60 protein-coding genes (2 of these 60 only partly in view) are annotated in these 57,671 nt (G+C 34.9%); all 60 read left to right on the top strand.

The window, feature by feature from the left end:
• Positions 1-757, top strand: the 3' portion of a protein-coding gene (gene fliG, locus C7437_RS04825; protein WP_111438485.1) for a flagellar motor switch protein FliG. It extends 257 nt beyond the left edge of the window; 757 of the gene's 1,014 nt are visible here — the last part of the coding sequence; its start codon lies off the left edge, out of view; it ends in the stop codon at positions 755-757.
• Complete coding sequence (gene fliH, locus C7437_RS04820; protein WP_245909210.1) at positions 750-1,520, top strand: flagellar assembly protein FliH; 771 nt, start codon at positions 750-752, stop codon at positions 1,518-1,520. Before fliG ends, fliH begins: the two co-directional genes overlap by 8 nt.
• A 5-nt stretch (positions 1,521-1,525) precedes the next feature.
• Entirely contained in the window at positions 1,526-2,848 is a 1,323-nt protein-coding gene (gene fliI / locus C7437_RS04815; protein ID WP_111438483.1) for a flagellar protein export ATPase FliI, read from the top strand.
• Positions 2,849-2,850: 2 nt separating this feature from the next.
• A complete protein-coding gene (gene fliJ / locus C7437_RS04810) occupies positions 2,851-3,300 on the top strand; it encodes a flagellar export protein FliJ (protein WP_111438482.1) in 450 nt (149 codons plus the stop codon).
• 8 nt (positions 3,301-3,308) lie between these two features.
• Positions 3,309-3,908, top strand: a complete 600-nt coding sequence (locus C7437_RS04805) for a MotE family protein (RefSeq protein ID WP_111438481.1) — start codon at positions 3,309-3,311, stop codon at positions 3,906-3,908.
• 30 nt (positions 3,909-3,938) lie between these two features.
• Positions 3,939-5,204, top strand: coding sequence for a flagellar hook-length control protein FliK (locus tag C7437_RS04800; RefSeq protein WP_111438480.1), 1,266 nt, complete (start codon positions 3,939-3,941; stop codon positions 5,202-5,204).
• A 3-nt stretch (positions 5,205-5,207) separates the two neighbouring features.
• A complete protein-coding gene (flgD, locus tag C7437_RS04795; protein WP_245909209.1) occupies positions 5,208-5,846 on the top strand; it encodes a flagellar hook assembly protein FlgD in 639 nt (212 codons plus the stop codon).
• 19 nt (positions 5,847-5,865) lie between these two features.
• Positions 5,866-6,246, top strand: a complete 381-nt coding sequence (locus C7437_RS04790; protein ID WP_111438479.1) for a TIGR02530 family flagellar biosynthesis protein — start codon at positions 5,866-5,868, stop codon at positions 6,244-6,246.
• An 81-nt stretch (positions 6,247-6,327) separates the two neighbouring features.
• Positions 6,328-7,134, top strand: a complete 807-nt coding sequence (flgG, locus tag C7437_RS04785; protein WP_111438478.1) for a flagellar basal body rod protein FlgG — start codon at positions 6,328-6,330, stop codon at positions 7,132-7,134.
• A 68-nt stretch (positions 7,135-7,202) separates the two neighbouring features.
• On the top strand, positions 7,203-7,424 hold the full coding sequence (locus C7437_RS04780; protein ID WP_111438998.1) for a flagellar FlbD family protein: 222 nt from the start codon (positions 7,203-7,205) through the stop codon (positions 7,422-7,424).
• Positions 7,414-7,845 (top strand): flagellar basal body-associated protein FliL, encoded by a 432-nt coding sequence (gene fliL, locus C7437_RS04775; RefSeq protein ID WP_111438477.1) that lies wholly within the window; start codon positions 7,414-7,416, stop codon positions 7,843-7,845. Before C7437_RS04780 ends, fliL begins: the two co-directional genes overlap by 11 nt.
• A gap of 29 nt (positions 7,846-7,874) precedes the next feature.
• Positions 7,875-8,870, top strand: a complete 996-nt coding sequence (gene fliM / locus C7437_RS04770) for a flagellar motor switch protein FliM (RefSeq protein ID WP_111438476.1) — start codon at positions 7,875-7,877, stop codon at positions 8,868-8,870.
• Positions 8,863-10,002, top strand: a complete 1,140-nt coding sequence (gene fliY, locus C7437_RS04765; protein ID WP_111438475.1) for a flagellar motor switch phosphatase FliY — start codon at positions 8,863-8,865, stop codon at positions 10,000-10,002. Before fliM ends, fliY begins: the two co-directional genes overlap by 8 nt.
• 19 nt (positions 10,003-10,021) lie before the next feature.
• On the top strand, positions 10,022-10,384 hold the full coding sequence (locus tag C7437_RS04760) for a response regulator (RefSeq protein WP_111438474.1): 363 nt from the start codon (positions 10,022-10,024) through the stop codon (positions 10,382-10,384).
• The gene (locus tag C7437_RS04755) at positions 10,356-11,066 is read left to right on the top strand and encodes a flagellar biosynthetic protein FliO (protein WP_170122308.1); all 711 of its coding nucleotides are present in this window, start codon (positions 10,356-10,358) and stop codon (positions 11,064-11,066) included. Before C7437_RS04760 ends, C7437_RS04755 begins: the two co-directional genes overlap by 29 nt.
• Positions 11,059-11,724 (top strand): flagellar type III secretion system pore protein FliP, encoded by a 666-nt coding sequence (fliP, locus tag C7437_RS04750; protein ID WP_111438472.1) that lies wholly within the window; start codon positions 11,059-11,061, stop codon positions 11,722-11,724. The genes C7437_RS04755 and fliP overlap by 8 nt, the downstream gene beginning before the upstream one ends.
• A 12-nt stretch (positions 11,725-11,736) precedes the next feature.
• Positions 11,737-12,006, top strand: a complete 270-nt coding sequence (gene fliQ, locus C7437_RS04745; RefSeq protein WP_111438471.1) for a flagellar biosynthesis protein FliQ — start codon at positions 11,737-11,739, stop codon at positions 12,004-12,006.
• Positions 12,007-12,010: 4 nt separating this feature from the next.
• Complete coding sequence (gene fliR / locus C7437_RS04740; RefSeq protein WP_111438470.1) at positions 12,011-12,787, top strand: flagellar biosynthetic protein FliR; 777 nt, start codon at positions 12,011-12,013, stop codon at positions 12,785-12,787.
• Positions 12,780-13,874 (top strand): flagellar biosynthesis protein FlhB, encoded by a 1,095-nt coding sequence (gene flhB / locus C7437_RS04735; RefSeq protein ID WP_111438997.1) that lies wholly within the window; start codon positions 12,780-12,782, stop codon positions 13,872-13,874. Before fliR ends, flhB begins: the two co-directional genes overlap by 8 nt.
• 24 nt (positions 13,875-13,898) lie before the next feature.
• The gene (flhA, locus tag C7437_RS04730; RefSeq protein ID WP_111438469.1) at positions 13,899-15,929 is read left to right on the top strand and encodes a flagellar biosynthesis protein FlhA; all 2,031 of its coding nucleotides are present in this window, start codon (positions 13,899-13,901) and stop codon (positions 15,927-15,929) included.
• On the top strand, positions 15,929-17,041 hold the full coding sequence (gene flhF / locus C7437_RS04725; RefSeq protein ID WP_111438468.1) for a flagellar biosynthesis GTPase FlhF: 1,113 nt from the start codon (positions 15,929-15,931) through the stop codon (positions 17,039-17,041). Before flhA ends, flhF begins: the two co-directional genes overlap by 1 nt.
• Positions 17,025-17,891 carry a MinD/ParA family protein gene (locus C7437_RS04720; protein WP_111438467.1) on the top strand — a complete coding sequence of 289 codons (867 nt, stop codon included), beginning with the start codon at positions 17,025-17,027 and terminating at the stop codon, positions 17,889-17,891. The genes flhF and C7437_RS04720 overlap by 17 nt, the downstream gene beginning before the upstream one ends.
• A 4-nt stretch (positions 17,892-17,895) precedes the next feature.
• Positions 17,896-19,005, top strand: a complete 1,110-nt coding sequence (locus C7437_RS04715) for a protein-glutamate methylesterase/protein-glutamine glutaminase (RefSeq protein ID WP_111438466.1) — start codon at positions 17,896-17,898, stop codon at positions 19,003-19,005.
• Between the two features lie 13 nt (positions 19,006-19,018).
• Positions 19,019-21,085, top strand: coding sequence for a chemotaxis protein CheA (locus C7437_RS04710; RefSeq protein ID WP_111438465.1), 2,067 nt, complete (start codon positions 19,019-19,021; stop codon positions 21,083-21,085).
• A gap of 33 nt (positions 21,086-21,118) precedes the next feature.
• A complete protein-coding gene (locus C7437_RS04705) occupies positions 21,119-21,574 on the top strand; it encodes a chemotaxis protein CheW (protein WP_111438464.1) in 456 nt (151 codons plus the stop codon).
• Between the two features lie 2 nt (positions 21,575-21,576).
• Positions 21,577-22,215 (top strand): chemotaxis protein CheC, encoded by a 639-nt coding sequence (locus C7437_RS04700; RefSeq protein ID WP_111438463.1) that lies wholly within the window; start codon positions 21,577-21,579, stop codon positions 22,213-22,215.
• A complete protein-coding gene (locus tag C7437_RS04695; RefSeq protein WP_111438462.1) occupies positions 22,208-22,705 on the top strand; it encodes a chemotaxis protein CheD in 498 nt (165 codons plus the stop codon). The genes C7437_RS04700 and C7437_RS04695 overlap by 8 nt, the downstream gene beginning before the upstream one ends.
• Positions 22,705-22,920: a hypothetical protein gene (locus C7437_RS04690; protein ID WP_111438461.1), complete on the top strand. Its 216-nt coding sequence runs from the start codon at positions 22,705-22,707 to the stop codon at positions 22,918-22,920. The genes C7437_RS04695 and C7437_RS04690 overlap by 1 nt, the downstream gene beginning before the upstream one ends.
• Before the next feature lie 164 nt (positions 22,921-23,084).
• A complete protein-coding gene (locus tag C7437_RS04685; RefSeq protein ID WP_111438460.1) occupies positions 23,085-23,858 on the top strand; it encodes a FliA/WhiG family RNA polymerase sigma factor in 774 nt (257 codons plus the stop codon).
• A 74-nt stretch (positions 23,859-23,932) separates the two neighbouring features.
• A complete protein-coding gene (locus C7437_RS04680) occupies positions 23,933-24,415 on the top strand; it encodes a hypothetical protein (RefSeq protein ID WP_111438459.1) in 483 nt (160 codons plus the stop codon).
• Between the two features lie 149 nt (positions 24,416-24,564).
• Complete coding sequence (gene rpsB, locus C7437_RS04675) at positions 24,565-25,275, top strand: 30S ribosomal protein S2 (protein ID WP_111438458.1); 711 nt, start codon at positions 24,565-24,567, stop codon at positions 25,273-25,275.
• A 91-nt stretch (positions 25,276-25,366) separates the two neighbouring features.
• Entirely contained in the window at positions 25,367-26,251 is an 885-nt protein-coding gene (tsf, locus tag C7437_RS04670) for a translation elongation factor Ts (RefSeq protein ID WP_111438457.1), read from the top strand.
• 109 nt (positions 26,252-26,360) lie between these two features.
• Complete coding sequence (pyrH, locus tag C7437_RS04665) at positions 26,361-27,086, top strand: UMP kinase (protein ID WP_111438456.1); 726 nt, start codon at positions 26,361-26,363, stop codon at positions 27,084-27,086.
• Positions 27,086-27,643: a ribosome recycling factor gene (gene frr, locus C7437_RS04660; RefSeq protein ID WP_111438455.1), complete on the top strand. Its 558-nt coding sequence runs from the start codon at positions 27,086-27,088 to the stop codon at positions 27,641-27,643. The genes pyrH and frr overlap by 1 nt, the downstream gene beginning before the upstream one ends.
• Before the next feature lie 133 nt (positions 27,644-27,776).
• Positions 27,777-28,571, top strand: coding sequence for an undecaprenyl pyrophosphate synthase (locus tag C7437_RS04655; protein ID WP_111438454.1), 795 nt, complete (start codon positions 27,777-27,779; stop codon positions 28,569-28,571).
• Positions 28,568-29,359: a phosphatidate cytidylyltransferase gene (locus C7437_RS04650; protein ID WP_111438453.1), complete on the top strand. Its 792-nt coding sequence runs from the start codon at positions 28,568-28,570 to the stop codon at positions 29,357-29,359. Before C7437_RS04655 ends, C7437_RS04650 begins: the two co-directional genes overlap by 4 nt.
• A 17-nt stretch (positions 29,360-29,376) precedes the next feature.
• Positions 29,377-30,525 carry a 1-deoxy-D-xylulose-5-phosphate reductoisomerase gene (dxr, locus tag C7437_RS04645; RefSeq protein ID WP_111438452.1) on the top strand — a complete coding sequence of 383 codons (1,149 nt, stop codon included), beginning with the start codon at positions 29,377-29,379 and terminating at the stop codon, positions 30,523-30,525.
• A gap of 45 nt (positions 30,526-30,570) precedes the next feature.
• Entirely contained in the window at positions 30,571-31,830 is a 1,260-nt protein-coding gene (gene rseP / locus C7437_RS04640) for an RIP metalloprotease RseP (RefSeq protein WP_111438451.1), read from the top strand.
• An 80-nt stretch (positions 31,831-31,910) separates the two neighbouring features.
• Positions 31,911-36,227: a PolC-type DNA polymerase III gene (locus tag C7437_RS04635; protein WP_111438450.1), complete on the top strand. Its 4,317-nt coding sequence runs from the start codon at positions 31,911-31,913 to the stop codon at positions 36,225-36,227.
• 134 nt (positions 36,228-36,361) lie between these two features.
• Positions 36,362-36,841 (top strand): ribosome maturation factor RimP, encoded by a 480-nt coding sequence (gene rimP / locus C7437_RS04630; RefSeq protein WP_111438449.1) that lies wholly within the window; start codon positions 36,362-36,364, stop codon positions 36,839-36,841.
• A gap of 22 nt (positions 36,842-36,863) precedes the next feature.
• Positions 36,864-37,997 (top strand): transcription termination factor NusA, encoded by a 1,134-nt coding sequence (gene nusA / locus C7437_RS04625; protein ID WP_111438448.1) that lies wholly within the window; start codon positions 36,864-36,866, stop codon positions 37,995-37,997.
• Positions 37,998-38,016: 19 nt separating this feature from the next.
• Positions 38,017-38,295 carry an RNase P modulator RnpM gene (rnpM, locus tag C7437_RS04620; protein ID WP_111438447.1) on the top strand — a complete coding sequence of 93 codons (279 nt, stop codon included), beginning with the start codon at positions 38,017-38,019 and terminating at the stop codon, positions 38,293-38,295.
• Positions 38,292-38,612 (top strand): YlxQ family RNA-binding protein, encoded by a 321-nt coding sequence (locus C7437_RS04615; protein WP_111438446.1) that lies wholly within the window; start codon positions 38,292-38,294, stop codon positions 38,610-38,612. Before rnpM ends, C7437_RS04615 begins: the two co-directional genes overlap by 4 nt.
• Positions 38,613-38,616: 4 nt before the next feature.
• Positions 38,617-41,046, top strand: coding sequence for a translation initiation factor IF-2 (infB, locus tag C7437_RS04610; RefSeq protein ID WP_111438445.1), 2,430 nt, complete (start codon positions 38,617-38,619; stop codon positions 41,044-41,046).
• Positions 41,043-41,321: a DUF503 domain-containing protein gene (locus C7437_RS04605; RefSeq protein ID WP_111438444.1), complete on the top strand. Its 279-nt coding sequence runs from the start codon at positions 41,043-41,045 to the stop codon at positions 41,319-41,321. Before infB ends, C7437_RS04605 begins: the two co-directional genes overlap by 4 nt.
• 23 nt (positions 41,322-41,344) lie before the next feature.
• Entirely contained in the window at positions 41,345-41,698 is a 354-nt protein-coding gene (gene rbfA / locus C7437_RS04600) for a 30S ribosome-binding factor RbfA (RefSeq protein ID WP_111438443.1), read from the top strand.
• 75 nt (positions 41,699-41,773) lie between these two features.
• Complete coding sequence (gene truB / locus C7437_RS04595) at positions 41,774-42,694, top strand: tRNA pseudouridine(55) synthase TruB (RefSeq protein ID WP_111438442.1); 921 nt, start codon at positions 41,774-41,776, stop codon at positions 42,692-42,694.
• A 1-nt stretch (position 42,695) separates the two neighbouring features.
• Positions 42,696-43,643 (top strand): riboflavin biosynthesis protein RibF, encoded by a 948-nt coding sequence (gene ribF / locus C7437_RS04590; RefSeq protein ID WP_111438441.1) that lies wholly within the window; start codon positions 42,696-42,698, stop codon positions 43,641-43,643.
• A gap of 134 nt (positions 43,644-43,777) precedes the next feature.
• Positions 43,778-44,047 carry a 30S ribosomal protein S15 gene (gene rpsO / locus C7437_RS04585; RefSeq protein WP_111438440.1) on the top strand — a complete coding sequence of 90 codons (270 nt, stop codon included), beginning with the start codon at positions 43,778-43,780 and terminating at the stop codon, positions 44,045-44,047.
• Positions 44,048-44,333: 286 nt separating this feature from the next.
• Positions 44,334-46,451 (top strand): polyribonucleotide nucleotidyltransferase, encoded by a 2,118-nt coding sequence (gene pnp, locus C7437_RS04580; protein WP_111438439.1) that lies wholly within the window; start codon positions 44,334-44,336, stop codon positions 46,449-46,451.
• A gap of 117 nt (positions 46,452-46,568) precedes the next feature.
• Positions 46,569-47,786, top strand: coding sequence for a M16 family metallopeptidase (locus tag C7437_RS04575; RefSeq protein ID WP_111438438.1), 1,218 nt, complete (start codon positions 46,569-46,571; stop codon positions 47,784-47,786).
• 87 nt (positions 47,787-47,873) lie between these two features.
• Positions 47,874-48,128 (top strand): YlmC/YmxH family sporulation protein, encoded by a 255-nt coding sequence (locus C7437_RS04570; protein WP_111438437.1) that lies wholly within the window; start codon positions 47,874-47,876, stop codon positions 48,126-48,128.
• On the top strand, positions 48,125-48,922 hold the full coding sequence (locus C7437_RS04565) for an NAD(P)-dependent oxidoreductase (protein WP_111438436.1): 798 nt from the start codon (positions 48,125-48,127) through the stop codon (positions 48,920-48,922). Before C7437_RS04570 ends, C7437_RS04565 begins: the two co-directional genes overlap by 4 nt.
• Positions 48,923-48,924: 2 nt before the next feature.
• Positions 48,925-49,509 (top strand): dipicolinate synthase subunit B, encoded by a 585-nt coding sequence (locus C7437_RS04560; RefSeq protein WP_111438435.1) that lies wholly within the window; start codon positions 48,925-48,927, stop codon positions 49,507-49,509.
• 89 nt (positions 49,510-49,598) lie between these two features.
• Positions 49,599-50,645, top strand: a complete 1,047-nt coding sequence (locus C7437_RS04555; protein WP_111438434.1) for an aspartate-semialdehyde dehydrogenase — start codon at positions 49,599-49,601, stop codon at positions 50,643-50,645.
• 4 nt (positions 50,646-50,649) lie between these two features.
• Positions 50,650-51,531: a 4-hydroxy-tetrahydrodipicolinate synthase gene (dapA, locus tag C7437_RS04550; protein ID WP_111438433.1), complete on the top strand. Its 882-nt coding sequence runs from the start codon at positions 50,650-50,652 to the stop codon at positions 51,529-51,531.
• A 122-nt stretch (positions 51,532-51,653) separates the two neighbouring features.
• Positions 51,654-53,321 (top strand): ribonuclease J, encoded by a 1,668-nt coding sequence (locus C7437_RS04545; protein WP_111438432.1) that lies wholly within the window; start codon positions 51,654-51,656, stop codon positions 53,319-53,321.
• A 75-nt stretch (positions 53,322-53,396) separates the two neighbouring features.
• A complete protein-coding gene (locus C7437_RS04540) occupies positions 53,397-55,700 on the top strand; it encodes a DNA translocase FtsK (protein ID WP_281269923.1) in 2,304 nt (767 codons plus the stop codon).
• A gap of 153 nt (positions 55,701-55,853) precedes the next feature.
• Positions 55,854-56,582: a GntR family transcriptional regulator gene (locus C7437_RS04535; RefSeq protein WP_111438431.1), complete on the top strand. Its 729-nt coding sequence runs from the start codon at positions 55,854-55,856 to the stop codon at positions 56,580-56,582.
• Positions 56,583-56,630: 48 nt separating this feature from the next.
• Positions 56,631-57,671: the 5' portion of a BMP family lipoprotein gene (locus C7437_RS04530; protein WP_111438430.1), read on the top strand. 30 nt of this gene lie beyond the right edge of the window; only the first 1,041 of its 1,071 coding nucleotides appear in the window; its start codon is at positions 56,631-56,633; the stop codon falls past the right edge of the window.

The raw sequence follows: 57,671 nt of genomic DNA, 5'->3' as shown, positions 1-57,671 counted from the left end.
AAAAGCACTTGGCGCAGAACATGCACAAGCAATTATTAATCGATTGACATCTTCTCTCCAAGTAAGACCATTTGATTTTGCGAGAAGAGCTGAGCCCACTCAGTTATTCAATTTCATCCAAGGAGAGCATCCACAAACGATTGCATTAATATTGTCTTATTTAGAACCACAGCAAGCAGGGATTATTCTTTCATCGCTACCGCAAGAAGTTCAAGCTGATATCGCTAGACGAATTGCAACGATGGACTCTACTTCACCAGAGGTAATAAGTGAAATAGAATCAGTTTTGGAAAGGAAATTATCGAGTACTGTGACCCAAGATTATACTGAAACTGGTGGAATCGATGCTGTAGTAGAAGTATTGAATGGCGTAGATCGTACAACTGAGAAAACGATTCTTGATGCTTTAGAAATTCAAGACCCTGAACTTGCTGAAGAAATCAAGAAGAGAATGTTTGTCTTCGAAGATATTGTTACACTGGATAATCGTTCCATACAACGAGTTATTCGTGATTGTGAGAACGAAGACTTACTTCTATCAATGAAAGTATCTAGTGAAGAAGTAAAAGATATTATTTTCAGAAACATGTCTACTCGTATGGCAGAAACGTTCAAAGAAGAAATGGAAATTATGGGTCCAGTACGTCTACGTGATGTAGAAGAAGCACAGTCACGAATTGTTACTGTTATTAGAAGATTGGAAGATGCTGGTGAGATAATTATAGCTCGCGGTGGAGGAGATGACATTATTGTCTAAAATCATCCGAAACGCGCATATGATCGAATCTAATGAAAAGTTAAAGCCTATTCAAATAAGAGATTTATATGTCTCTGAAGAAATTGAAGTAGATTACTCTTATTCACATGAGGAAATATCGAGAGAAAGAAATAAGATGCTCAGTGAAGTGGAAATAGAAATTACAACAAAAAAAACACAGTTATCTTCCGACATAAGCGAGACAAAAGTGTATATTGAAAGTCAATTAAGAGAGTGGGAAGAACAAAAAAACTCATTCCAACAACTTGCTTATGACGAGGGTTTTTCACAAGGGCTTGAAGAAGGGCGAAATAAAGCCGTTTCAGACATGCAAGAGCTTCTTTCTAGAGCAAATAAAGTAATAGAAACTGCATATGAAACTGCGGATTCGTATTTGCAGCATCAAGAACACGTAATATTAGAACTTGGTATTCGTACAGCGGAAAGAATTATTGGTATTAAATTGGAAAATGATGACCAACTCTTCTTATCTATTGTAAAAAGAGGCTTAAAAGAAGCTAGAGAGATGAAAAAAATCAAACTTTATATTTCTCCCACTTATTTCACTTTGGTTTCAAGTAGCCGTGAAGAACTAGCTTCTATTTTCCCGGTTGATGTACCTTTTATGATTTTTGTGGATGAAGATATACAGGCAACAGACTGTTATATTGAAACGAATCATGGAAGAATTGTTGTAGGAATTGATGAACAATTACAAGAATTACGAATTAAGTTAAATGGAATATTAGATAGTATGGAGTGAATGTGATGAAAGCAATCGATTTAATACAACAAATCCCGAGTCTATCTACATTTAAAAAATATGGTCGAGTGAGTCGTGTCGTTGGATTAATGATTGAATCACAAGGTCCTGAAAGTTCTATTGGAGATGTATGTAAAATTCATATAAACTCTTTTAAAAATGGACATTCAGTCATACTAGCTGAAGTAGTTGGATTTAAAGAAGAAATTGTCGTCTTAATGCCATACACGAATATAAGAGAAATTTCCACAGGTTGTTTAGTAGAAGGAACAAATAGTCCACTTGAAGTAAAAGTGGGTCCAGAATTAATCGGTAAAGTATTAGATTCAATGGGTAATCCAATTGACGGAACTGTATTGTCAAAAGGTCTAAAAACGGTTGGAACGGAACAAGATCCTCCAAATCCTCTAACAAGACCACCTATACATGAGAGAATTGAAGTTGGTGTAAAAGCAATTGATGGAATGTTAACTGTCGGTAAAGGACAAAGAGTCGGGATTTTTGCAGGATCTGGTGTTGGAAAAAGTACATTACTAGGAATGATTGCAAGAAATACAAATGCCGATTTGAATGTAATTGCACTAATTGGTGAACGTGGTCGTGAAGTACGTGAATTCATTGAGAGAGATTTAGGTAAAGAAGGGTTAGCAAAATCGATTGTCGTTGCTGCAACTTCCGATCAACCCGCATTGATGCGCATAAAAGGTGCTTTTACTGCTACGGCAATTGCAGAGTATTTCCGAGACAAGGGGTTAAACGTCATGCTAATGATGGACTCTGTTACACGTGTTGCCATGGCACAACGGGAAATTGGTTTAGCAGTAGGTGAACCACCTGCTACGAGGGGATATACTCCTTCCGTATTTGCTATATTGCCGAAATTACTAGAACGCACCGGAACAAATGAGCATGGGACCATTACAGCATTCTATACGGTATTAGTAGATGGTGACGATATGAATGAGCCAATTGCAGATGCCGTGCGTGGGATTTTGGATGGCCATATTGTATTGGATAGATCTCTAGCGAATAAAGGCCAGTTTCCAGCGATTAATGTATTAAAAAGTATTAGCCGATTAATGAATCATATATCAGAAGAAGACCATAAAAAAGCAGCACAACATTTGCGAGATTTATACTTTACATATAACAAATCAGAGGACTTGATCAATATTGGTGCTTATAAAAGAGGAACTTCAAAAGAAATTGACGAAGCGATAAAATATGAGCCTCTAATTACTGCATTCCTTAAACAAGGTTATTTAGACAAAGTGTCAATAGATGATACGGTTAACGAACTAGTGTCATTATCAAATGGTGGTGTATAAAAATGGTAGCATATCAATATAAATTTGCTAAAGTGTTAACGATACGAGAACAAGAAAAAGCAGAAACTGAAATTGCATTTAAAGAATCTATTCATGTCTTTGAAAAGATCGCTACTGATTTATACAATCTGTTAAAGAAAAAAGAAGATACGATCAATGCACAAAACGAACTACTTCAAAAAGGATTATCTATTGATCACATGAATCATTATTCTAAATATCTTGAAACTTTAGAAAAAAGAAATGAACTATTGCAAAAAGAAGTTAATCAAGCTAGGGCTAAAATGAATTGGTTTGAAGAAAAACTTTTAGAAAGAACTTTAGAAGTTCGGAAATTTGAAAAAATGAAGGAAAGAGACTATGAGTTCTTTAAAGAAGAACAGAATAGAATCGAAACAATCCAGTTAGATGAAATTTCGGCATTGAAGTTTCAAAACAAAGAGATTAGGTGAGCAAAAGTATGGCTAAACGAAACAAATCGACTATGGAATTTGATGAAGTTAACGGAGAGTCAAAAAAAAGTGGTAAAATTAAAGTATTTCTTTACTTATTTATCATTCCTTTCTTATTTGCTTTAGCACTGCTTTTAATCGTTACTCAGATTGCTGATATTAATGTGTTTGAAAAAGCGAAAGAATTAACCCAGTTCAATCAAGAAGAGACCTTAAAAGAGGAAGATAAAAATACTAAACTAGAAGAAAAAGTAGTTAATTTACAAGCAGCAATTCAAGAAAAAGAAGCTGAAATAGATCAATTGCAAACAGAAATAGATGAATCTGCTAATACGAGTGAAGCCTTGTTAATCGAACAAGAACGATTACTTGATGAAATAGACACTCTTCAGAGAGAACAAATAAGTAATAAACGAGAGTATGCTGAAATTGTATCGACATTTGAAAAAATGTCTGCAAAAACTTCAGCTCCTGTAATTGTAAAAATGAGTGATGCAGAAGCTTTACGAATTCTTACAAGTTTGAAGCCAGAAACTGTTGCGAAGATTTTCGAAAAAATGCTACCAGAAGAGGCTGCAAAATACACAGAATTAATGTCAAAACAGTGATGTTTTGTAAATTTGAAGGGAGGTGAAAGAGTGAATACCGCAACAATCACAAATACGGGAAATATTGCGATTCAACCAAAAGGTCAACAACAAACACCCATGCAAAGTAAACAAATATTTGGACATGTTTTTGGTCAAATATTATCTAACCAGCAAGTGCAAAAACCAGTTGTACAAATACCAGATGAATCTCAACAAAATATTATACAAGAACTACTTTCTATTTTAGGTGCAGAATCACTGGAACAAGTCGAAAATATATTAGGATCAAAAGAATTGTCAGTTAATACAAAAGAACTAAAAGGCCTATTAAATAAGCTTTTAGATGAAGAAACGGATATAAATGACGAACTTACAGAATCCAATGTGTGGGATTTATTAGCTGGGATCAATGAACAAGCTAGTCAATTGAGTAATATAATCGTCCAATCTTTATATGGACAAGGTCCTGCCACTCCAGTAGAAGCAAAGCAAGCAGTGCAATTACTGAAAGTTGTGCAACTTATTGGAAAGAAATCTGATTTGACGCTAAAACAAGAATCTACACTATTTGATATAAGTCGACTTGTAGATGATTTGAAAAAAATGATTTCTAAAGAAGTAAACACTGTAATATCAACTAAAGGTAAGCAAAAGTTACTATTTGAAACGACTTCTCAAATTAGTGGTGTAAGTGAAAATTTCTCGAAACCTGCTACAAACCACCTTACCTTGGATCAATCAATGAAACAAGTTGTTATTAAACAAGTAACTTCACCAACCGAAACAGTTGTAGAGGTAAAAGAAGTGACTTCAAATATACAAGGTCAATCATCAACGATTGTACAAACAAAAGTTGAAGCTGTTTCTGTTACTTTACTAACGGGAAAACCCGCTCAAACGGAAGAACTTGTAAAAGAGTTACAAAAAGCGATGAATCGAGCTCAATTTGGGCAAGCAGGAGGAGCAAATAGATTAGTTATTAAGCTTTATCCAGAACATCTTGGAACGATTCGGATTGAATTAATTCAAAAAGATGGAATGTTAACGGCGAGAATGCTTGCATCCACAGCTTTAGGTAAAGAAATGCTTGATTCACAGTCCGGTCAATTAAAACAAGGATTAATGAATCAAAATATTCAAGTGGAAAGACTTGAAATTACACAAGCATTGCAAGATACATCGAGACAAGACAGAAACCAAGCATTTAATGAGTCTTTTAAACAACAGCAACAACAACAGCAAAAAGAATCAAAGCAAGATGAGAAGGAAGACCTTTCTACTTTTGAAGACTTTTTAAAAGAAATGGAGGATTAACAGATGGCAGAAATGACTGCAATAACAGATAGTATGTATTTGTCTTCAAAAAAAGCTCCAACAAAAACTACTGGAAATAGTAATCTTGGTAAAGACGCATTCTTGAAAATTTTAATGACACAACTTCAAAATCAAGATCCGACCAAACCAATGGATGACTCACAATTCATTGCACAAATGGCGCAATTCTCTTCTCTGGAGCAAATGACAAATTTAACAACAGCATTTGAAAAATTTGCAGAAGCTCAAGAACAAACGCAAATGATTGAGTATAGTAATTTTGTTGGTAAAGATGTAAAGTGGCATGAACTGACGGAAGAGCTAGATGCAGATGGTAAACCACTTACAAATGAGGGTACTGGAGCAATAACTGGAGTTAAGTTTCTAGAAGGAAATATAGAATTTACTTTAGATGGTGGGAAAGTCATTACACCAGGTAATATATCAGAAGTATTGTCTAGTAGTACAAGCTCAAATAGTCTAGTAGAAGCAAGTATGATGATTGGAAAAACAGTAAGTTACTCAAGTGACAACGGTGAAGTGTCTGGACAAGTTGAATCGGTATCTAAAAAAGACGGTAATATCGTGTTCAATCTTAGTGAGTTGAGTATTTCTGCTGATCAAATTAATTCAATAAAGTAAATTAGAACGGAGATATGCAATGGACAAAATTTCTTTAAATCGCGTTCCACTGCAAACAACTATTCGTCAATCGCTAACTACTAAACAAGTTACTTCGCCAAAACAATCGTTTTCACAGCATTTGCAAGAAGCAACTGTAAAAACTGAGTTGAAGGTAAGTAAACATGCTAATCAGCGTTTAGCTGAACGAAATATTCACATATCAGAAGCCGAATGGCAGCTTGTGAGTGAAAAAGTATCAGAAGCTCGCTCAAAAGGTGTGAATGACTCATTAGTATTGATGGATCAAGCAGCATTAATCGTAAGTGCAAAAAATGCAACAGTGATTACTGCGATGGATCGCACGGAAGCGAAAAATCAATTATTTACAAATATAGACGGCACTATTGTGCTGAACTAATAGATAGCAGGACCTGAAAAAGGGTGCTATGTGCAGTGGACTGATTGAAGCTAGCACGCAAATTGAAGGGAGAAACAATAAATGATTCGTTCCATGTACTCAGGTATTTCAGGTTTAAAAAACTTTCAAACAAAACTTGATGTAATAGGTAACAACATCGCTAACGTAAACACATACGGATTCAAAAAAGGTCGTACAGTTTTCAAAGATTTAATTTCACAAACGACTGCAGGTGCCACAGCTCCTACAGAAACTCGAGCTGGAGTTAATGCTAAACAAATTGGTTTAGGATCTCAACTTGCAGCAATTGACACAATTCACTCTGGTGGTTCACTTCAAACAACGGGTAATACCTTGGATCTAGCAATTTCTGGAGATGGATTCTTTCAAGTAGCTGATGGCAATGATGGTAGTTTAGAAGATGATAGATTATATACAAGAGCAGGGAACTTCTATATGGATAGTGAAGGATATTTAGTTAACTCAGATGGTAAGTACTTAGTGGGCGAGGATGGATCTATTCAAATTCCTGTAGAATCACAAAGTATGACGATTGGTCAAGATGGTACAGTTACTTATGTTGACGAAGCTGGAGAACTTATAGATGCAGGTCAAATACAGTTAGCGAAATTTCCGAATAATGGTGGACTTACTAAGGAAGGTTCAAATTACTATAGACAATCTCCTTCTTCAGGTGAACCATCTCCTGGTATAGCATTAACAGAAGGACTTGGAACTATCAACTCTGGTTTCCTAGAAATGTCGAACGTCGATCTATCTGAAGAATTCACGGACATGATCGTTGCACAACGTGGGTTCCAAGCAAACACTCGTATTATCACAACATCTGACTCCATTTTAGAAGAGCTAATTAACTTAAAACGATAATTTAACAGAATCATAAATTTATGGTAAGGGAGGGTTGGGCCGTTCCTATTATGGCCCGGCCCTTTATATTGATAAATTTAACTCGTTTAAATGGTAAAGGATTTTCACTCAATGCATTATACATAGAGAAAGTAGAATCTTTTCCGGATACAACAATAACACTGACGAATAGTAACAAATACGTTGTGTTAGAAACTCGAGAAGAGGTATCCAGAAAAACTGCACAATTTTACAATCAGATACATATTTTATCGAATCCCCACTTAAGAGGTGATGGACATGAAGAATAAAAATAAACTATTAACAATTATGCTAATTATTTTAGTGTGTATTACTTTAATTGGTGTAATTGCTTTGCTTATCGTATCTCAACTAAACAAAGGTGATGAGGAAGAAAAACCATCAATTGATGAAATTGTAGAATCTTCCGTAGATATCGCTGAAATTACAACGAATTTAGCCGGAGAAAACTTCATTCGAATTTCTTTGAAAGTACAAACGGATAGTTTAGAAGCTGGGGAAGAACTGACAAAAAGAGATTTTCAAGTAAAAAATATAGTGATTACAGAACTTTCTGAAATGACTCCAGAACAACTGGATGGAAAAGAAGGAAAAGTGGCATTTGAATCTTCACTAAAGACTAAAATTAATGAATTAATGGATTCTGGTGAAGTACAGCAAGTGTATATTACTTCTTATATTATTCAGTAAAGTAAATTTTTTTGAACGGAGGTGGCAGATTGGCTGGAGATATATTATCTCAATCAGAAATAGATGCGTTGTTAAGTGCACTCTCAACTGGGGAAATGACTGCAGATGAGTTGAAAAGTGAACAAGAATCGAGAAAAGTAAGGGTATATGACTTTAAACGTGCGTTAAGATTTTCTAAAGACCAAATACGTAGTTTAACTCGTATACATGAAAACTTTGCTCGTTTATTAACCACATTTTTTTCTGCCCAATTAAGATCTTATGTACAAATATCCGTAGTATCAGTGGATCAAATTCCTTTCGAAGAATTTATCCGTTCGATTCCACATATGACACTCATCAATGTTTTTGAAGTTCCCCCATTAGAAGGAAATATTTTAATGGAAGTTAATCCGAATATTGCTTATTCCATGTTGGATATGATGATGGGAGGAAAAGGTGGAGCATATACGAAAGTTGATAGTTTAACAGAAATTGAAATGAAGATAATGACAAATCTATTTGAACGCTCATTTGCTAATTTACGAGAAGCTTGGGCTAATATTGCGGACATAGATCCAATATTAACGGAATTAGAAGTAAATCCTCAATTTTTACAAATGATTTCACCGAACGAAACAGTTGTTGTTATTTCTTTTAATACTATTGTTGGTGAAACTAGTGGAATGATTAATATCTGTATTCCACATGTAGTTCTTGAACCGATTGTTCCTAATCTGTCCGTAAGATATTGGATGCAGTCAAACAAAAAAGAAGTTTCGCCAGAACAACTTAAAGTATTAGAAAAACGTGTAAAATCTGCAGAAATTTCAATAGTTGCTGAGTTAGGTGAAACGGATATTTCAATTGAAGACTTGTTGTATTTACAATTAGGAGATGTTATTCAATTGAATACAAAGATTGTAGATCCACTGCTTATAAAAGTAGGGGGCATACCAAAATTTACAGCACAACCAGGTAAACTAAAAAATAGAATGGCTGTACAAGTCATTGAAACGGTGAAAGGAGGAGAGGATGATGAGTGATGATATGCTCTCCCAAGAAGAGATTGAAGCTCTCCTTAGAGGAACTCTAATTGAAGACAATGAAGTTAATACAGAGTCAGAAAAAATTAATGTAGATGATTACTTAGACTCTTTTACGCAAGGTACTCTTGGAGAAATAGGAAATATCTCATTTGGAAGTTCTGCTACTGCATTATCCACTCTTTTAGGTCAAAAAGTAGATATTACAACGCCTAATATTGACATGATTAATAGTAATAAGTTAATAGAAGAATTTCCTCACCCTTATGTTGCAGTTCAAGTTAAGTACACTGCGGGATTAACAGGGATGAACTTACTCGTTATTAAACAATCAGATGCGGCCATTATTGCTGACTTAATGTTAGGTGGGGATGGGATAGACCCAAGACCAGAACTCAGTGAAATTCAGTTAAGCGCTGTTCAAGAAGCGATGAACCAAATGATGGGGTCAGCTGCTACATCCATGTCAACTTTATTCAATAAAAAAGTCGACATTTCACCCCCATCCATCGATTTAATGAATTTACCAAATAACGAAGGAACAGAAGCCATTCCAAATGATTTACTCATAAAAATATCTTTCCGATTGAAAATTGGGAATTTAATTGATTCAAATATTATGCAATTACTTCCGTTAGAATTTGGGTTAGGTTTAGTGAAATCATTAATCGGTGAAGAAGAACCAGAAGTTGCAGCAACCATTGTAGAGGAAAAAGTACAAATTTCCCCTCCACCTGTTGAAACTCAATCAACAATTCAAAATAATACCCAACAAATGCAATTTTCACAGCCTAAACCTCAAGTTCAGCAAGTAGAAGTGCAACAAGCTCAGTTTGCTAGTTTTGAACCGTCAAATCTAACACAAAATGAATCTAGAAATTTAAATTTACTACTTGATATTCCACTTCAAGTAACAGTAGAATTAGGTCGTACTAAGAGAACTGTAAAAGATATACTAGAGCTTACAAGTGGCTCTATTATTGAGTTAGATAAGCTAGCTGGAGAACCAGTAGATATTCTAGTTAATAATAGACATATCGCTAAAGGAGAAGTAGTTGTTATTGATGAAAACTTCGGTGTTCGAATAACAGATATCCTAAGTCAAGCACAACGGATTCATAATTTAAGATAAGCAATGGAGGAGACGTAACATGTCGAAAAGAATATTAATAGTTGATGATGCAGCATTTATGAGAATGATGATTAAAGATATACTAACGAAAAATGGATTTGAGGTAGTTGGAGAAGCAGCAGATGGTATTCAAGCTGTTGAAAAGTATGCAGAATTAAAACCAGATTTAGTAACAATGGATATTACTATGCCAGAAATGGATGGCATTACTGCACTAAAAGAAATTAAAGTAAATAATCCGAACGCTGTAATTATTATGTGTTCCGCTATGGGTCAACAAGCAATGGTAATCGATGCAATTCAAGCAGGAGCAAAAGATTTCATCGTTAAACCATTCCAAGCAGAACGTGTAATTGAAGCAATTTCTAAAGCACTCGGGTAAGCAGAAGATGAGGAAATTTCCCATCTTTTTTGCAAGTCTCTTATTCTTTCTAATTCTGCCATTAGACTTAGAAGTAAATGCTGAAAGTGATCCCAATGTAACTGTAGAAGAAAACCTTAAAAAACCACAAAATCAAATAGAAACAGAAGAAAGTCCACTCTCAGAGATAAATGATTCTGAAATGACAGATAATGTATCCATCACTATTTGGGATTATGTAAAAATGATTTTGGCATTAGGATTCGTCATTCTACTTTTATATGGGTTACTCCGATTTGTTAATAGTAGAAATAAAACATTCCAACAAAATCAACTTATTCAAAATTTAGGTGGGGTTGGACTAAGTCAAGGAAAGTCAGCACAACTGCTTCAAGTGGGGAACTCTTTAATATTAGTAGGTATTGGAGAAGACATTACTGTACTAAAAGAAATTACAGATCCAGCTGAAATTGAAATACTTACAAAAATTTATGAAGACAAACAAGATATAGGAAAAGCAGTCCCATATATCGCTGAAATTATTAGTCGTTTGAAGAGGGAAATGACCTCTCAAACGAAAAATAATGACAAGAAGAAACCCACTTTTGATCAAGTTTTTCAAACAAGATTACAAGAAGTAAAAAAAGACCGAAGTGAAGTATTAAAGGATTGGAAGACAAAGGAGCGCGAAAAAAATGAATGATTTTGTCCAGTTTTTCTCGGACAGTGATCCATCTAATGTTTCTACGTCTATCAAATTAATGCTTTTACTTACGGTTTTATCATTGGCACCTAGTATTTTAATATTAATGACTTCATTTGCACGAATCATTATTATATTATCATTTGTTCGAACAGCATTAGCCACGGGACAAATGCCACCGAACCAAGTGCTGGTTGGTCTGGCTCTGTTCTTAACGTTTTTTATTATGGCTCCAACGTTACAAGAAGTAAATAAAGAAGCATTAACACCTTTATTTAACGAAGAAATTACATTAGATGAGGCATATGAGAAAGCCTCTGCTCCATTTAAAGAGTTTATGAGTAAACACACTAGACAAAAAGATTTGGAACTGTTTTTGCGATATTCAGAAGCAGAGAGACCAGAAACATTGGAAGATATCCCATTAACCATAATGGTTCCTGCATTTGCAATTAGTGAGATAAAAACAGCATTTCAAATAGGATTTATGATTTTTATTCCTTTTTTAGTTATTGATATGATTGTTGCCAGTGTTTTAATGTCCATGGGTATGATGATGTTGCCACCAGTTATGATCTCTTTACCATTTAAAATATTGTTATTCGTATTAGTAGATGGTTGGTATTTAGTAATGAAATCTATTTTACAAAGTTTTTAGGAGCTGATCGAAATGAGTAATGAAATGGTAATTTCGATTGCAGAACGAGCTATCTGGGTCATTCTTCTTGCATCAGGTCCTCTTCTATTAATAGCATTAATAACTGGTTTAGCAGTAAGTATTTTTCAAGCTACAACACAGATTCAAGAACAAACGCTAGCTTTTGTTCCGAAAATAATTGCAGTATTATTAGGACTCGTTTTTTTTGGACCGTGGATGCTTTCACAAATAACTTCATATGCAGCTGATATTTTTGAAAATCTGACAAGATACATTGGTTGAGTCAATGGAAGAAATACTACCAAATTTAACTGTTCTGTTACTTATTATTGCACGTGTATCTGCATTTTTTGTTGTTTTACCACTATTTTCACATAGATCAATACCTGGTACACATCGTATTGCATTCGCAGTAGTGATATCTTGGATGATGTATTATACGTTAGATGTTGCACCTTTTGAAGTGAATGGTGATTACATATTATTAATTATGAAGGAAGTTATTATCGGCTTGTTTATTGGGCTACTTGCTTTTATTATTATGTCAGCTATCCAGATCGCTGGTGGATTTATTGATTTTCAAATGGGGTTTGCCATAGCAAATGTTATTGATCCACAGACAGGTGCTCAAAGTCCACTTATTGGGCAATTTTTAAATACAATTGCTTTATTATTACTTCTTGCGTTGAATGGACATCATTTATTATTAGATGGTATTTTTTATAGTTATCAATTTGTCCCAATGGAGCTCTCATTTCCACCTTTTGGACAAGAAAATTTTATTGAATTTATCATGAAAACATTTGCTGGCGTTTTCGCTGTTGCATTTCAAATGTCTATACCAATTGTCGCGACCCTCTTTTTAGTGGATATTGCATTAGGTATAACCGCAAGAACTGTACCCCAACTTAATATTTTCGTTGTAGGTTTCCCATTAAAGATTGGTGTTAGTTTTCTAGTGTTAGTTATTATGATGGGGGTATTAGTAGCGGTAATGCAAAAAATGTTTGAAATTATGATAATTGCAATGCGAGATTTAATGATTATATTAGGTGGTGGCTAAATTGTTTAAGCTCCGATTAGACTTACAGTACTTTGCTGGAGAAAAGACAGAAAAAGCTACACCTAAGAAAAGGCAAGATTCACGAAAAAAAGGGCAAGTATTAAAAAGTCCAGATGTGACTAGTGCGGTTGTACTATTATCTATTTTTCTTTTCTTATTCTTTTTTGCAGGATTTTTAAGATCGGAAATATATTCTTTTTTTAGTGTGGCTTTTACAAAATATATGTTAGTTGAAACGTTAACAATTGAATCGGTAATTCTGATTTTTACAGATATTCTTATTGAAGTGGCAATTATCGTATTGCCAATTATGTTAGTTGCTGTAGTTGCGGCGATAGTAGGTAATTTATTTCAATTTGGTCTATTATTTACAACTGAACCATTAAAGTTTGATTTGAAAAAAATAGATCCAATAAAAGGGTTAAAACGAATTTTTTCGATAAAAGCGATTGTCGAATTATTAAAATCAATTATGAAAATAGGGTTTATTGGTTCTGTAACAACGTTGATACTATGGATGAATATCGAGCAAGTACTTTCTTTATCATTTAAATCAGCTTGGGATACACTTTCTACTATAGGATGGCTAACTGGAATGATGGGAATAGCTGCTTCGTTCGTATTATTATTTATTTCTGTCTTAGACTTTTTTTATCAACGTTTTGATTATGAAAAAAATCTTAAAATGTCGAAACAAGACATAAAAGATGAACATAAAAATTCAGATGGGGATCCTATTATAAAATCACGTATCCGCCAAAGACAAAGAGAGATGGCTATGCGTCGTATGATGCAAGAAGTTCCTACAGCAGATGTAGTCATTACAAATCCAACTCATTTTGCCATTGCGTTAAAATACGATGATGCATCAATGGATGCCCCAACTGTAGTAGCGAAAGGAGCGGACTTTGTCGCTCAAAAAATTAAATTAATTGCAAAAGAAAATGATGTAGTAATGGTAGAAAATCGAGAATTAGCTCGTGCAATGTATGATCAAGTTGAAATCGGTCAGAAAATTCCAGATGAATTTTTTAAAGCGATTGCAGAAGTGCTTGCTTATGTATACCGTATAAAGCAAAAAATTTAAATGTAAAGATTGAGGTGGGAGTATATGCAAGTCCGCGATATAACCGTATTAGCAGCTGTAATATCGATTGTTGCAATGCTAATAATACCTCTACCTCACTGGTTAATCAGTTTTTTAATTATTATCAATATTGCCATAGCGTTACTTATTTTAATGACTGCTATGAATATGCAAGAGGCATTACAGTTTTCCGTTTTTCCAACTCTTTTATTACTAGTAACATTATTTAGGCTAGCACTTAATGTTTCCACTACAAGAGCAATTTTAGCCGATGGAGATGCTGGTACTGTAGTAGAAACTTTTGGTACGTTTGTGACAGGTGGAAATATGTTAGTTGGTTTAGTAGTATTTGCAATTTTAGTAATCATAAATTTCATTGTTATTACTAAAGGGGCAGAGCGTGTATCTGAAGTAGCTGCACGTTTTACACTTGATGCGATGCCTGGTAAACAAATGAGTATTGATGCAGATTTAAATGCTGGGATGATTTCTGAAAAAGAAGCAAGAGAACGACGTGAAAAAGTTAGTGGAGAAGCTGACTTTTACGGTGCGATGGATGGTGCAACAAAATTCGTAAAAGGGGATGCCATTGCAGGAATCATTATTGTTCTTATTAACCTTGTATTTGGTATTATCATTGGTGTTGTACAATTTGGACTTCCTTTCGGAGAAGCTGCAGTCCTTTTTTCTACAATGACTGTAGGGGACGGGCTTGTATCACAAATTCCTGCACTTCTTATTTCAACGGCAACTGGTATTGTTGTAACAAGAGCAGCATCTAAAGGTAATCTTGGTGAAGACATCACCAGTCAATTATTTAATCAGCCTAAACTTCTTTATGTTGCTGCCGCTACAATTGCTCTTCTAGGAGTTGTTACTCCCATTGGAATACTGTTAACATTTCCAGTTTCAATTGCACTTATAGCTGGGGCATATATGATGAATAGGGCGAGTAAAGAGGATCCTGCCGACTTAGAAGATTTTGAAGAAGAAATAGAAACGGATAATATGAAAAGTCCTGAAAATGTTATTAATCTACTCAATGTAGATCCAATTGAATTTGAATTTGGCTATGGACTTATTCCACTGGTAGATGCATCACAGGGCGGTGATTTGCTTGACCGAGTTGTGATGATACGTAGGCAACTAGCTTTAGAGTTAGGTCTTGTTATTCCGGTAGTTCGAATACGGGATAATATTCAATTGCAACCGAATGAGTATCGTCTCAAAATAAAGGGAAATGAAATGGCTAGAGGAGAACTATTATTAGATCATTATCTAGCAATGAGTCCTGGTGATGATGATTCAATCGAAGGTATCGATACAATTGAACCATCTTTTGGATTGCCTGCAAAATGGATTACAGAGACTGTAAAAGAAGAAGCTGAAATTCTCGGTTATACAGTTGTAGATCCACCTAGTGTCGTTTCTACTCATCTGACTGAAATTATTCGCAATAATGCTCATGATCTACTAGGCCGTCAAGAAACGAAACAATTGATTGATCACATAAGAGAGACTTATCCAATACTTGTTGATGAGTTGACACCTACTCCACTCACTGTTGGAGAAATACAGAAAGTTCTTAGTAATTTACTAAAAGAACGTGTATCAATAAGGAATTTACCAGTTATTTTTGAAACACTTGCCGATTATTCCAAAATGACTTCAGATATTGATGTATTAACTGAATATACAAGACAGTCATTGGCAAAACAAATAACTACTCAATTTGTAGGAAATAGTCACGTATTAAAAGTAGTAACTGTATCAGGAAAAGTAGAAAAAATGATCGCTGATAATATTCAACAAACAGATACTGGGAATTATTTATCTATTGACCCAAATGATTCACAAACTATTTTAGAGTCTATGGCTAAAGAAATTGAACGAGCATCGTTAATGGAACAAACACCAATTATTTTGTGTTCTCCAACAGTTCGCATGTATTTGCGCCAAATGACAGAAAGATATTTCCCTCAAGTTCCAATTCTTTCTTATAATGAATTAGAATCTTCCATTGAGGTACAAAGCGTTGGGGTGGTGAATATATAATGAAAACGAAAAAATATTCTGCAAGTACAATGCCAGAAGTGATGAAACTTATTCGAAAAGATTTAGGGGAAGACGCCGTTATATTAAACTCTAAAGTCTTATATTCAAAAGGTTTCTTAGGATTATTTAAAAAGAAAACGATAGAAGTATTAGCTGGGATGGATTCAGTTGAAGCACCAGTTACCCCAAGGACACCTAGCACACAAATAGTAAAAAATGATTCAATTTCCACTGAAATAAAAAAAGAATTGGAAGACTTAAAAAAAATGGTGAAGTCTATCAAACATTCTCAAGTGGGAACAGAATTCCCTGAAGAATTCAACATTATTTTAAACTATTTAGCAGACCAAGAACTTGAAGAGGAGCTTATCACAACAATTAGTGATGAGCTTTTCGTACATCTAAATAATAGTAAAACACGGATACCAATAGAAGTCCAAAAAGAAATTGTACAAAATTTACTCATTGCAAAATTACAAGAGGTTCCTTTTGGTGGAATATCCTATTCTAAAAAATTTATTAATGTTTTAGGACCAACAGGTGTAGGTAAGACAACAACGATTGCTAAAATGGCTGCTAGAGCAGTTTTGGAAAAAAAGAAAAAAGTAGGATTTATTACCACGGATACTTACCGAATTGCAGCAATAGAACAACTAAAAACATATGCAGGGTTACTACAAGCACCGATGGAAATTATATACAATGAACATGATTTACAAGAAGTAATGAGGAAATTTGAAAATCTGGATGTTGTATTTATCGATACTGCAGGTAGAAATTATAAAGAAATTAAATTTGTTCAAGATTTACAGAAGTTAATTAATTTTGAGGAAAATACAGAGACATTTCTTGTCCTTTCAACAACGTCCAAGCAAATCGATATGGAAGTAATAATTGAACAATTCCAAGGTTTTCCAATTGAGAAGTTTATTTTTACAAAAATAGACGAGACTAATTCTATTGGAGCTATCATTAATTTAATGATTAAATATAAGAAAGGACTTGCTTATTACACGGATGGCCAAGAAGTCCCGGAAGATATAGTAGAAGCTAGTTTAATTGACTTGCTCAATTTATTCTTAAAGGGGATTCCTCATGAGAGATCAAGCTGAAGAACTAAGAATGCTAATGCTTCGAAGTCAAAACAAATTAGGTAAATCTATTGCTGTAGTTAGTGGAAAAGGAGGAGTGGGAAAAAGTAATTTTTCGATGAACTTTACAACAATCTTAAGTGGCATAGGAAAAAAGGTCATTTTAATTGATATGGATATAGGTATGGGGAATATTCATATCTTATTAGGTGAATCCATTTCTTATAGTTTTAAAGATTATTTAGTAGGTGATAAGTCAATAGAGGAAGTCATGTTCGACGGACCTAATAACCTAAAATATATTTCAGGTGGTTCAGGACTTTCAAATATATTAGAATGGACAGAACCTGTATTTAACCGTTTAATTGCGGCATTCGAATATTTACAAAAGAGCTATGATTATATTGTATTTGATATGGGAGCAGGAGCTACGAGTCAATCATTGGAATTATTAGTATCAATTGATGAAATAATCGTTATAACTACTGCTGAACCTACTTCTATTACGGATGCATATTCAATGATGAAATATATTTATTTTAAAGATCCAGATAAAAAAATGAATGTGGTTTGTAATCGAGTTTTTAGTGAAGAAGAAGGTCTAGAAACGTCAAAGCGTTTAAAGTTAGCGATGTCTAAATTTTTATCAAAAGAAATTTCTATACTTGGGTTTTTACCTGAAGATACAGTAGTAAGGCTTGCTGTCAAACAACAAATTCCCTTTTCGATATTATTTCCAGAATCAGAAGTTACCAAAAAGCTGCAACGAATAGTTTATAATTTTACTGATACTGAAATGGTACAAGAAAAGCTTCCTCAAAAAAGTAATTTTATAGCCAAATTGAAAAATATATTTTCTGGAAGGGTGTAAAAGATTGAATATCTCACAAAAAAAGAAGTTGTTGATTGTAGATGATTCTGCTTTTATGCGAAAATTAATAGGAGATTTTTTTATAGATAACGAAAAAATTGAAGTAGTTGGTATCGCTAGAAATGGACGAGATGCTATTGAAAAGATTAAATTGCTTCAACCAAATGTAGTGATTATGGATATTGAAATGCCAATAATGAATGGGTTAGATGCACTAAAGCAAATAATGAAAGAGACGCCAGTTGCAGTTGTGATGCTCTCTAGCATGACAAAAAAAAGTTCCGAAAGTACGTTACTTGCTATGGAATATGGAGCAGTAGATTTTATCGCAAAACCAAGTGGTGCCATATCTTTAGATTTACATAAAATAAAAAGTGAACTTGTTGAAAAAGTAGAAAATGCTGCAACTATAAAAATTTCAATGATGGAGAGACCAGTTGTAGAAAGTCTTACTAATTTTGTTGGTTCAGTAGTTATCAATAGCAAGACGGAGACAGTAACTAGAGTAATGCCTAAAGTAGCTAGTTGGAATAAGTTTAAGAAGAAAATGATTCTCATAGGTACTTCAACTGGAGGTCCGAGAGCATTACAAGAAGTAATTACAAAACTGCCTAAGGACATCAAAGCACCAATATTAATCGTTCAGCATATGCCAGCTGGCTTCACGAAATCTTTAGCGCAACGACTAGATCAATTATCTGAAATATCTGTTAAAGAAGCAGAGACTGGTGATATACTTCGAGATGGACAAGCTTATATAGCTCCAGGAGGATATCATATGCGTTTAACAAAAACTGGTAGTATATACTCCATTCTGTTAGATGATGTCGAACCTCCAAGAGCAGGGCATCGACCAGCTGTTGATGTGTTATTTGAGGATAATAGTCAGTACAATGACTTTGATAAAATTGTTGTTATTATGACAGGGATGGGTTCAGATGGTGCTATTGGTCTTCACAAACTAAAAGCAAAAGGGAATGTCGTCGCCATTGCCGAATCTGCGAAAACATGCATTGTTTATGGAATGCCGAAAGCTGCTGTTGAAACTAATTTAGTGAATAATATCGTAGATGTAGACCAAATTGGAAAAATGATTATACAATACTTACCTTAAAGGGGAGTTACTAATGGATACTACTCAATATTTAGAGATGTTTATAGAGGAAAGCAGGGAACATCTTCAAGCCTGTAACGAGCATTTATTAATACTCGAAAAAAATCCAAGTGATATTGCAATTGTCAACGAAGTGTTTCGGTCAGCGCATACTTTAAAAGGGATGTCAGCTACTATGGGTTATGAAGATATTGCAAATTTAACTCATAAAATGGAAAATGTATTAGATGAAATTAGAAACAATAAGCTACATGTAACGCCTGAATTATTAGATGTTGTGTTTATTGCAGTAGATCAATTAGAAGAAATGGTACTAGATATAGCATCAGGAGGAAAGGGTAAGTTAGACGTTACCTCAACAGTTCAAAAGCTTCATGCAATCGAAACTGGAATGGAAATACCACTTGCAGCAACAATTGTTGCACCAATTGAAACTATTGAATCAGCCGAAAATAGCAAAACTAACTTGTTATCTTATGATGATTATGAACTTACAATAATTCAACAATCATTTGAACAAAACTATTCAACATTCGAGATTTCTGTATCTTTAAGAGATGATTGCTTGTTAAAAGCGGCACGAGTGTATATGGTTTTTGAGTTATTAGAAAAAATGGGTGATGTTATAAAATCTTCTCCTACTGTAGAAAGACTGGAAAATGAAGATTTTGATCAATCATTTACAGTTGCTTTAGTAACAGTGGAAGAAAAAGAGGTTGTTCAAAAGAAACTGATGAAAGTTTCTGAAGTAACGGAAATAATTGTAAATGAATTTTCAATTGAAAAATTGAAAACTCGTCAAAAGGATAAGTCTCAAAATAACGAGCAAAATCAACTTATTCAAGGAAATGTAAAAGAGGATTTGCAGGAAGATTTTGTTAATGAGGAAGAACAGGGAAAAGTGTCAACTAGTAAGACAACAGTTGCTATAGGTAACAAAACAATTCGAGTCAATATTGAGCGATTAGATATTTTAATGAACTTATTTGAGGAACTAATTATTGATCGTGGAAGGCTTGAATCGATATCAAAAGAAATTAATAATAATGAATTAGATGAAACGGTTGAAAAAATGTCACGAATTACTGGAGATTTGCAAAATATCATTTTAAATATGCGTATGGTACCAGTGGAGACCGTATTCAATCGTTTCCCAAGAATGGTTAGACAGTTAACGAGAGATTTAAACAAAAAGATAAATTTAGAAATTATAGGGGCTGAAACAGAATTAGATCGAACAGTTATTGATGAGATAGGAGATCCGTTAGTACATCTAATTCGTAATTCATTAGATCATGGAATAGAGAGTCCAGAAATTCGTAAAGCGAATGGTAAACCAGAAGAAGGAACTGTTGTTCTTCGAGCATACCATAGTGGTAATCATGTATACATAGAAATAGAAGATGATGGTGCAGGTATTAATCGACAAAGAGTACTCAAAAAAGCGATATCAAAAGGAGTTGTAAGTGAAAGTGATGCCGCTAGTCTAACAGATCAGCAAGTCGCAAAGTTAATATTATCTTCTGGTTTTTCTACTGTGGAGGTTCTGTCGGATATTTCAGGACGCGGGGTAGGATTAGATGTTGTGAAAACAACAATTGAGTCACTTGGAGGTACAATTGAGATTTCTTCTACAGAAGGTAAAGGATCTCTATTCTCTATTCAATTACCATTAACTTTATCTATTATTTCTGTAATGCTAGTAGAGTTGGAAAAAGAGATTTATGCAGTACCTCTTTCTTCTATTATCGAGACAGCAATTATTAAGCCTTCAGATATATTAAATGCACATAATCAAAAAGTTATTGATTTCAGAGGGAAAGTAGTGCCACTTGTCTTTTTAGAAGATGTTTTTGAGGTACCAAAATATTCTAATGAAGAAAAATATTTTTCAGTTGTAATTGTTCGTAAAGGTGAAAAAATGGCGGGGCTTGTAGTAGATACATTTATCGGACAACAAGAAGTGGTATTAAAATCTCTTGGTACCTATCTCTCTAGTGTATTTGCTATTTCAGGAGCAACGATTTTAGGGAATGGTAAAGTAGCACTTATTATAGATTGTAATGCACTTATTAAATAAAATAAATTCTCTCAGAAAGGAAGTATAGTTTATATGACTGAAGTAGTAGATGGATCATTTGTAAAGGTTGTAGTTTTTCAGTTAGCGGATAAAGAATATGTTATTCCCGTTAGTCAGGTTCAAGGAATTGAAAAACTAATTCATATTACACGAGTACCTAAAACCCCTTCATTTGTAAAAGGTGTCATTAATTTAAGGGGAGTAGTTACTCCGATTATCGATTTGAAAAATCGTTTTGGGCTAGGAGAAAGCTCGCTTGATGATTCTTCACGAATTATTATTATTACGCAAAATGAAATGGAAGTAGGAATTGTCGTTGATTCTGCAAATGATGTACTAGATATTCCAACTGACCTTATTGAACCTCAACCCGAAGTAGTAGGTGGATTAGAGTCTGATTTCATTGCAGGAGTTGCAAAAATAGAACGCCGTTTACTGATTTTATTGGACCTAGATTTAGTGCTAAATCCTATTAAGGTAGGTGTATAAATATGTATGATAAAAATATTACATCCATGCATTTAGATGTACTTAAAGAAATAGGTAATATTGGTGCGGCACATGCCGCAACCTCTTTATCTACTCTTTTAAATAAAAAAATTGATATGAAAGTTCCAAAGGTTGAAATGGTTTCATTCGATGACATGATGGATTTAGCTGGAGGCCCAGAAAGTGTGGTAGCAGGTATTTATCTACGTCTCGCGGGAGATATTTCAGGTAGCATGTTTTTTATCCTACCAGTAGAGCAAGCTAATCGGTTTATTCGTAAATTAATCCAAGATGAAAATTTTGATTTTCAAACGGAAGGGTTTTCCGAAATCGGCGCTTCTGCTATGCAGGAGTTAGGGAACATTCTATCGGGTTCTTATCTATCTGCTCTTTCTGACTTTACAAAGCTTAAGATTTATCCAACTGTTCCTTCATTGTCTATTGATATGGTGGGGGCTATTATTAGCTTTGGTTTAGTTGAAGTTTCTCATTATAGCGATTATGTCATTGTTATTGATACATCGATAAATGAGGAAGAAGTGATAAATGAAGAAAGTGTGAAAGGGCATTTCTTTTTGTTGCCAGATCCGGATTCCTTTGAAATAATATTTCAAGCATTAGGAGTTAGTTACGATGATTAATCAAGGTCAGGTAGTAAAAGTCGGTATTGCCGATATGAACATTGTAAAAGCACCAAATACAATTCGTACTTCAGGTCTTGGTTCTTGTGTAGGTGTAGTTCTTTATGATGAAAAATCTAAAATAGCTGGTCTAATTCACGTTATGCTTCCTGATTCTAATCTAGGAAGAATAGAAAATATGAATATCGCGAAATTTGCGGATACGAGTATTCCAGTTATGATTGATCAACTTAAACTAGAAGGGGTTCAACCATATAAGTTGCGTGCAAAAATTGCGGGTGGTGCCCAGATGTTTCAATTTTCATCGAATAAAGATTCTATGCGAATAGGACCTAGAAATGTGGAAGCAGTAAAAGCGTATTTAAAAAAGTATTCCATACCGATTATTTCGGAAGATACAGGTGGAAATAGTGGGAGAACAATCGAGTTTGATCCTATTACTTCTTTATTGAATATAAGAACGGTAAACCAAGGAAATAGAGATATTTGATGGCGGGGACGATTCTTTCTAATTTTTGGGCTGCACTTATAGCCTTTAGCTTTTATTTTTTTGTTTCTTTCCCTTTTACCAATGCATTTCCTATTCTTACACATGCCAGTATATTAGCGATTGCTATGTTTGTTTTTACATTTATTGTTCGTGCTATAATTGCATATGTTAGAAAAGGACCTGTGATGGATGAAGAGGATAATGTTGATTTTTAAAAGAGGAATATCCTCCTAAAGATTCTTCTGAGGACATTGCTAACATTGTAAAGTCGCTTATAAATAAAGATTAGTATTGAGGGAAAGTCAAATCTATGCTCCTTTTTTTTTGTCGATTTTTGCTATAATGAATAGAATCATCAGATATAGAGAGGGGGGTAATTGTGTCAAAATATAATTCGGCAGATGAACTAGTTTTATGGAAACAATGGGCGGATAGTAAAGATCCAGAGGCAGGAAATTTACTTATACATATATACACACCACTTGTTACCTATCATGTCCAACGTATTGGTGCAAACATCCCTAAAAATATATCGAGAGATGAGCTAAAAAGCTTGGGCATGATGGGATTATTTGATGCACTCAATAAATTCGATTATTCTAGAGAATTAAAATTCGATACATATGCGTCATTCCGAGTTAGAGGAGCAATAATTGATGGATTAAGAAAGGAAGATTGGCTACCGAGATCTTCTAGAGAGAAATCAAAAAAACTCGAACTCAGAATTGAAGAGCTTGAACATCAGCTTATGAGACACGCCACTCCTGAAGAAATTGCGGATTTTGTTGAATTGCCAGTGGAGGAAGTATACCAAACTGTTCAAGAGCATTTTTTCGCAAATGTTTTGTCTATAGATGAACAACTTTATAACAATGATGAGGTTGAAAATAAATCCTTTATAATAAGAGATGATTTAAAGAAAACGCCAGAGCAGCAAATGGTGAAACAAGAATTAATAAAGGATCTTGTGACACAGATTGAACATTTAAACGAAAATGAACAATTAGTTTTAAATCTTTTTTATACAGAAGAATTAACTTTAACTGTAATCGGTGAGATGCTTGGGTTGTCCACATCAAGAATTTCTCAGATACATTCTAAAGCTTTATTTAAGCTCCGAAAACTTTTAGTAAACGAAATGAAAAACGTTTAATCATCGAACATACGCAATAAAAAGCTATTGAACACTAAATTGAAATTCCTAAATTTTAATGGATTGGAGCAACTATGACATCTATTATTTTAGTCGTATTATTTTTATTTCTACTACTAAGTTTCTATTTGATTACGCTATTATTTTCCAAAGTGAATATAGTAAAAGAAATAGAAAAAAAGCAAGAACAACTATTAGTGGATATGGAAATTTCCTTTGGTGCTTATATAGCAGAAATGAAAGATGAAAATAATCGACTCTTACAAGAATTAATAAAAACAGAAATGAATGCTGCTAATCAATCTGAGATAGTAGAGCAAGATAAAATAACATTAGATGATGTCCCCACATTTGAAATGCCGAAAATTTTTGTATCTAAACAAGTAGCTGCAAGTAGTTATTTAAAAACAGCTAAGATAAATGAGGAAAAGGTACCTATTACAATCAAAGAAAAGCTTCTCTATTACAATGAAGAAGGAAAAACAGTAAATGAAATAGCTAAACTTTTGCAAATTGGAATAACTGAAGTAGAACTTTTTTTGAAATTTAATGATTAATTAGTTGAATGTGTTGAACATGTATGATATATTAGAAAACGGTATGAATAAACACGCAGTTCGGATGGACTTAGCAGGTGCTCTATTTATAGAGTAGCTAATGAAAGATGATGAATGCGGAAGACTAAACCAAATCAGGAGGAAATAAAATGTCAGTTATATCAATGAAACAATTACTAGAGGCTGGTGTGCACTTCGGTCACCAAACTCGCCGTTGGAATCCAAAAATGAAAAAATACATTTTTGTTGAACGTAACGGTATCTACATTATCGATCTTCAAAAAACGGTTAAAAAGCTAGAAGAAGCTTATGAGTTCATGCGTCAAGTTGGACAAGACGGTGGGAAAGTTCTATTCGTTGGTACTAAAAAACAAGCGCAAGAAGCTATTAAAGATGAAGCGGAACGTTCTGGTAACTACTACATCAACCAACGTTGGTTAGGTGGTACTTTAACTAACTTCGGTACTATTCAAAAACGTGTTGCACGTCTAAAAGCTATCGAAAAAATGGAAGAAGACGGTACATTTGAAGTTCTTCCTAAAAAAGAAGTAGTTCAACTTAAAAAACAACATGAGCGTCTTGTTAAATTCTTAGGCGGTATTCGTGATATGAAAGCTATTCCAGATGTAATGTTCGTAGTTGATCCACGTAAAGAACGTATTGCAGTGGCAGAAGCTATTAAATTGAACATCCCATTAGTAGGAATCGTTGATACAAACTGTGACCCAGATGAAATCGACTATGTAATTCCTGCAAATGATGATGCAATTCGTGCAGTTAAATTATTAACTGGTAAAATGGCGGATGCATTACTTGAAGCAAGACAAGGTGAAGACGAAGTAGTAGAAGCTGCTGAGTAAGACACATTTACTAAAAGGTGATAAGCGGCCAAACCACTTATCACCTTTTTTTGAGAAAAAGAATTTAGAATTTTTCTAGGAGGAATTATAAATGGCAGTTACAGCACAAATGGTTAAAGAATTGCGTGAAAAAACAGGCGCAGGTATGATGGATTGTAAAAAAGCTTTAGTACAAACAGATGGTGACTTAGAAGCGGCAATCGACTTTTTACGTGAAAAAGGTCTTTCTTCTGCAGCTAAAAAAGCGGATCGTATAGCTGCTGAAGGTACTACTTTTATTCAAGTCGAAGGAAATAAAGCTGTATTATTAGAAATAAATGCAGAAACAGATTTCGTTTCTAAAAACGAAGCTTTCCAACAATTAGTAAAACAAGTATCTGCTCATTTATTAGCAACTGAACCAGCTTCAGTAGAAGAAGCATTAACTTCAATTATTGAAGAAGGTCTTACAGTAGAAAACGTTATTTCTAATGCTGTTGCTAAAATTGGGGAAAAAATTACACTTCGTCGTTTTGTTATTGAAACAAAAACAGATGCAGATGCATTTGGTCCATATTTACATATGGGTGGACGTATTGGAGTTCTTACAGTTCTTGAAGGGTCTACAGAAGCTCAAGCAGCAAAAGACGTTGCAATGCATATCGCTGCATTAAACCCTGCTTACATCTCGCGCGATGAAGTATCTGCTGATGAAGTAGAACATGAACGCAAAGTATTAACAGAACAAGCTCTTAACGAAGGTAAACCAGAAAATATCGTTGCTAAAATGGTAGAAGGTCGCCTTGGGAAATATTTCGAAGAAGTTTGTTTATTAGATCAATCATTCGTTAAAAACCCAGATCAAAAAGTTCGCGTATTTGTTGAATCAACTGGTGGTAACTTAAAATCATTTACTCGTTATGCTGTTGGTGAAGGTATTGAAAAACGTGAAGATAACTTTGCTGAAGAAGTAATGAGCCAAGTAAAAGGTAACTAATCACATAAAGTGAAAAATAATTAATTTATTTTTCATGGAATAGACAAAACAACTAGGGAACACGTAATTTGTGTTCCCTATTTTTCAAGAAAAGAGATGGAGGATACCTATGAGTACACCGCAATACAAAAGAATCGTTTTAAAACTAAGTGGCGAAGCATTAGCTGGAGAACAAGGTTTTGGACTTTCACCTGAGATTATTAAATCGGTTGCTGAACAAGTAAAAGAAGTAGTAGAACTTGGTGTTGAAGTTGCAGTCGTAGTAGGTGGAGGGAACATTTGGCGAGGTAAAGTAGGTAGTGAAATGGGAATGGACCGTGCAACAGCTGACTATATGGGAATGCTTGCTACTGTTATGAATTCACTTGCATTGCAAGATTCGCTTGAAAAAGCAGGGATTCAAACTCGTGTTCAAACTTCTATTGAAATGCGTCAAGTGGCAGAACCTTACATACGTAGAAAAGCAATTCGTCACTTGGAAAAGAAACGAGTAGTTATTTTTGCAGCTGGAACTGGAAATCCATACTTCTCAACAGATACAACTGCAGCACTTAGAGCAGCTGAAATAGAAGCAGATGTTATACTAATGGCTAAAAATAATGTGGATGGTGTATATTCTGCTGATCCTAAAATAGATAAAAATGCTGTAAAATACGATGAATTATCATTCTTCGAGGTAATTCAACAAGGTTTACAAGTAATGGATTCAACCGCTTCTACTTTATGTATGGACAATGACATCTCACTTATTGTATTCTCAATAATGGAAAAAGGAAATATTAAAAAGGCTGTTCTGGGAGAAACTATTGGTACAGTCGTTAGGAGGAATTCATAATGCCGAAACAAGTTGTAGAACAAACAAAAGATAAAATGAATAAATCGATTTCTGCGTATAGTAGAGAATTATCAACTATTCGTGCTGGTCGTGCTAGTGCTTCTTTACTTGATAAAATCTCTATCGATTATTATGGTGCACCAACTCCAATCAATCAAATGGCAGGAATAGCAACTCCAGAAGCACGTTTAATCACAATCCAACCATATGATAAAACAATTTTAGCGGATATCGAAAAAGCGATTATGAAGTCTGATTTAGGAATTAACCCTACAAATGATGGTACACTTATTCGTATGGTCATTCCTGCTTTAACAGAAGAGCGTCGTAAAGATCTTGTGAAACAAGTGAAAAAAGAGGCAGAAGAGGCGAAGATTAACATTCGTAATGTTCGTCGTGATGGCAATGATGATTTGAAAAAATTAGAAAAATCTGGTGCTATTACAGAAGATGATTTAAGAAGCTATTCGGAAGAAATTCAAAAACTTACCGATTCAAACATTGAAAAAATAGACACGATAACAAAAGATAAAGAAAAAGAGATTATGGAAGTTTAATCATTGAACTTTATGCTAAGATAAAGCGTCCTTTATTTGGGGCGCTTTTTTTAATTCTATGAAGTAAAATAGGAAGACTTTTGATATGATAGAATATATATGATTCGAGAAGGTGTAAAGTGGAGGACTAAGTATGCTAAATAAGTTTTTTCGTAAAAAGAAAAAAATGATAAGTAATGATTTGATGGAAAGAAAACAAGTGGCGCAATCCCAACAATTGCCTTCTCATATTGCTATTATTATGGATGGAAATGGCAGATGGGCAAAAAAAAGAACCTTACCGCGAGTTGCGGGTCATCATGAAGGTATGAAGACAGTTAAAAAAATAACAAAATTTGCAAATGAAGTTGGGATTAATACTCTGACTCTTTATGCATTTTCAACGGAGAACTGGAAAAGGCCAAAGTTAGAGGTAGAGTTTTTAATGCGTTTACCAGAAGAGTTTTTGGGAACATACTTACCAGAGTTAATGGAGCAAAATGTTCAAGTGAAAATGATGGGCAATATTGATTCACTCCCTGAATATACCAAGAGTTCTATTAATAAAGCTGTTGAGCAAACTGCAAATAATGATGGATTAATATTAAATTTTGCTATGAATTATGGTTCTAGAGATGAAATTGTGCAGGCAGTTCAAAAAATTGTATATGATGTACAAGAAGGTAAGGTCTCTTCAAATGATATAACGGAAGAATTAGTCAGCAGTCATTTGATGACAAAAGATTTAAAAGAACCGGATCTACTGATTAGAACTAGCGGAGAAGTTCGATTAAGTAACTTTATGCTTTGGCAATTAGCTTATACTGAGTTTTGGTTCACAGAAACATTGTGGCCTGATTTTGATGAAGAATGTTTAATGGATGCTATTGAAATATATCAAAAACGAAATAGAAGGTATGGTGGCCTTAAGGGGGAAGAAGTTAATTGAAACAACGAATTATAACCGGTGCATTAGCTTTGGCATTCTTTGTTCCCATTGTTATATTTGGAGGACCTGTATTTACTATATTAATTTATCTGATTGCAACAATTGGGGTATATGAAATCTTGCGTATGAAAGGAATTAAGCTATTTTCTTTTGCGGGTATTGTTTCCATGCTTTTATTGTTTATATTATTGTTGCCTTCAACCATTGCAACTGATGTATTAGACGTGACGGGTCACACGAAAATAGAATGGCTTTTTGTAGCTATTTTCTTGCTACTTATTTATACAGTTTTGGTGAAAAATCATTTTACATTTGATGATGCCGCGTTTGTACTTTTAGGAACTTTATACGTAGGAATTGGATTTTATTATTTTATTGAAACGAGAAGTATTGGATTATCCTATTTGATATATGCTTTATTGATCGTTTGGACAACAGATTCTGGTGCTTATTTTACAGGACGGAAATTAGGTAAACGAAAACTTTGGCCAGAAATTTCACCAAATAAAACGGTTGAAGGATTTGTAGGTGGTATTGTTTGGGCACTAATAACAGCTTTTATTATTCAATGGATTAGTCCTTTAACTTCGTCGTATATAGCATTGATAGGTATTACTATTGCGGCTTCTATATTTGGTCAGCTGGGGGATTTAGTAGAGTCTGCTATTAAGAGACATTATCATGTGAAGGATTCAGGTAAAATATTACCTGGGCATGGAGGGATTTTAGACCGTTTTGACAGTCTACTATTTGTACTTCCACTATTGCACTTTTTACATTTTATTTAAGGAGACGACATTATTTTATGAAGAAAAGAATAAGTTTATTAGGTGCAACTGGTTCTATTGGTATTCAAACATTGGATATAATAAAAGACCATCCGGAAGAATTTCAATTAGTTGCTTTTTCAGTTGGTAAAAATATGGAAGAGACAAGAAAGATTTTGAAACAATTTCCAGTAGAAGCAATTTCCGTTTTACATGAAGAGGATGCAAGACTATTACATAAAGAGTTTCCTAAGGTGCAAGTGTCATTTGGAGATGAAGGTCTTGTTCAAATTGCAGCACATACCAATGCAGATATTTTAGTAAATGCCGTCCTAGGTAGCGTAGGTTTAAATCCTACACTGGAAGCGATTAAAAAAGGTATAACGATTGCTATTGCGAATAAAGAGACACTCGTCACTGCTGGTCACTTAGTGATGCAAGCTGCTAAAGTACACAATGTTCCAATCCTTCCAGTTGATAGCGAGCATTCAGCTTTATTCCAAGCGTTAAATGGTGAAAAAAAATCAGATGTTTCTAAGTTAGTCATTACAGCTTCTGGTGGTAGCTTCCGAGATCGAACGAGAGAACAATTAAAACATGTAACGGTTAAGGAAGCGCTAAATCACCCGAACTGGTCAATGGGTTCTAAAATCACTATAGATTCAGCAACTATGATGAATAAAGGCTTAGAAGTAATTGAAGCCCATGTTCTATTCGATATTTCATACGACGATATCGAAGTGTTGTTGCATCGGGAAAGTATTATTCACTCGATGATTGAATTTCAAGACACAAGTGTTATAGCTCAACTAGGAACTCCAGACATGAGAGTGCCTATTCAGTATGCACTCTCTTATCCAAACCGCTTGCATCGCCCACATGCCAAACGATTGAATTTAGTAGAAATTGGGAAACTTCATTTTGAAGAAATGAATTACACAAGATACCATGCTTTAAAACTTGCAATAGATGCAGGTAAAATAGGTGGTACAATGACAACTGTCTTAAATGCTGCAAACGAAGCTGCAGTTGCGTTATTCTTGCAAGAAAAGATTAGTTTTTTAGAAATTGATGAATTCATAGAACGAGCAATGTTTAAACATGTGAAAATTTCAAGTCCTGATTTAGAAACAATTCTACATGTGGATGCTGAAACAAGAAAAACAGTTCAAAACATGCTAAAATGATGAAATAATGTAAGACAAGCTGTTTTACAATGAAGGTGGGATATGATGGAAACGGCTATTGCGTTTATTATTATTTTTGGGGCTATCGTCTTTTTTCATGAATTAGGACATTTCCTTTTCGCGAAAAAAGCAGGGATCATGGTAAGAGAGTTTGCTATTGGTATGGGTCCGAAAATTTTTGCTATGACAAAAGGAGAAACACTTTATACAATTCGACTACTGCCTATTGGTGGATATGTTCGAATGGCTGGAGAAGATTTGGATTCAATCGAACTTCAGCCAGGATTTCGTTTAGGTATTCGGCTAAATGATGCAAATGAAATTGAGCAAATTGTATTAAATCAAAATAAACAATTTCCTGATATGCTTTTTTTAGAAGTTGAGAAATCTGATTTGATGAAAGAAATGTACATCGAGGGATACAATGAAGAAGAGCGACTTGTGCGTTACAAAGTTGCAAGAAATGCCGTAATTAATGAAAATGGTAAAGAGACATTTATTGCACCTTATGATCGACAATTTGGCTCTAAAACCGTTGGGCAGCGATCTTTGGCAATTTTTGCTGGACCACTATTTAATTTTATTTTATCCTTTTTTATCTTTGTAGCACTTGGTCTACTGCAAGGTATTCCAACCTATGAACCTGTCATTACGACAGTTGTTCCAGAAAGTCCTGCTGAACAAGCAGGAATGCAAGATGGAGATTTGGTTACAATGATTAACGGAGTTACTATTACCTCTTGGAAAGAGCTTTCTGAAGAAGTGAAAGTAAGTCCAAATGAAGCAATGGATTTTACAGTTGAACGAAATGGTGAATCTTTAGACTTAAACATGACTCCAAATGAAGTTGTTGCCGGAAAAGAAAAAGTTGGACAAATTGGTGTTACATATAGTAGTCCAATGGAAAAAAATCCGGTTAAAGCAGTAGTATATGGAGCAGAGCAAACTTACAATACAACGCTATTAATATTTACAGCCCTTGGAAACCTTGTAAATGGCCAATTTTCAATAGATGATTTATCAGGACCAGTTGGTATATATAAAGTTACTGAAGATGTTGCGGAATCTGGTGTATATAATTTGATATACTGGGCTGCTCTTTTGAGTATAAATTTAGGAATCATGAATTTATTGCCATTACCTGCACTAGATGGTGGTCGACTGTTATTTTTCTTATTTGAAGCAATTCGAGGAAAGCCAGTTGATAAGCAAAAAGAAGGAATGATTCATTTTGTTGGGATCATGCTTTTAATGGTATTGATGGTAGTCGTTACATGGAATGATATTCAACGTTTTTTCTTTTAACAAATAATTAAAAAGAAAGGAAAGTTCGATAGGATGAACTTTCCTTTCTTTTTCTGTTGATAATAAAGGGGGAGTTCTTCATGATGCAAGATGGTAAGTCAAGAATGCACATATTGTTACAACAACTTGATCTAACAGATGATCAAATCGTTAAGCATTTCGAAGGTGCCTCCATTACAAGATTTACGGTACATAAGAAAATTAGACAATGGCATTTTCAAATAAATTGCGCTACTATTCTTCCTTATGATGTTTATCAGTTGTTCAGAAAAAGAATAGAGGGAAAATTTATAGGTATTGCGAATGTGTATATTACGATAGATTGCATAAATTCGGATGTTACAGATTCACTTATAAAAGATTACTGGAAAGCTGTTATTAATGAGTTAAGTGATATGGCACCTCCACTTAGAGATCGTTTAGTGCAACAACAACCAGAATTTAATGGACAAATGATTCAGTTAACATGCGCTCAAGAAATTGAATATCGCTCATTTAAAAATAAATATACAGAACAACTAGCTACCACATATGAAACTTTTGGATTTCCTAGACTTCCCTTTGATTTTAAATTAGTTGAAGATACGGAAGCGTTAGCGGCTGCTCAAGTTGCTTTTTTAGAACAACGTAAGATAGAAGAAGAAGAGATAGGTAAAAAAGCGCTAAATGATCTTCAAAAACGTGAGCAAGAAAGAGGGGACGGAGGGGATGATGCAATAGACGGTCCTTTCCAACTGGGTACTCCACTTAAAAAAGAAGAATCTACCATGGAAATCGGTAAGATTCAAGATGAAGAAAGACGAGTTACAATTGAAGGTTTTGTATTTGATGTTGAAGTAAAAGAACTTCGAAGTGGCCGATCATTGCTTACTGCAAAAGTAACGGACTATACAGATTCAATACTTGTTAAAATGTTTTCTCGTGATAAAGAAGATGCACAAATGATGGCGCGTCTGAAAAAGGGTATGTGGATTAAAGTAAGAGGCTCTGTCCAAAATGATACGTTTGTCCGTGATTTAATCATCATGGCTCAGGATATGTGTGAGATTAATCCAGTACTCCGTTTTGATACGGCCAAAGAGAAGCGAGTTGAGTTGCATTTACATTCACCAATGAGTGTAATGGATGCAGTATCTTCCGTATCTTCATTGGTTGAACAAGCGGCAAAATGGGGACACAAAGCAATTGCCATTACGGATCATGCTAATGTTCAGTCTTTTCCGGAAGCCTACGCTGCTGGGAAAAAGAATGGCATTAAAATACTTTATGGGCTGGAAGCAAATCTAGTTCATGATGGTGTACCTATCGCCTTTGAAGAGCAACATACTTTGCTTGAAGATGCAACATATATTGTATTTGATGTTGAGACAACAGGTTTATCTGCAACCTATGACAAAATAATTGAGCTTGCGGCAGTTAAAATGTATAAGGGCAACGTTATTGATAAATTTGAACGCTTTGTTAATCCGCACCATGCTCTATCAGCAACTACAATAGAACTTACTGGAATTACTGATGATATGGTGCGTAATGCTCCAGAAATTGAGCAAGTTATTCAAGATTTTTATGAATTCATTGGAGAAGGGATAATTGTTGCCCACAATGCAACTTTCGATATGGGATTCTTATATGAAGGATACCGTAGAAGTGGAATCGATTACTTTACCCATCCAGTAATTGATACATTAGAGCTAGCCAGATTTTTACACCCAGAATTTAAAACTCACAGATTAGGTTCACTTACGAAAAAATTTAACATAGAGTTAACGCAAGCCCACAGAGCAATATTCGACTGTGAAGCAACAGCCTATTTACTTCTTCATTTGTTGAAAGAAGCGGAAGAAAAGGAAATAAAGTATCATGATGATTTTAATAAACATGTGGGCCAAGGGGATTCCTATAAACAAGCAAGACCGACCCACTGTACTATTTTCGCTGTAAATGATGAAGGATTAAAAAACTTATTCAAATTAGTTTCTTATTCTCATATTTCAACATTTCACAGGGGAGCAAGAATAACAAAATCTACACTCCAAAAACATAGAGCAGGATTAATCGTTGGTTCTGGATGTGACAAAGGTGAAGTATTCTCTGGTCTCATGCAAAAACCACTTGAACAGGTGGAAGAAATTGCGAAGTTCTATGATTTCTTAGAAATTCATCCGAAAGAAGTCTATTCTCATCTATTAGAACTTGAACTTGTGCGGGATGAATGGAACTTAGAAGACATTATTCGTAAAATGATAAAACTTGGAAAAAAACTTAATCTTCCAGTAGTTGCTACAGGAAATGTCCATTATTTACATGAAAATGATGCGATTTTTAGAAAGATTTTAGTGAACTCTCAGGGAGGTGCAAATCCTCTAAATCGTGCCGAACTTCCTAAAGTACATTTCCGTACAACAAATGAAATGTTAGATGCATTTTCGTTCTTAGGAGAAGAGTTAGCAAAAGAGATTGTAGTGACAAATCCACAAAAAATTGCAGATTCAATAGAAGATATAAAACCGATTAAAGATGATTTATATACACCAAAAATCGAAGGTGCTGATGAAGAAGTTAGATCATTGACTTATTCGAAAGCTAAAGAGATTTACGGTGAAGAACTGCCTGAAATTGTTGAAGCTCGAATAGAAAAAGAATTAACGTCTATTATCGGTCATGGATTCGCTGTTATTTATTTAATTTCTCATAAATTAGTGAAAAAATCATTAGATGATGGTTACTTAGTTGGTTCACGTGGATCTGTAGGGTCTTCGTTAGTAGCAACGTTAACAGAAATTACAGAAGTAAATCCCCTGCCACCGCATTATGTATGTCCAAATTGTAAAAAATCGGAATTTTTCTTAGATGGTTCTGTTGGTTCTGGATTTGATTTGCCAAACAAAAGCTGTGATACATGTGATATTCCTTATGTGAAAGAGGGCCAAGATATTCCATTCGAAACTTTCTTAGGTTTTAAAGGGGATAAAGTTCCCGATATAGATTTGAACTTTAGTGGAGAATATCAGCCTATAGCCCATAATTATACGAAAGAACTTTTTGGGGAAGATAATGTATTTAGAGCTGGAACAATAGGTACAGTTGCTGAAAAAACTGCATATGGCTATGTACGTGGTTATTCAAATGACAATAACTTAACAATGCGCGGAGCAGAAATTGATCGACTAGTACAAGGATGTACAGGAGTTAAGCGAACAACTGGGCAACATCCAGGTGGAATTATTGTAGTGCCAGATTATATGGATATTTTCGATTTTACGCCCATACAATTCCCTGCAGATGCACAGGATTCTGAATGGAAAACGACGCATTTTGATTTCCATTCAATTCATGATAATTTACTTAAATTAGATATACTAGGGCACGATGATCCAACTGTCATTCGTATGTTGCAAGATTTGTCTGGAATTGATCCTAAAACGATTCCAACAGATGATCCAGAAGTGATGAAAATTTTCAGTGGCCCTGAATCACTTGGAGTAACAGTAGATCAGATTGATTGTAAAACCGGAACTTTAGGTATTCCGGAATTTGGAACTCGTTTTGTTCGTCAAATGCTTGAAGAGACTAAACCAACTACATTTTCTGAGCTAGTTCAAATTTCTGGATTATCTCACGGTACGGATGTATGGCTTGGAAATGCACAAGAACTTATTCAAGATGGAACTTGTCAATTGTCAGATGTTATAGGTTGTCGTGATGATATTATGGTTTATTTAATCTACCAAGGGCTTGACCCTTCACTTGCGTTTAAAATTATGGAATCTGTTCGTAAAGGGAAAGGGTTAACTCCAGAATTTGAAGCTGAAATGAAATCTAAAGGAGTGGCCAATTGGTATATTGAATCATGTAAAAAGATTAAATACATGTTCCCGAAAGCCCATGCGGCAGCCTATATATTAATGGCAGTAAGAGTGGCATATTTTAAAGTGCATTTTCCAATACTATACTATGCAGCTTATTTTACTGTTCGTGCATCAGATTTTGATTTAATCGCCATGATAAACGGTTCTCAAACAATCCGTTCTAAGCTAGATGAAATAAACGCAAAAGGTTTGGAAGCATCACCGAAAGAAAAAAACTTAATGACAGTTTTAGAAATTGCACTTGAAATGTCAGAGCGTGGAATTAAATTGCAGAAAGTTGATTTATATAAATCAAAAGCGGATGAATTTATAATTGAGGGTAACACACTGATCCCACCATTTGATGCAATTCCAGGTTTAGGTACTAACGTAGCAATTCAAATTGTAAAGGCTCGTATTGATGGGGAGTTTTTATCTAAAGAGGATTTGCAACAAAGAGGGAAAGTTTCTAAAACTATTATTGAATACATGGATGCTATGGGATGTTTGGAAGGCCTACCAGACGCCAATCAGTTGTCCTTATTCTAGAACCTCATTTGCAAGGGTAAAAGAAGTATGATACTATAAAAGTACCAATGTTTCATAGTTCTGTGACGAAAGAGTGGGATTTCCCGCTCTTTTCTGTTGTTTTATAGAAAATCATTGATGTTTGGGAGGCATGTATGAGTAATATTACTAGCAAAATTGAAGAGCTTGTTACACCGATTTTACAAGAATTAACTTTAGAACTTGTTGAAATCGAGTACCTAAAAGAAGGTCAAGATTGGTTTTTGCGTGTATATATCGATACACCATCTGGCCGTATTGATATTGAACAGTGTGCACAAGTTAGTGAAAAACTAAGTGAAATATTAGATGAAGTAGATCCAATAAATGAAAACTACTTTTTAGAAGTTTCTTCTCCTGGTGCAGAACGACCATTGAAGAAAGAGAAAGATTTTGAACAAGCAGTAGGTAAACATGTGTATATTAAAACGTATGAACCAGTAAATGGAGCTAAAGAGTTCGAAGGTACATTAGTTTCCTATTCTGCAGAAGACGGCATTTTAATAGAAGTACGCGTGAAAACTAGAAGAATCAAAATCAAAATCGAGAAAGAGAAAATTGCGCTTGCTCGTTTAGCGATTGATTTCTCTGCATAATGTATATTGAGGAGTGATGGCAATGAGTAGCGAATTATTAGATGCGCTAAACGAATTAGAAACACAAAAAGGTATTTCAAGAGATGTATTATTAGATGCAATTGAAGCTGCATTAGTAACTGCATATAAAAGAAACTTTAACCAAGCACAAAATGTTCGAGTGGACTTAAATCTAGGTTCTGGTACAATTCTTGTTTATTCTAGAAAAGATGTAGTTGAAGAAGTAACTGATGAAAGATTACAAATTTCCCTAGAAGATTCAAAAGTAATTAATCCCCACTATGAGTTAGGGGACATTGTAGAAGAAGAAGTTACTCCACGTAACTTTGGTCGTATCGCAGCACAAACCGCAAAACAAGTTGTAACGCAACGCGTACGTGAAGCAGAACGTGGACTTATCTATGAAGAATATGTGGATCGCGAAGACGATATTGTAAACGGTATAGTGGAACGTTTAGATGCTCGTAATATCTATGTAGGTCTAGGTAAAGTGGAAGCAGTTTTACCTTTAAATGAACAAATTCAAACTGAAACATACAAACCACATGACCGTATTAAAGTGTATATTACAAAAGTAGAACGGACTACTCGTGGACCACAAGTATTTGTTTCAAGAACTCATCCTGGGTTATTACGTAGACTATTTGAAATGGAAGTACCAGAAATTTTCGAAGGAATCGTAGAGATTAAATCGATTGCACGTGAAGCAGGAGATCGTTCGAAGATTTCTGTATTTGCACATAACGATGAAATTGATCCTGTAGGTTCTTGTGTAGGTGCAAAAGGTGCACGTGTGCAAACGATTGTAAATGAACTTAGTGGTGAAAAGATTGATATCGTAGAATGGTCTGAAGATCCAGTTATTTTTGTTGCAAATGCACTTAGCCCATCTAAAGTATTAGATGTTCAAGTACATGAATTAGAAAAATCGACAACAGTAGTTGTGCCAGATTATCAACTTTCCCTTGCAATTGGTAAAAGAGGTCAAAATGCTAGACTTGCTGCTAAGCTAACTGGTTGGAAAATTGATATTAAGAGTGAAACAGATGCGAGAGAATTAGGGATATATCCTAATGAAAACTCACCTCAAGTAATAGTTGAAAGCTTAAACTCAGAAGAAATGGATGACTTCGACTTTTATAAAGACGATAAATAAGCAAGGATGGTGAGCTTGTATGGTGGTCCAAAAGAAAATTCCATTACGTAAATGTGTTGCAACTGGAGAAATGATTCCCAAAAAAGAAATGATTCGTATTGTCCGTTCGAAAGAAGGAGAAGTGTCAGTAGACTTAACTGGAAAAAAATCCGGTCGAGGTGCTTATGTTTCTAAAACAATCGAAGCAATTAACAAGGCAAAAAAGAAAAATTCTTTAGGTAATCATTTAGAAGTTACAATACCAACTGAAATATATGACGAGTTAATTGTCATCATTGAAAGAGAAAAATTAAAATGAAAATAGAACAACAAATTTTAAATTTACTTGGACTTGCAACGCGGGCTAGAAAGACAACTTCTGGTGAAGAATTAGTAGTAAAAGAAATTAGAAGCCAAAAAGCGAAGTTAGTTATTTTATCAGGCGACGCTTCTAAAAATACTGCGAAAAAAATTAATGATAAATGTGCATCTTTTAACGTTGAGCTGCATGTCTTTGGAGACCGGCACGATCTCGGACATGCAACGGGAAAAGAGGCCAGGGTGACAATTGCCATTATGGATGATGGTTTTGCAAAAAAATTGTCCGGCCTTCTCAACGAATTTAACCGGGGGTGAGCTAATGACTAAAATCAGAGTTCATGAATACGCTAAACAAATTGATAAATCAAGTAAAGAAGTTATTGAGCAATTAACGAAACTAAATGTTGAAGTAACTAACCATATGTCTACGCTAGAAGGAGACGCTGTTCAAAAATTAGACGGCATCTATAAAAAAACAGCAGGCCAACCAAATAAGGTTGTCCAAGCTAAACCTCAAGCACAAACTACATCAAATCAATCAAAACCATCTGGACAGAGTCAATCTAGACCAGCAAGTCAATCGCAATCGCGTCCAACTGGACAAAGTCAATCTAGACCAGCGAGTCAATCGCAATCGCGTCCAACTGGACAAAGTCAATCTAGACCAGCGAGTCAATCGCAATCGCGTCCAACTGGACAAAGTCAATCTAGACCAGCAAGTCAAACACAATCACGTCCTACTACAGGTCAAAGTCAATCTAGACCAAGTGGCCAAAACCAAGGACAATCAAAACCAGCTACACCAAGTACTGCAACACAGGGTACAAACAGTCAACCAAAAGAAAAAAAAGTTTTTACTAATAATGCACGTCCAGGTGGAAACAGTCGTCCAGGCGGTCAAAATAGACCAGGCCAAAGGTTCCAAAAAAGAAGAAAAGGCCCAACTACACCTGTTCAACCACCAGTGCCAAGAAAAGAAAGAGAATTACCTGCGAAAATTACATTTACTGAGTCTTTGACAGTTATAGAGTTATCAAAAAAAATAGGTCGTGAACCGGCTGAAATTATTAAGAAATTATTCTTACTTGGTGTAATGTCTACAATTAACCAAGTATTGGATAAGGATGCTATTGAATTAATTTGTGCAGACTATGGTGTAGAAGTAGAAGAAGAAATTAAAATCGACATTACTGATTTAGATGTATTCTTCGAATCTGCTGAAGGAAATCCAGAGGATTCAGAAGAACGTCCACCAGTTGTAACAATTATGGGACACGTTGACCATGGTAAAACAACTTTACTTGACTCTATTCGTAATACGAAAGTTACTGCTGGAGAAGCCGGCGGGATTACGCAGCATATTGGTGCATACCAAGTTGTTGTTGAAAATGGGAAAAAAATAACGTTCTTAGATACACCTGGACATGCTGCATTTACAACAATGCGTGCTCGTGGTGCAAAAGTTACGGATGTTACTATTCTTGTAGTTGCTGCGGATGATGGAGTAATGCCACAAACTGTTGAGGCAATTAATCATGCTAAAGCTGCTGAAGTTCCAATTATTGTTGCGGTAAACAAAATGGATAAACCATCTGCTAATCCTGATAAAGTTATGCAAGAACTTACTGAACACGGTTTAGTATCTGAAGCTTGGGGTGGAGAAACGATCTTCGTTCCTATTTCAGCTTTAACAGGTGATGGAATTGATAACCTATTAGAAATGGTTTTACTTGTTTCTGAGGTTGCTGAACTAAAAGCAAATCCTAAACGTCTTGCAATTGGTTCTGTTATCGAAGCTCAACTTGATAAAGGAAAAGGCTCAGTTGCCACTTTACTTGTACAAGATGGAACTTTACGCGTTGGAGATCCGATCGTTGTAGGGCACTCATTCGGACGAGTGCGTGCAATGATAAATGATCTTGGTCGTCGCGTGAAAGAAGCTGGTCCTTCTACGCCTGTAGAAATTACTGGATTAAACGAAGTACCTAAAGCTGGAGATCGTTTCGTAGTATTTGAAGATGAGAAAACTGCTCGTCAAGTTGGAGAATCTCGTGCATCAGAAGCACAAGTTAATCAACGCTCTGAAAAAACTCGTGTAACACTTGATAATTTATTTGATCAAATGAAACAAGGAGAAATGAAAGAGCTTAACATTATCGTAAAAGCAGATGTTCAAGGTACAGTTGAAGCTATGGCATCATCACTTATGAAAATTGAAGTAGAAGGTGTAAATGTTCGTATTATTCATACTGGAGCTGGAGCAATTACAGAATCAGATATTTCTTTAGCAGCTGCTTCAAACGCAATTGTTATCGGTTTCAACGTTCGACCTGATCTAAATGCAAAACGTGCAGCTGAAGAAGATGGTGTAGATATTCGTTTACACAAAATAATCTACAAAGTAATCGAAGAAATCGAATTTGCGATGAAAGGTTTACTTGATCCTGAATACCAAGAAAAAATTATTGGTCAAGCCGAGGTTCGTGAAACATTCAAAGTATCTAAAGTTGGTACAATTGCTGGTTCATACGTAACTGAAGGTAAACTTGCAAGAGATAGCGGAGTACGTGTAATTCGTGACAGTATCGTTATATTTGAGGGCGAATTAGATACACTAAAACGTTTTAAAGATGACGCTAAAGAAGTAGCTAAAGGGTATGAATGTGGATTAACAATCAAAAACTTTAATGAAATTAAAGAAGGCGATATTGTGGAAGCATTTATTATGGAAGAAATAAAACGTAAATGATTGTATATGCAGAGTGTGAATTTTTGATTCCAACTGCACATTCATTGAAAGAAAAAAGAGCAGTACTGCAAAGTATGCTTACTCGAGCAAAACAAAAATACAATGTTTCTATTGTGGAATTAGACCACCAGGATGTCTGGCAACGAACGCTTATCGGGATGGTTATTATATCTTCAGATAAAGTAGCAGCTGAACGAGAGCTTTCATATGCCATTACATTCCTCGAGTCTAATCCTGAATGGGAATGTATCGATATAAGAAAAGAATATTTATAGACAGAAATTGAGGTGTAACCTTCATGTCGATGCGCGCAAATCGAGTTGCTGAACAAATGAAAAAAGAGTTAGGCGAAATCATCAGTAGAAAACTTAAAGATCCTCGTATTGGATTTGTTACTGTAACAGATGTAGCAGTAACAGGTGACCTACAACAGGCGACTATCTATATTACTGTCTTAAACGGCGATAATAAAGATACTATAAGAGCTTTAGACAAAGCGAAAGGCTTTATTCGTTCAGAAATTGGACAACGTATTAGACTTCGCATTACGCCTGAACTTTTATTTGAAATTGATGAATCAGCATTATACGGCAATAAAATTGATAATTTATTACGTGAAATTAATAAAACATCAGAGCAATCAGAGCAATAAGAATAAAATGAGAAGTCTGCTTATTACAACAAGCAGACTTCTTTGTTGTATATTTTAAAAAAGAGGTGAACAAACATGTATGAAGGGATTCTTCCATTGTGGAAAGAAAAAGGTATGACTTCTCACGATTGCATATTCAAACTTCGTAAAATACTTCATATGAAGCGAATTGGGCATACCGGCACACTAGATCCAAGCGTAGAAGGAGTATTGCCAATTTGTTTGGGGCAAGCAACGAAAGTGGCAGAGTATATAATGAACCAGGGTAAAACATATGTGGCAACCGTTTCTATTGGAACCTCTACTACTACCGAAGATGCAGACGGGGAAATTGTAGAACAAAATTTATCTACAAAACATTTTTCAAAAGAACAAATAATCTCAGCTTTACAAAGATTAACAGGAGAAATTACACAAACACCACCCATGTATTCTGCTGTTAAAGTAAATGGTAAAAGACTTTACGAGTATGCGCGCGAGGGTAAAGTAATAGAGCGTCCCAGTAGAAAAGTTACTATTCATCGATTAGAATTATTAGATACTGCTACCGAATTTAATGGAGAAACGATATCTTTTTCTATTGAAATAGACTGTAGCAAGGGCACATATATCCGAACATTAGCGGTGCAAATAGGAGAATTATTAGGGTATCCAGCTCATATGTCATCCCTTATCCGAACAGCTTCTGGGAGTTTTACTAAGGACCAATGCCTTACTTTATCTGAAGTAAATAATGCTAACTTAAATGCTACTTTAGAAACTTCTATATTCCCTATTCAATATGCACTAGATGATTGGCCAATGATAGAAGTAACTGGTGAAATAGAAAAAAGTATTACCAATGGCCAAGTTATACCAGTAAATCCAATGCTCGAAACAAATGAAAAAATTGTTTTTATTAAAAATGCAAAACCACTAGCAGTGTATATCAAACATCCAACAAAAGATGGTATGATGAAACCAGAAAAAATGTTTGCAACTGAAAAAGGAGTTTAATATGAACGTACATTATTTATCTTACCCAAATCATTTATTTATGAATGAAGAGAATAAAGCATATTCGTTGGCAATCGGTTTTTTTGATGGTGTACACAGGGGACATCAAGCAGTTATAGGAAAAGCTTTTGAAAAAAGCATAGAATATGGTTTGAAAACGGCGGTAATGACTTTTGATCCTCACCCCTCTCTAGTTCTTGGTAGAAGTAAAGAAGAAGTATTTTATATAACACCACTTGAACAAAAAATAGAAATATTAAAAGAGTTAAAAGTAGACACTGTTTTCGTTGTGAGATTTACCTCTGACTTTGCGAAACTAACGCCACTCCAATTTATAGACTCCTTTATAAAAAAAGCAAATGTGAAACATGTTACGGCTGGTTTTGATTTTACGTTTGGAGCTTTTGGAAAAGGGACGATGGAAGAAATGGAACAACTTTCTAGTGGAGAATATACTGTTTCGGTCGTTTCTAAACAAGCGTATGAAGGTGATAAAATAAGTTCGACTAGAATTAGAGAAGCACTAAAAATGGGGGACCTAGAAGATGTAATGTTCCTTTTGGGTAGACCATTTATGTTATCTGGAGTTGTTGTTCATGGAGATAAAAGGGGAAGAACAATCAATTTCCCAACCGCAAATGTTAAGCCTACAGAAGGTCAATTTACTCCTTCCACAGGAGTATACGCTGTGAAAATCCAAGTGCAAGAAAAATGGCATGAAGGTGTTTGCAATGTAGGTTATAAACCAACATTTAATAATCCAGATGAAAAGAACCTGAGTATTGAAGTTCATGTGATAGATTTTGATCAATCTATTTACGGAGAAGAAGTCGTGGTCCACTGGTATAAAAGAATTCGATCGGAACAAAAATTTAGTGGAATTGAAGCTCTGAAAGAACAAATCGGGAAAGATAAAGAAGTTGCCATTGATTATTTTAAAGAACAGTAAATAAGTTGCTTCTCAAATGGCAATATGGTATATTTTTATAGTGCAAAATGTACTTAACCATTCCTTGGCTTTTTCGATTCTCCAACGATTGCTCAGGAATAGGGGATATTTTCAAATATAGGAGGAAAACAAAAATGGCAATTACAAATGAACGTAAAAATGAACTAATCGCTGAATTCAGAATACACGAAAGTGATACTGGTTCTGCAGATATTCAAATCGCAGTACTTACGGAAGAAATTAATTCTTTAAACGAACATTTACGTACTCACAAGAAAGATCATCACTCACGTCGTGGTCTATTCAAAATGGTTGGACGTCGTCGTAACTTATTAAAATACTTACGTGATAACGAAGTAGAACGTTACCGCGCATTAATCGCGAAACTTGGTTTACGTCGATAAGATAGCAATTAGGAAAGCGGGATTCGTCCCGCTTTTTCTTTTGTTTAAATATATATTTCGCATAGTTTAGATATTTTTGATACACTACTTATGATACATATAACTTTTAACTCTATTCTGCTTAATTCGTGCACTTTTTTATGATTGACGAATAAGGATGAAAATTGTTATTCATTGGTGTGCATAAATGAATGCTGAATAGAATTAAAGCTTGGTCCAAAATAAGCCAAGACAAATTTTATATAAAAAATAAAGGGTTTTTAAAGTTGAGAGGAGTCCAGATTAAATGACTGAAAAAAAAGTATTCACTTATGAATGGGCAGGTCGTCCATTGCAAGTAGAAATTGGACAACTTGCAAAGCAAGCAAATGGGGCGGTATTAGTACGATACGGTGATACAACTGTATTATCAGTAGCGACGGCTTCAAAAAATCCGAAAAACTTAGATTTTTTCCCGCTAACAGTTAACTATGAAGAAAAATTATATGCTGTTGGTAAAATTCCAGGAGGATTTATTAAACGTGAAGGTAGACCGTCTGAAAGAGCGATTTTGACAAGTCGATTAATTGATCGACCAATTCGCCCGTTATTTCCAGATGGCTTCCGCAATGAAGTACAAGTTATTTCAATTGTCATGTCAGTAGATCAAAACTGTTCTTCGGAAATGGCTGCTATGCTAGGATCTTCACTTGCACTTAGTGTATCTGATATTCCATTTGACGGACCAATTGCAGGAGTTCAAGTTGGTTTAATTGATGGCGAGTTCATTATTAATCCAACGGTTGAGCAAATGGAATTGAGTACTTTAGATCTAGTAGTTGCTGGAACAAAAGAAGCGATTAACATGGTCGAAGCAGGAGCAAACGAAGTTACTGAAGATGTTGTATTAGAAGCAATTATGTACGGACACAGTGAAATCGTAAAATTAATTGAATTCCAAGAAAAAATTGTTGCTGAAATTGGTAAAGTTAAAAAAGAAATTGCTTTGTTCCAATTAGACCAAGAACTTTTTGAAGAAGTAAAAGGAATTTGTGAAACAAAACTTGTACAAGCTATTCAAGTACAAGAAAAACACGCTCGTGAAGATGCCATTACTGAAGTGAAAACGGAAGTATTAGAACAATATAAAGAAAAAGAGTCAACAGATGAAACATTAAAACAAATTCGTGAAATTCTAGAAGCAATGGTAAAAGATGAAGTTCGTCGTCTAATTACAGAAGAAAAAATCCGTCCAGATGGCCGTGGAGTTGCTGAAATCCGTCCATTATCATCTGAAGTAGGGGTACTTCCTAGAACACATGGTTCTGGATTATTTACTCGTGGTCAAACGCAAGCATTGAGTATTTGTACATTAGGGCCATTAGGTGATGTTCAAATTATTGATGGTATTGGTCTAGAAGAAACGAAGCGTTTCATGCATCATTATAATTTCCCGCAATTCAGTGTTGGAGAAACAGGACCACTTCGCTCACCAGGTCGTCGCGAAATTGGCCATGGTGCACTTGGAGAACGTGCTTTACTAGCTGTTATTCCAGATGAAAATGATTTCCCTTATACACTACGTTTAGTAGCAGAAGTTTTAGAATCGAATGGATCTACTTCTCAAGCTAGTATTTGTGCTTCAACGCTTGCGATGATGGATGCTGGTGTACCTTTGAAAGCTCCAGTTGCTGGTATTGCAATGGGACTTGTTAAAAAAGGCGAAAACTATACTATTTTAACGGATATTCAAGGAATGGAAGATCATTTAGGAGATATGGACTTTAAAGTAGCTGGTACTTCTAAAGGAATTACAGCACTTCAAATGGACATAAAAATTGATGGTTTATCTAGAACAATTTTAGAAGAAGCGTTAGCACAAGCTAAAATTGGACGTATGCAAATTTTAGAAAGCATGCTTGCAACAATTTCTGAACCACGTGAGAAATTGTCTACTTATGCACCTAAAATTGTTGTAATCAAAATTAATCCTGATAAAATCCGTGATGTAATCGGGCCAGGTGGGAAACAAATTAATAAAATAATTGATGAAACTGGCGTGAAAATTGATACAGAGCAAGATGGGACGATTTATATTGCGTCGCCTAATGAAGAAATGATTGCTCGTGCAAAAGCAATTATTGAAAATATTGTTCGCGTTGCAAAAGTTGGAGAATATTATCTAGGAAAAGTTAAACGAATTGAAAAATTCGGTGCTTTTGTAGAATTATTCACTGGAAAAGATGGTTTATTACACATTTCGGAAATTCAAGAAGAACGTACGAAAGATGTAGAAGACGTGTTAAAACTTGGGGACGAGCTATTAGTAAAAGTTATTGAAATAGATAACCAAGGACGCGTAAATATTTCTAGAAAAATTGTATTAAAAGAAGAAAAAGAACGCGCTGAACAAAAAGAACAATAAAAATAAAAATACAAATTCTTTCATTATTACTCAAGGTTGACCGTAGAATAATTCTACGGCAGCCTTTTTCAATTTAATACGGATTTAGTTAAGATAAATATAGATAGAGGTGCGAGTTTGATAAAAAAAATTACGTGTAAAAATGGACTACGAATTGTTTCAGAACATATCCCTCACGTTCGTTCAGTAGCAGTTGGTATTTGGGTACAGGCTGGGTCAAGATATGAAAAGCTTGAAGAAAATGGATTAACTCATTTTATTGAACATATGCTATTTAAAGGAACAAAAACAAGGTCTGCGAGAAAGATTGCTGAAGAGTTTGATCGTATTGGTGGAAATATTAATGCATTCACTTCAAAAGAGAATACTTGTTATTATGCTAAAGTCTTAGATCATCATGCTATATTTGCAGTTGAAGTTCTTGCAGATATGTTTTTTAATTCTTTATTCGACTCTATTGAATTGGAGAAAGAGAGACAGGTTATATTAGAAGAAATTAATATGGTGGAAGATACGCCTGATGATATTGTTCATGAATACTTATGGAAACTGATGTTTGGAGACGATCCATTAGGTTCTCCGATATTAGGAACAAAAGAAATATTAAATACGTTTACTAGAGCTTCTATTTTATCTTATATGGAACAGCATTATACCCCAAAAAATATTGTTGTCTCTGTAGCAGGAAACATAGAAGATGAGTTATTAGAACGCATAGAGAGCCTTTTCGGCCAATTTGAAGTAGCTGTTAGTGAAACAATGGAACCATCTATCCCTGAGATTAAAAGTGGTTACACGGAGAAATTGAAAGAAACAGAGCAAGGGCATATCTGTTTTGGATATCCTGGTCTAAGTGCCAATGCAGAAAATATATATAGCTTAGTCGTTTTGAATAATATTCTCGGTGGAAGTATGTCATCAAGACTTTTCCAAGAGATTAGAGAAGACAAAGGATTGGCATATTCGATTTATTCTTATCACTCTTCTTATGAAGATACAGGAGTTCTGGCTATTTACGGAGGGACATCTAGTAGCCAAATGGAAGAATTAAAAACTTCTATTCTTGATACGATTACTTCTATCGTAAAAAACGGGTTTACAGAAGTTGAAGTGGAAAATGCTAAGGAACAACTAAAAGGTAATTTAATGCTAGGTTTAGAAAGTACTAACGCAAGAATGAGTAGAAATGGGAAAAATGAGTTATTATATGGAACACATCGTACGCTTGACGAAGTAGTTGAATCAATTGATCAAGTAACACTTGTATCCGTAATGCAACTTATAAATAAAATATTCTCACATGAGCCAGCAATTTCTGTCATCATGCCAAAGTAAAAGTCGATCATTTATGATCGGCTTTTTTTCACTTTCTTTACGGAAGGGGCATATACATAAGTAGAAATAGTTAGAGGAGGGAAAAGATTGTTACTTTCGGAACTTGCTGAGAAGGAATTAATACAAGTAAAAGATGGCTCGAGGTATGGAAAATTAGCAAACACAGAGCTTCTATTTGATCCAATCACTGGGAAAATCGAGGGATTTGAAGTATACAATAAATCGACATCTTTCTTTCAATCCAAACAAGCTACTAAGAAAAAAGAATTTATTTCTTGGGGAGAAATTATTCTTATAGGAGAAGATAGAATCTTATTTAATGAATCGGGTGAATATTCTTGAAAAATATATGTGTAGTTATAGGGATGGATGCAAGATTTCACTATTTAAAGCAAGCGTTATCGAGTGAGTGGGATGTAAAAATGTTTTCATCAACTGTTTGGGATGAAAAGTTAAAAAATAAAATCAATCATTTGCAACCAAAAGTTATTTTTTTACCAATTCAAGCACTAGCGGTTGAAACCTTATTTGAATTACCTAAGTCATGTGAAGTGTTATTTATAGGGAAAAATAATGACGCGATAGAGCAAGAAATTAAAAAAATGGATATTCATACTTTTTACTATTTAGAAGATGAACAATGGATATGGGACAACGCAAATTTGACAGCAGAAGGGCTCATTAATTATTTTTATACACATGAAAAACAGGCTATTTACAATAAAAAATTTATTATTACGGGTTATGGAAGAGTAGGGAAAAGGCTGGCATATGCACTTCATCATCTAGGGGCAAGTGTTATTATCGCTGTACGTTCTGAGCATCAATTATATGAAGCAAAAAGTTATGGATTTCAAATTGAGGCACTAGAAAACTTACTAACCAATCAAAAAGATAACTCAGCCTATTTAATTAATACCATTCCATTTAAGTGGTTACCAAAATCAGGGGCATTAAATTTCAACAAAGTATATGATCTTGCTTCAGATCCTGGATGTTTACTCGAATCGGATGAACAAATTCCAACTAATTATGCGCATGCACTTAGTTTACCAGGAATGTATTTTCCAAGAGATGCAGGTTATTTAATCGCACAGGCAGTTCAAACTTTTTTAACAAAGGTAGAGGGGGAATAAAGGTGTTAAAAGATTTGCGAATCGGACTCGGAATTACTGCATCTCATTGTACCTATGAAGAAGTAATTCCAATGATTAAAGGATTTATGGATATCGGAGCAACAGTAGTTCCGATTATTACGTATTCCGTATTAACTGCAGCAACAAGATTTGGAACAGGGGAAGAATGGATTGAAAAAATAGAACAAGCAAGTGGCTCTAAAGTAATTTCTAAAATTGTAGAAGCAGAACCATTTGGTCCAACAAATCCACTAGACTGTATGGTTATAGCTCCAATGACTGGAAATTCAATTAGTAAATTAGCCAATGCTCAAACAGATTCTCCTGTACTAATGGCTGCTAAAGCGACTTTAAGAAATGGGAATCCTGTTGTACTCGGTATATCTACGAATGATGCGCTTGGACTTAATGGAATGAATATCATGAAACTACTCTCAACTAAAAATATATTCTTCATACCTTTTGGTCAAGACAATCCTCATACAAAGCCAAACTCTCTAATAGCTGATTTCACCAAGCTCGTACCTACTGTAGAACATGCGATTCAAAGGAAACAACTCCAACCCCTACTCATAAATCTTTCTTAAAAATAATTGATGATGTATTTTCATGTATTATCATGTATAATATGTTACAATATCGGCAATATGTTTTGATTTTGAGAGGAGAGTTTTAAATGTCACAGGGGTATTCAGTAGCAGTAGTTGGAGCAACAGGTGCTGTTGGTCAAAAAATTATCGAAAAATTAGTAGAGAGAAAATTCCCATATTCAAATCTTTTGCTATTAGCATCTAAAAATTCTGCAGGTAAATCAGTTGATATAAATGGCTCAACATATACGATTGAAGAAGCGACACCTGAATCATTTGAAGGAGTAGACGTTGCATTTTTCTCTGCAGGCGGTTCTATTTCAAAAGCTTTAGCTAAAGAAGCGAGTAACAGAGGTGCAATTGTCATTGATAATACAAGTGCTTTCCGTATGGATAAAGACACACCACTTGTAGTACCAGAAGTGAATAAGCATGCATTACATGAACAAACAGGGATCATTGCTAATCCAAATTGTTCTACTATTCAAATGGTTTGTGCACTTGAACCAATTAGACAACAATACGGTTTATCTAAAGTAATTGTTTCGACATATCAAGCAGTATCAGGTGCTGGGGCAGCTGCAATCAGCGAACTTACAACACAAAGTGAAGCAATCAGTAAAAAAAATCCAAATCCAGAAATTTTACCTGTCAAAAGTGCAGAAAAACATTTTCCAATTGCAGGAAACGTGATTCCACAAATTGATGTTTTCGAAGTAGATGGATATACATTTGAAGAACATAAAATGATGAATGAAACAAAAAAAATTATGTCACTACCCGATTTGGCCATTGCAGCTACATGCGTTCGTGTTCCAGTGGTAACTGGTCATTCAGAGTCAGTTTATATTGAAATAGAGAAAGAAAATGTCTCTGTTGCCGAATTGAAACAATTATTATCAGAGACAGAGGGAATTACATTGCAAGATGCACCAGAAAAGCAAGAATACCCTATGCCATTTTTTGCGGAAGACCAGGATGATGTATTCGTTGGACGGATCAGAAAAGATCCAGGAAATGATAAAGGGTTCCATATGTGGATTGTTTCTGACAATCTATTAAAAGGTGCAGCTCTGAACTCAATTCAAATTGCAGAGGCATTGATTGAAGAAGGTATCTTAAAAGAGGTGTAATAAAATGAATATTGGAAATATTTCTACCGCAATGGTAACACCATTTCAACAAGATGGAACCATTGATTATCTTGCAACAGAAAAATTAATTGAGCATTTATTATCAACGGGAACTGAGTCATTAGTAGTATGTGGAACAACAGGTGAATCACCGACATTATCAACTGATGAGAAATTAGCCCTTATCAAATTTGTAGTAGAAAAAGTAAATAAACGTGTCCCAGTGATTGCTGGAACTGGAAGTAATAACACAGCTGCATCTATAGAGCTTTCTAAAAAAGCAGAAGCGCTTAGAGTAGATGCTATTATGATTGTGACTCCTTACTACAACAAGCCAAACCAAAAGGGTATGCTTGCACATTTTGAGGCAATTGCAAAGGAAATAGCGCTACCTGTAGTTGTATATAATATTCCTAGTCGTTCAGTTGTAAATTTAGAACCTGAAACAGTTATTGCTTTAAGCAAAATACCAAATATTCAAATTGTCAAAGAAGCAAGTGGAAGTCTAGATCAAATGACTAAAATTTTATCAGAAACTGATAATGATTTTCGAGTGTACAGCGGAGACGATTCTTTAACACTTCCTTTACTAGCAATTGGAGGTTCAGGAGTTATTTCTGTGGCATCTCATATTGTTGGTTCTGATATGAAAGATATGGTTCAAGCATTCCACGCTGGAGATCATGCAAAAGCTTCCAAAATTCATCAATTAATATTACCTGTTATTAAAGGATTATTTGTTCATCCGAATCCAGTTACGGTAAAATATGCGCTTTCTAAAATCGGTATTAACGTTGGAACTTTAAGATTGCCCTTAGTGGAAATGGGTGAACGGGAAAAAATAGAATTTGACAATATTTGGAACGATTACATGGAAAATAAATGATTTTCTTAAAAAAAGTCTGAAGATTTTATACTTCAGCCTTTTTTTTATTTGTGTGAATCGACGACGTTCGATATAATGAAAATTAGTGGATGTTGATCGGGTTAATTATAGGAGGAAAAGAATTGGTAAAAGTAAAAAATGAACTTATTCGAGTTATCCCACTCGGTGGAGTCGGGGAAATCGGAAAAGCAATGTATGTTGTAGAAATTGATGAAGAAATATTCGTTGTAGACAGTGGACTTATGTTCCCTGAAAATGAAATGCTAGGAATTGATATTGTCATTCCAGATTTAACTTACTTAGAAGAAAACAAGGATCGTGTAAAAGGAATCTTTTTAACACACGGTCATGAAGATGCGATTGGATCGATTTCGTACTTAATGCAAAAGATTCAGGCGCCAGTATATGCCTCAAAACTAACGATTGCTTTGGCAAAAACACATTTAAAAGCATTGCCGACTAAACAAGCCGTTAAGTTTTTTGAAGTAACAAATAAGAGCCGTATGAATTTCCAAAGTACTCATGTGACATTCTTCCACACAACACATAGTATCCCAGATTCATTAGGTATTGTTTTCCATACTTCAGAAGGTGCTATTGTGCATACTGGAGAATTTAAATTCGACCAGTCTGCAAAAGGTAAATACCGTCCAGATATCGCTAAAATAGCTGGTCTTGGAGAAGAGGGAGTATTCATTCTTCTATCTGATTCCACAGAAGCAGAAAAACCAGGTTATACGACTTCAGAAGCAGTAATTGCAAATAAATTATCTGAAACATTCCACAGTGCAAAAGGTCGTCTTTTGGTTGCTCTATACGCTTCAAACTTTATTAGAATTCAACAAGTTTTTGAAAAAGCTGCTGAATCAGGAAAAAAAGTTGCTATTGCAGGTAAAAGTTTAGAAAATATTGTTGAAATAGGTTTAGACTTGGGTTATTTCACCGTTCAGGAAGACCTAATCATTCCTATTAAAGAAATAGCGAAATATGCAGATGATGAACTTGTTGTTATTATCTCAGGTAACCAAGGAGAGCCACTAGACGCTCTCGAGAAGATGGTTCGTAAACATCATAAAGATATTAGAATTAAAGATACTGATACAGTGCTAATCACATTTACACCTTCTCCGTCAATGGAAGTAAGTATGTATAACACGATGAATTTACTTGCTAAAGCTGGAGCTAAAGTTCTTACTTCCAGTAAACATGTCCATGTTTCAGGACATGGTAGTCAAGAAGATTTAAAAATGATGTTAAATTTAACAAAGCCAAAATACTTTATCCCAATTCAAGGGGAGTATCGTATGCTAATAGCTCACTCAAAATTAGCGCAAGAAATTGGTATGACAAAATCTCAAATCTTTATCGCGGATAAAGGAGATATCGTTGAATATAAAAATGGCAAAATGAGAATGAGTGGAAGAGTACAAGCAGGTAATATCCTAATTGATGGTATTGGAGTAGGCGATGTAGGGAACATTGTTCTTAGAGATCGCAAACTTTTATCGCAAGATGGTATATTTATAGTAGTGATCACTCTAAATCGTGCGCAAAAGAAAATTGCATCTGGTCCAGAAATTCTTTCAAGAGGATTTGTTTATGTTAGAGAATCTGAAGAATTAATGGAAGAGTCTGCAAGGCTAGTTAGAACAGTTGTTGAAAAATATGTGAATAAAGAAACGTTTGAATGGACAAACATTAAACAAGAAATCCGTGATACGCTAAATTCATATTTATTCCAACAAACAAAACGACGTCCAATGATCATCCCGATTATTATGGAATATTAATATGAGTAAAAGGATTTCCTTCCGCTTGCGGAAAGGGAATCCTTTTTATCTTCAAGAGAAGTAGGTGAGGACACATTGGCAGTGAGAAAGAAAACAACAACAACGAAGAAAAGTAAAAAAAAAGTGTTGCATCCATTAATGTATGAGATTACCGGAATAATCATTATAGGAATCGCTATTATTTCATTTTTTGAATATGGCTTGGTTGGGCGTGGTCTAGCATATCTAGGGTACTTTCTATTTGGAAATTGGCATATTGCAATTCCGTTTTTCTTCATTATTTTTGCACTTATTATTATGATAAAACAATCAGTTCCTTCTTGGAATCATCGATTGCTATTGGGATCTGGTTTTGTATTAAGCAGTCTCCTTCTTTTTAGTCATATTATATTGTTTGAACAATTGTTTGAAGGTAGAGCACTAGTGACGAATTCTGTTTTAAGAGAAAGCTACCGTGTATTAGTAGACAGTGGTGGAATCGTGGATAGAAGTAGCTCACTTGGCGGTGGGATTATTGGTGCTGTGTTATTTGCAGCTTTTCATGTACTATTTGATGCGGCTGGAGCAAAAATAGCTGGATGGTTACTATTAATAATCGGAATAGTTTTATTGACAGGTAAAGCGCTAGTCCCATTTTTGGTGGAAGCATCTCCAAAAATGAAAGTGAAATTTAAAAATAGACAAAAACAAAAGAAACCGATTGTAACAGAAAGAAAAGCGAGAAGAGCAAGAAAAGAACTACCGAAAGAAGAGGTAGTAACATCTCATGATGATGTAGACGTAAATGTAAAAATGGAAGAGATAGAAATAGTTCAACAAGAAAGTTCTCCCATTATCTCTGCATTTACAGAGCGTATTTCCAAAAAAGAAGAACCGATAGAACCTGTAGCTACTGAAGTTGCAGATGTAATCGATATAAATGTAAGTGCTGAGGTCATGGAAAATGAGGATTATCAGACACCATCTCTTAGTTTGTTAGATACACCAAAGCATAGTGATCAAAGTGGCGAGTTAAGTGCTATACAAGCAAATGCAAAAAAATTAGAGCAAACCTTCTTAAGTTTCGGTGTAAAGGCTAAGGTAACGCAAGTCCATTTAGGACCCGCTGTCACTAAATATGAAGTACTTCCTGATGTTGGAGTTAAGGTAAGTCGAATTGTCAGTTTACATGATGACTTAGCGTTAGCTTTAGCTGCGAGAGATATACGAATCGAAGCACCTATTCCGGGTAAATCAGCTATAGGAATAGAAGTTCCAAATAAGGAAGTAGCAATTGTAAGTTTGCGAGAAGTATTGGAATCAAAAGAAAATAATATGCCAAATAAAAAGTTATTAATTGCTTTTGGACGTGATGTGACAGGTCAGGCAGTACTTGCCGAGTTAAATAAAATGCCTCATTTACTTGTAGCTGGGTCGACGGGTAGTGGTAAAAGTGTTTGTATTAATGGAATCATAATTAGTATTATGATGCGTGCGAAACCTCATGAAGTGAAGATGATGATGATTGATCCTAAAATGGTAGAGTTGAATGTCTATAATGGAATTCCTCATTTATTGGCACCAGTTGTGACTGATCCGAGAAAAGCATCTCAAGCGTTGAAGAAAATTGTTTCTGAAATGGAACGTAGATATGAACTCTTTTCCCACACAGGTACGCGGAATATGGAAGGCTATAATGGCCATATTGATAAATGGAACATCGAAAATGAAGAGAAACATCCTAAATTACCCTATATCGTAGTAATTGTAGATGAGTTAGCTGACCTAATGATGGTTGCTTCTAGTGATGTTGAAGACTCTATTACTCGCCTTGCACAAATGGCTCGTGCAGCTGGTATCCATTTAATCATTGCAACGCAGCGACCTAGTGTAGATGTGATTACAGGTATTATTAAAGCGAATATTCCTTCTAGAATTTCCTTTGCAGTGTCGTCATCGATTGACTCACGTACAATACTGGATATGGGTGGTGCTGAGAAATTATTGGGACGTGGAGACATGTTGTTTTTACCAGCAGGAACTTCTAAACCAGTTCGTGTGCAAGGTGCCTATTTATCGGATGCAGAAGTGGAAAGAATTGTTGACTTTGTAATTGAGCAACAAAAAGCAAATTATCAAGATGAAATGATACCAGAAGATATAGTAGAAAAGGATCCACAAATGGAACATGATGATTTGTATGATGATGCCGTGCAACTTGTAACGGATATGCAAACTGCATCAGTCTCACTGTTACAAAGACGCTTTAGAATTGGGTATTCTAGGGCAGCGAGAATCATTGATCAACTGGAGTTTAGTGGTATTGTTGGTCCGTATGAAGGTAGTAAACCACGCCATGTGTTAGTCTCTAAAAATGATTTAGATCAAGAACCAATATGACAAAATGATTACAATTAGATGACTGATTTGTTAATTTTTCTTTTTGAAAGATGATTAAACTATTTATTTCAATCAGTAATTCTGGTATAGTATGACTGATTAGTAGGAATGTTTTACATCGGAGGTCTGATCTCTACAAATGGTGGTGTTTATATGACAATAAGAACAGACAGTCGACATTTATATCTTCAAGTGATTGATCGTCTAAAAGAGGACATTGAAAAGGGCGTTTTCAAAGAGAAGGAAAAATTACCTTCTGAATTTGAATTAGCTAAAACGCTTGGAGTAAGTCGTGCAACGTTAAGAGAAGCTCTTCGTTTATTAGAAGAAGAAAATGTCATCGTAAGAAGACATGGTGTAGGTACTTTTGTGAATTCAAAACCTGTATTTACATCAGGGATTGAACAGTTAACTAGTATTTCTGATATGATTCGCAGTGTAGGAATGGAACCAGGTACTAATTATTTAAGCTCAATTATCAAGCCTCCATCTGAAGATGATATAAAACAATTTCTATGTGAGGAAGATCAAGCTATTATTACTATAGAACGTGTACGTACTGCAAATGGTGAACCAGTTGTCTATTGTATAGATAAGGTTCCGGAAAACTATTTACCAAATAACTTCCTTACTCGAGAGGAAGGGTCAATTTTTTCAGCTTTAGAGGAATCGAGAGAAATTCGAGTAGCGCATGCGGTCACATTTATTGATCCAGTAGGATATCATGAGATTGCATCGCCAATATTAAATAGTGAACCAGGGACTTCACTTCTTTTGTTAATACAACTACACTACGATGATAATGATCGAGTGGTTTTGTATTCGAAAAATTATTTTCGGGCAGATAAGTTTAGTTTTCATGTTGTTCGCAAAAGAGTGTAAAACAAAGCAAATTCCTGCTAATAAGAAAAAATAATGGAGGTTTTCAATTTGACAAAACGTAAATTTGGATTAGGACTATCTCTTGTACTAGCTGCAGGTACAATTCTTGGAGCATGTGGTGCAAGCGATGAAGAAGCTTCAAAAACTGTTGATGAAGGAGCTAAAAAAGAAGCAACAGATTTTTCAATTGCAATGGTTACTGACACTGGTGGAGTAGATGATAAATCATTTAACCAATCAGCTTGGGAGGGTATCGAAGCATTTGGTAAAGAAAATGGCCTTGAAAAAGGTACCGGTGGATATGATTACCTTATATCTACTTCTGATGCTGACTATGTTACAAACTTAAATAGCTTAGCACGTCGTGACTTCGATGTAGTTTACGGAGTTGGGTACTTATTGGAAGAACCAATAGGTACAATCGCAGACCAAAAACCGGATGCTCAATTTGCTATTATTGACGCCATTGTGGACAAACCAAATGTTGCTTCTGCTATGTTTAAAGAGCAAGAAGGTTCTTATCTAGCAGGTGTTGCTGCTGCTCTAATGTCCGATTCTAAAAAAATTGGTTTTGTTGGTGGTATGGAAAGTGAAGTTATTGGACGTTTTGAAGCTGGATTCATAGAAGGTGTTAAAGCTATAGATCCAAATATTGAAGTTGATGTACAATATTTAGCATCATTCAGTGATGCTTCTTTAGGGAAAACTACCGCTAACCGTATGTATTCTTCAGGCGTAGATATTATTTTCCCTGCAGCTGGTGCTGCGGGTAATGGTGTATTTGCTGAAGCAAAAGAACGTAAAACAAAAGACGCTAATGCAAACGTTTGGGTAATCGGAGTTGACTCTGACCAATACGAAGAAGGCGCTGTTGGTGATACTAACATTACACTTACTTCCATGGTAAAACGTGTTGATCTTGCAGTTCAAAATATTGCTAACGAAGCAATGGCTGGGAATTTCCCAGGTGGGAAAACAGTTACTTATGGTGTAGCGGAAGAAGGAGTAGTCCTTGCTGATTCACGCGGAGCTATTCCACAAGAAGTTTTAGACCAAATTCAAGAATACTCAGATAAAATTGCTTCTGGT

Origin of the sequence: Psychrobacillus insolitus (genome assembly GCF_003254155.1) — a bacterium.
Taxonomy (GTDB): Bacteria; Bacillota; Bacilli; order Bacillales_A; family Planococcaceae; genus Psychrobacillus; species Psychrobacillus insolitus.
This window is presented reverse-complemented; position numbering and strand designations above follow the sequence as displayed.

What these genes read in the sequence shown, in the direction of transcription:
- fliI (WP_111438483.1), top strand. Translation starts at nt 1,526, where the DNA reads ATGAAAGCAATCGATTTAATACAACAAATCCCGAGTCTATCTACATTT.
- fliJ (WP_111438482.1), top strand. Translation starts at nt 2,851, where the DNA reads ATGGTAGCATATCAATATAAATTTGCTAAAGTGTTAACGATACGAGAA.
- C7437_RS04805 (WP_111438481.1), top strand. Translation starts at nt 3,309, where the DNA reads ATGGCTAAACGAAACAAATCGACTATGGAATTTGATGAAGTTAACGGA.
- flgD (WP_245909209.1), top strand. Translation starts at nt 5,208, where the DNA reads ATGGCAGAAATGACTGCAATAACAGATAGTATGTATTTGTCTTCAAAA.
- C7437_RS04790 (WP_111438479.1), top strand. Translation starts at nt 5,866, where the DNA reads ATGGACAAAATTTCTTTAAATCGCGTTCCACTGCAAACAACTATTCGT.
- flgG (WP_111438478.1), top strand. Translation starts at nt 6,328, where the DNA reads ATGATTCGTTCCATGTACTCAGGTATTTCAGGTTTAAAAAACTTTCAA.
- fliL (WP_111438477.1), top strand. Translation starts at nt 7,414, where the DNA reads ATGAAGAATAAAAATAAACTATTAACAATTATGCTAATTATTTTAGTG.
- fliY (WP_111438475.1), top strand. Translation starts at nt 8,863, where the DNA reads ATGAGTGATGATATGCTCTCCCAAGAAGAGATTGAAGCTCTCCTTAGA.
- C7437_RS04760 (WP_111438474.1), top strand. Translation starts at nt 10,022, where the DNA reads ATGTCGAAAAGAATATTAATAGTTGATGATGCAGCATTTATGAGAATG.
- fliP (WP_111438472.1), top strand. Translation starts at nt 11,059, where the DNA reads ATGAATGATTTTGTCCAGTTTTTCTCGGACAGTGATCCATCTAATGTT.
- fliQ (WP_111438471.1), top strand. Translation starts at nt 11,737, where the DNA reads ATGAGTAATGAAATGGTAATTTCGATTGCAGAACGAGCTATCTGGGTC.
- fliR (WP_111438470.1), top strand. Translation starts at nt 12,011, where the DNA reads ATGGAAGAAATACTACCAAATTTAACTGTTCTGTTACTTATTATTGCA.
- flhA (WP_111438469.1), top strand. Translation starts at nt 13,899, where the DNA reads ATGCAAGTCCGCGATATAACCGTATTAGCAGCTGTAATATCGATTGTT.
- flhF (WP_111438468.1), top strand. Translation starts at nt 15,929, where the DNA reads ATGAAAACGAAAAAATATTCTGCAAGTACAATGCCAGAAGTGATGAAA.
- C7437_RS04720 (WP_111438467.1), top strand. Translation starts at nt 17,025, where the DNA reads ATGAGAGATCAAGCTGAAGAACTAAGAATGCTAATGCTTCGAAGTCAA.
- C7437_RS04710 (WP_111438465.1), top strand. Translation starts at nt 19,019, where the DNA reads ATGGATACTACTCAATATTTAGAGATGTTTATAGAGGAAAGCAGGGAA.
- C7437_RS04705 (WP_111438464.1), top strand. Translation starts at nt 21,119, where the DNA reads ATGACTGAAGTAGTAGATGGATCATTTGTAAAGGTTGTAGTTTTTCAG.
- C7437_RS04700 (WP_111438463.1), top strand. Translation starts at nt 21,577, where the DNA reads ATGTATGATAAAAATATTACATCCATGCATTTAGATGTACTTAAAGAA.
- C7437_RS04695 (WP_111438462.1), top strand. Translation starts at nt 22,208, where the DNA reads ATGATTAATCAAGGTCAGGTAGTAAAAGTCGGTATTGCCGATATGAAC.
- C7437_RS04690 (WP_111438461.1), top strand. Translation starts at nt 22,705, where the DNA reads ATGGCGGGGACGATTCTTTCTAATTTTTGGGCTGCACTTATAGCCTTT.
- C7437_RS04680 (WP_111438459.1), top strand. Translation starts at nt 23,933, where the DNA reads ATGACATCTATTATTTTAGTCGTATTATTTTTATTTCTACTACTAAGT.
- rpsB (WP_111438458.1), top strand. Translation starts at nt 24,565, where the DNA reads ATGTCAGTTATATCAATGAAACAATTACTAGAGGCTGGTGTGCACTTC.
- tsf (WP_111438457.1), top strand. Translation starts at nt 25,367, where the DNA reads ATGGCAGTTACAGCACAAATGGTTAAAGAATTGCGTGAAAAAACAGGC.
- pyrH (WP_111438456.1), top strand. Translation starts at nt 26,361, where the DNA reads ATGAGTACACCGCAATACAAAAGAATCGTTTTAAAACTAAGTGGCGAA.
- frr (WP_111438455.1), top strand. Translation starts at nt 27,086, where the DNA reads ATGCCGAAACAAGTTGTAGAACAAACAAAAGATAAAATGAATAAATCG.
- C7437_RS04655 (WP_111438454.1), top strand. Translation starts at nt 27,777, where the DNA reads ATGCTAAATAAGTTTTTTCGTAAAAAGAAAAAAATGATAAGTAATGAT.
- dxr (WP_111438452.1), top strand. Translation starts at nt 29,377, where the DNA reads ATGAAGAAAAGAATAAGTTTATTAGGTGCAACTGGTTCTATTGGTATT.
- rseP (WP_111438451.1), top strand. Translation starts at nt 30,571, where the DNA reads ATGGAAACGGCTATTGCGTTTATTATTATTTTTGGGGCTATCGTCTTT.
- C7437_RS04635 (WP_111438450.1), top strand. Translation starts at nt 31,911, where the DNA reads ATGATGCAAGATGGTAAGTCAAGAATGCACATATTGTTACAACAACTT.
- rimP (WP_111438449.1), top strand. Translation starts at nt 36,362, where the DNA reads ATGAGTAATATTACTAGCAAAATTGAAGAGCTTGTTACACCGATTTTA.
- nusA (WP_111438448.1), top strand. Translation starts at nt 36,864, where the DNA reads ATGAGTAGCGAATTATTAGATGCGCTAAACGAATTAGAAACACAAAAA.
- rnpM (WP_111438447.1), top strand. Translation starts at nt 38,017, where the DNA reads ATGGTGGTCCAAAAGAAAATTCCATTACGTAAATGTGTTGCAACTGGA.
- C7437_RS04615 (WP_111438446.1), top strand. Translation starts at nt 38,292, where the DNA reads ATGAAAATAGAACAACAAATTTTAAATTTACTTGGACTTGCAACGCGG.
- infB (WP_111438445.1), top strand. Translation starts at nt 38,617, where the DNA reads ATGACTAAAATCAGAGTTCATGAATACGCTAAACAAATTGATAAATCA.
- C7437_RS04605 (WP_111438444.1), top strand. Translation starts at nt 41,043, where the DNA reads ATGATTGTATATGCAGAGTGTGAATTTTTGATTCCAACTGCACATTCA.
- rbfA (WP_111438443.1), top strand. Translation starts at nt 41,345, where the DNA reads ATGTCGATGCGCGCAAATCGAGTTGCTGAACAAATGAAAAAAGAGTTA.
- truB (WP_111438442.1), top strand. Translation starts at nt 41,774, where the DNA reads ATGTATGAAGGGATTCTTCCATTGTGGAAAGAAAAAGGTATGACTTCT.
- ribF (WP_111438441.1), top strand. Translation starts at nt 42,696, where the DNA reads ATGAACGTACATTATTTATCTTACCCAAATCATTTATTTATGAATGAA.
- rpsO (WP_111438440.1), top strand. Translation starts at nt 43,778, where the DNA reads ATGGCAATTACAAATGAACGTAAAAATGAACTAATCGCTGAATTCAGA.
- pnp (WP_111438439.1), top strand. Translation starts at nt 44,334, where the DNA reads ATGACTGAAAAAAAAGTATTCACTTATGAATGGGCAGGTCGTCCATTG.
- C7437_RS04555 (WP_111438434.1), top strand. Translation starts at nt 49,599, where the DNA reads ATGTCACAGGGGTATTCAGTAGCAGTAGTTGGAGCAACAGGTGCTGTT.
- dapA (WP_111438433.1), top strand. Translation starts at nt 50,650, where the DNA reads ATGAATATTGGAAATATTTCTACCGCAATGGTAACACCATTTCAACAA.
- C7437_RS04535 (WP_111438431.1), top strand. Translation starts at nt 55,854, where the DNA reads ATGACAATAAGAACAGACAGTCGACATTTATATCTTCAAGTGATTGAT.